The 57671-nt window shown below is 65.3% G+C and carries 41 protein-coding genes and 2 pseudogenes (1 of these 43 running past the window's edge); 22 read left to right on the forward strand and 21 right to left on the reverse strand.

What is annotated here, in order from left to right; translation table 11 throughout:
• Positions 1-38: 38 nt before the first annotated feature.
• Together OKB81_RS00780 and OKB81_RS00785 are read right to left on the reverse strand one after the other, a co-directional pair.
• Positions 39-1115, reverse strand: a complete 1077-nt coding sequence (locus tag OKB81_RS00780) for an ATP-binding cassette domain-containing protein (RefSeq protein ID WP_270665370.1) — start codon at positions 1113-1115, stop codon at positions 39-41.
• Positions 1116-1181: 66 nt separating this feature from the next.
• Positions 1182-2165 carry an arabinose ABC transporter substrate-binding protein gene (locus OKB81_RS00785; RefSeq protein ID WP_010674475.1) on the reverse strand — a complete coding sequence of 328 codons (984 nt, stop codon included), beginning with the start codon at positions 2163-2165 and terminating at the stop codon, positions 1182-1184.
• A gap of 360 nt (positions 2166-2525) precedes the next feature.
• On the opposite strand from OKB81_RS00785, the gene OKB81_RS00790 reads away from it, so the two are divergent.
• Genes OKB81_RS00790 through araA form a run of 3 tightly spaced genes read left to right on the forward strand, consistent with a single transcriptional unit; the run spans position 2526 to position 6411 of the window.
• Positions 2526-4202: a ribulokinase gene (locus tag OKB81_RS00790; protein WP_160836891.1), complete on the forward strand. Its 1677-nt coding sequence runs from the start codon at positions 2526-2528 to the stop codon at positions 4200-4202.
• Positions 4199-4897 carry an L-ribulose-5-phosphate 4-epimerase gene (locus tag OKB81_RS00795; RefSeq protein WP_042881612.1) on the forward strand — a complete coding sequence of 233 codons (699 nt, stop codon included), beginning with the start codon at positions 4199-4201 and terminating at the stop codon, positions 4895-4897. Before OKB81_RS00790 ends, OKB81_RS00795 begins: the two co-directional genes overlap by 4 nt.
• A 14-nt stretch (positions 4898-4911) precedes the next feature.
• Complete coding sequence (gene araA, locus OKB81_RS00800) at positions 4912-6411, forward strand: L-arabinose isomerase (RefSeq protein WP_160836893.1); 1500 nt, start codon at positions 4912-4914, stop codon at positions 6409-6411.
• A 71-nt stretch (positions 6412-6482) separates the two neighbouring features.
• Here the strand turns inward: araA and OKB81_RS00805 are convergent, their stop codons facing one another.
• Positions 6483-7376: a LysR family transcriptional regulator gene (locus tag OKB81_RS00805; protein WP_160836895.1), complete on the reverse strand. Its 894-nt coding sequence runs from the start codon at positions 7374-7376 to the stop codon at positions 6483-6485.
• 115 nt (positions 7377-7491) lie between these two features.
• Between OKB81_RS00805 and OKB81_RS00810 the strand changes: the two genes are divergently transcribed.
• From OKB81_RS00810 to OKB81_RS00820, 3 genes are read left to right on the forward strand one after another with little or no spacing between them, the layout of a single operon-like run.
• Entirely contained in the window at positions 7492-8643 is a 1152-nt protein-coding gene (locus tag OKB81_RS00810; RefSeq protein WP_128296602.1) for a methionine aminotransferase, read from the forward strand.
• A gap of 8 nt (positions 8644-8651) precedes the next feature.
• Positions 8652-9467, forward strand: a complete 816-nt coding sequence (locus OKB81_RS00815) for a carbon-nitrogen hydrolase family protein (protein ID WP_160836897.1) — start codon at positions 8652-8654, stop codon at positions 9465-9467.
• Between the two features lie 53 nt (positions 9468-9520).
• On the forward strand, positions 9521-10291 hold the full coding sequence (locus tag OKB81_RS00820) for an ABC transporter substrate-binding protein (RefSeq protein ID WP_128314185.1): 771 nt from the start codon (positions 9521-9523) through the stop codon (positions 10289-10291).
• Between the two features lie 92 nt (positions 10292-10383).
• Here OKB81_RS00820 and OKB81_RS00825 read toward each other — a convergent pair whose 3' ends face one another.
• Together OKB81_RS00825 and mprF are read right to left on the reverse strand one after the other, a co-directional pair.
• On the reverse strand, positions 10384-11097 hold the full coding sequence (locus tag OKB81_RS00825; RefSeq protein ID WP_270666096.1) for an AcvB/VirJ family lysyl-phosphatidylglycerol hydrolase: 714 nt from the start codon (positions 11095-11097) through the stop codon (positions 10384-10386).
• 10 nt (positions 11098-11107) lie between these two features.
• A complete protein-coding gene (gene mprF, locus OKB81_RS00830; RefSeq protein ID WP_270805092.1) occupies positions 11108-13663 on the reverse strand; it encodes a bifunctional lysylphosphatidylglycerol flippase/synthetase MprF in 2556 nt (851 codons plus the stop codon).
• Positions 13664-13882: 219 nt separating this feature from the next.
• On the opposite strand from mprF, the gene OKB81_RS00835 reads away from it, so the two are divergent.
• The 3 genes from OKB81_RS00835 to OKB81_RS00845 all read left to right on the forward strand — a co-directional run bounded on the left by OKB81_RS00835 (position 13883) and on the right by OKB81_RS00845 (position 16854).
• The gene (locus tag OKB81_RS00835) at positions 13883-14593 is read left to right on the forward strand and encodes a metallophosphoesterase (RefSeq protein WP_270666100.1); all 711 of its coding nucleotides are present in this window, start codon (positions 13883-13885) and stop codon (positions 14591-14593) included.
• 178 nt (positions 14594-14771) lie between these two features.
• Positions 14772-16199, forward strand: coding sequence for an exodeoxyribonuclease I (gene sbcB / locus OKB81_RS00840; RefSeq protein WP_268451730.1), 1428 nt, complete (start codon positions 14772-14774; stop codon positions 16197-16199).
• Between the two features lie 148 nt (positions 16200-16347).
• Positions 16348-16854, forward strand: coding sequence for a hypothetical protein (locus tag OKB81_RS00845; RefSeq protein WP_010674463.1), 507 nt, complete (start codon positions 16348-16350; stop codon positions 16852-16854).
• Positions 16855-16912: 58 nt separating this feature from the next.
• On the opposite strand, the gene OKB81_RS00850 is transcribed toward OKB81_RS00845, so the two are convergent.
• Positions 16913-18628 carry a glycoside hydrolase family 36 protein gene (locus OKB81_RS00850; RefSeq protein ID WP_270674391.1) on the reverse strand — a complete coding sequence of 572 codons (1716 nt, stop codon included), beginning with the start codon at positions 18626-18628 and terminating at the stop codon, positions 16913-16915.
• Positions 18629-18757: 129 nt separating this feature from the next.
• Here OKB81_RS00850 and OKB81_RS00855 point away from each other — a divergent pair, with 129 nt between their 5' ends.
• The 3 genes from OKB81_RS00855 to cdd all read left to right on the forward strand — a co-directional run bounded on the left by OKB81_RS00855 (position 18758) and on the right by cdd (position 20908).
• Complete coding sequence (locus tag OKB81_RS00855; protein WP_010674461.1) at positions 18758-19117, forward strand: CidA/LrgA family protein; 360 nt, start codon at positions 18758-18760, stop codon at positions 19115-19117.
• Positions 19114-19800, forward strand: coding sequence for an LrgB family protein (locus OKB81_RS00860; protein WP_270666104.1), 687 nt, complete (start codon positions 19114-19116; stop codon positions 19798-19800). The genes OKB81_RS00855 and OKB81_RS00860 overlap by 4 nt, the downstream gene beginning before the upstream one ends.
• 226 nt (positions 19801-20026) lie before the next feature.
• The gene (gene cdd, locus OKB81_RS00865) at positions 20027-20908 is read left to right on the forward strand and encodes a cytidine deaminase (RefSeq protein ID WP_010674459.1); all 882 of its coding nucleotides are present in this window, start codon (positions 20027-20029) and stop codon (positions 20906-20908) included.
• Positions 20909-21701: 793 nt separating this feature from the next.
• On the opposite strand, the gene OKB81_RS00870 is transcribed toward cdd, so the two are convergent.
• The 3 genes from OKB81_RS00870 to OKB81_RS00880 all read right to left on the reverse strand — a co-directional run bounded on the left by OKB81_RS00870 (position 21702) and on the right by OKB81_RS00880 (position 24967).
• A complete protein-coding gene (locus OKB81_RS00870) occupies positions 21702-23366 on the reverse strand; it encodes an AMP-binding protein (RefSeq protein ID WP_270666106.1) in 1665 nt (554 codons plus the stop codon).
• A gap of 99 nt (positions 23367-23465) precedes the next feature.
• On the reverse strand, positions 23466-23744 hold the full coding sequence (locus tag OKB81_RS00875) for a YfcL family protein (protein ID WP_010674457.1): 279 nt from the start codon (positions 23742-23744) through the stop codon (positions 23466-23468).
• A 107-nt stretch (positions 23745-23851) separates the two neighbouring features.
• Entirely contained in the window at positions 23852-24967 is a 1116-nt protein-coding gene (locus tag OKB81_RS00880; protein WP_010674456.1) for an ATP-NAD kinase family protein, read from the reverse strand.
• Positions 24968-25084: 117 nt separating this feature from the next.
• Between OKB81_RS00880 and OKB81_RS00885 the strand changes: the two genes are divergently transcribed.
• The gene (locus OKB81_RS00885) at positions 25085-25807 is read left to right on the forward strand and encodes a TerC family protein (RefSeq protein ID WP_010674455.1); all 723 of its coding nucleotides are present in this window, start codon (positions 25085-25087) and stop codon (positions 25805-25807) included.
• A gap of 86 nt (positions 25808-25893) precedes the next feature.
• On the opposite strand, the gene aroG is transcribed toward OKB81_RS00885, so the two are convergent.
• From aroG to OKB81_RS00910, 5 genes are all read right to left on the reverse strand, one after another.
• Positions 25894-26949 (reverse strand): 3-deoxy-7-phosphoheptulonate synthase AroG, encoded by a 1056-nt coding sequence (gene aroG, locus OKB81_RS00890; protein ID WP_041212942.1) that lies wholly within the window; start codon positions 26947-26949, stop codon positions 25894-25896.
• A gap of 196 nt (positions 26950-27145) precedes the next feature.
• A complete protein-coding gene (gene aroA, locus OKB81_RS00895; protein ID WP_049636217.1) occupies positions 27146-28426 on the reverse strand; it encodes a 3-phosphoshikimate 1-carboxyvinyltransferase in 1281 nt (426 codons plus the stop codon).
• 170 nt (positions 28427-28596) lie between these two features.
• Positions 28597-29685, reverse strand: coding sequence for a 3-phosphoserine/phosphohydroxythreonine transaminase (gene serC, locus OKB81_RS00900; RefSeq protein WP_113724858.1), 1089 nt, complete (start codon positions 29683-29685; stop codon positions 28597-28599).
• 223 nt (positions 29686-29908) lie between these two features.
• On the reverse strand, positions 29909-30838 hold the full coding sequence (locus OKB81_RS00905; protein WP_119197721.1) for an electron transfer flavoprotein subunit alpha/FixB family protein: 930 nt from the start codon (positions 30836-30838) through the stop codon (positions 29909-29911).
• A gap of 103 nt (positions 30839-30941) precedes the next feature.
• Entirely contained in the window at positions 30942-31691 is a 750-nt protein-coding gene (locus tag OKB81_RS00910) for an electron transfer flavoprotein subunit beta/FixA family protein (protein ID WP_270805093.1), read from the reverse strand.
• Between the two features lie 126 nt (positions 31692-31817).
• Between OKB81_RS00910 and OKB81_RS00915 the strand changes: the two genes are divergently transcribed.
• The 3 genes from OKB81_RS00915 to OKB81_RS00925 all read left to right on the forward strand — a co-directional run bounded on the left by OKB81_RS00915 (position 31818) and on the right by OKB81_RS00925 (position 35430).
• Positions 31818-33461 carry an electron transfer flavoprotein-ubiquinone oxidoreductase gene (locus OKB81_RS00915; protein ID WP_042863730.1) on the forward strand — a complete coding sequence of 548 codons (1644 nt, stop codon included), beginning with the start codon at positions 31818-31820 and terminating at the stop codon, positions 33459-33461.
• 415 nt (positions 33462-33876) lie between these two features.
• A complete protein-coding gene (corA, locus tag OKB81_RS00920) occupies positions 33877-34824 on the forward strand; it encodes a magnesium/cobalt transporter CorA (RefSeq protein ID WP_270666112.1) in 948 nt (315 codons plus the stop codon).
• Between the two features lie 144 nt (positions 34825-34968).
• Complete coding sequence (locus OKB81_RS00925) at positions 34969-35430, forward strand: DUF2919 domain-containing protein (RefSeq protein WP_270674396.1); 462 nt, start codon at positions 34969-34971, stop codon at positions 35428-35430.
• A gap of 9 nt (positions 35431-35439) precedes the next feature.
• Here the strand turns inward: OKB81_RS00925 and OKB81_RS00930 are convergent, their stop codons facing one another.
• A complete protein-coding gene (locus OKB81_RS00930; protein ID WP_103259986.1) occupies positions 35440-36189 on the reverse strand; it encodes a hypothetical protein in 750 nt (249 codons plus the stop codon).
• Between the two features lie 215 nt (positions 36190-36404).
• Between OKB81_RS00930 and OKB81_RS00935 the strand changes: the two genes are divergently transcribed.
• The 5 genes from OKB81_RS00935 (at position 36405) to OKB81_RS00955 (ending at position 42693) form a co-directional block, all read left to right on the forward strand.
• Positions 36405-37640: an MFS transporter gene (locus OKB81_RS00935; protein ID WP_103259985.1), complete on the forward strand. Its 1236-nt coding sequence runs from the start codon at positions 36405-36407 to the stop codon at positions 37638-37640.
• A 60-nt stretch (positions 37641-37700) separates the two neighbouring features.
• Complete coding sequence (locus tag OKB81_RS00940; RefSeq protein ID WP_270674398.1) at positions 37701-39674, forward strand: siderophore amonabactin TonB-dependent receptor; 1974 nt, start codon at positions 37701-37703, stop codon at positions 39672-39674.
• 78 nt (positions 39675-39752) lie between these two features.
• A complete protein-coding gene (locus OKB81_RS00945) occupies positions 39753-40769 on the forward strand; it encodes an amonabactin ABC transporter permease subunit 2 (RefSeq protein WP_270674400.1) in 1017 nt (338 codons plus the stop codon).
• 12 nt (positions 40770-40781) lie between these two features.
• Positions 40782-41831 carry an amonabactin ABC transporter permease subunit 1 gene (locus OKB81_RS00950; protein ID WP_160836930.1) on the forward strand — a complete coding sequence of 350 codons (1050 nt, stop codon included), beginning with the start codon at positions 40782-40784 and terminating at the stop codon, positions 41829-41831.
• A 43-nt stretch (positions 41832-41874) separates the two neighbouring features.
• The gene (locus tag OKB81_RS00955; protein ID WP_039038896.1) at positions 41875-42693 is read left to right on the forward strand and encodes an amonabactin ABC transporter ATP-binding protein; all 819 of its coding nucleotides are present in this window, start codon (positions 41875-41877) and stop codon (positions 42691-42693) included.
• A 90-nt stretch (positions 42694-42783) separates the two neighbouring features.
• On the opposite strand, the gene OKB81_RS00960 is transcribed toward OKB81_RS00955, so the two are convergent.
• The gene (locus OKB81_RS00960) at positions 42784-43515 is read right to left on the reverse strand and encodes a 4'-phosphopantetheinyl transferase family protein (protein ID WP_160836934.1); all 732 of its coding nucleotides are present in this window, start codon (positions 43513-43515) and stop codon (positions 42784-42786) included.
• Positions 43516-43700: 185 nt separating this feature from the next.
• Between OKB81_RS00960 and OKB81_RS00965 the strand changes: the two genes are divergently transcribed.
• On the forward strand, positions 43701-44639 hold the full coding sequence (locus OKB81_RS00965; protein WP_042879381.1) for an ABC transporter substrate-binding protein: 939 nt from the start codon (positions 43701-43703) through the stop codon (positions 44637-44639).
• A 420-nt stretch (positions 44640-45059) separates the two neighbouring features.
• Here the strand turns inward: OKB81_RS00965 and amoH are convergent, their stop codons facing one another.
• The 5 genes and pseudogenes from amoH to amoB all read right to left on the reverse strand — a co-directional run.
• On the reverse strand, positions 45060-46601 hold the full coding sequence (gene amoH, locus OKB81_RS00970) for an amonabactin biosynthesis glycine adenylation protein AmoH (protein WP_270805094.1): 1542 nt from the start codon (positions 46599-46601) through the stop codon (positions 45060-45062).
• Positions 46598-52886 (reverse strand): annotated as a pseudogene (amoG, locus tag OKB81_RS00975) (amonabactin biosynthesis non-ribosomal peptide synthetase AmoG). Before amoG ends, amoH begins: the two are co-directional and overlap by 4 nt.
• A gap of 14 nt (positions 52887-52900) precedes the next feature.
• Positions 52901-53650, reverse strand: a pseudogene (gene amoA, locus OKB81_RS00980) (amonabactin biosynthesis protein AmoA).
• A gap of 20 nt (positions 53651-53670) precedes the next feature.
• The gene (gene amoF, locus OKB81_RS00985) at positions 53671-56772 is read right to left on the reverse strand and encodes an amonabactin biosynthesis non-ribosomal peptide synthetase AmoF (protein WP_270674404.1); all 3102 of its coding nucleotides are present in this window, start codon (positions 56770-56772) and stop codon (positions 53671-53673) included.
• Positions 56769-57671, reverse strand: partial view of an amonabactin biosynthesis bifunctional protein AmoB gene (gene amoB, locus OKB81_RS00990; protein ID WP_160836942.1) — the 3' portion only. Its footprint extends 36 nt past the window's final position; 903 of the gene's 939 nt are visible here — the last part of the coding sequence; the start codon falls outside the window, past its right edge; it ends in the stop codon at positions 56769-56771. Before amoB ends, amoF begins: the two co-directional genes overlap by 4 nt.

The raw sequence follows: 57671 nt of genomic DNA on the forward strand, positions 1-57671 counted from the left end.
CCAGCGGGGCTGACGCCCCGGCGAAATTCCCCTCCCACCTACGTCGGAGGGAGTCCCCTTTCGCATTTAAGATGGATGGGGATGATGCCGAGCGCCTTCCTGTCTTCGGTGCAGAGCATGATGCCGCTGCGAATGGCGTCGATGGGGCTCTGAATGACCACCTGTTTGCCAAACACCGATATCTCGCCCCCTCGAGGTGTCTCGGCGCCGAAGATAAGCTTCATCAGCTCGCTGCGCCCGGCCCCCACCAGCCCGAAGATGCCGAGGATCTCCCCGCGTTTCACCTCGAGCGACACCGGCGCCTTCAGGCCGGGCCCCATCAGGTGTTCCACCTTGAAGCCCGCCTCGCCAAGCGGCCTTGGGCTGTAGCCATAGATGTCGGTCAGCTCGCGCCCCACCATGGTCTTGACCAGCAGATCCCGGTCCACCTCGGCCATGGAAGCGAAGGTGCGCACGAACTGGCCATCCTTGAACACCGTGATGGCATCGCACAGGGCGAAGATCTCGTCCATGCGGTGGGAGACGTAGAGAATGACCTTGCCCTCGTCCCGCAACTGGCGGATGACCCGAAACAGCTGCTCAATCTCGCGGGACGACAGGCTGCTGGTCGGCTCGTCGAAGGCGATGACGCTGGCGTCCCGGGTCAGGGCCTTGGCGATCTCCACCATCTGCCACTGACCCAGGGACAGGTACTTGAGCGGCGTCTCGGGGGAGACGTCCATCCCGAGGCGCGCCAACTGCCTGGCTGCATCCTGATAGAGCTTCTCCCGATCAATGACGCCGCGCCGGGTCGGCAACTGCCCCAGGTAGATGTTCTCCGCCACGCTCATTTCAGGGACCAGGTGCAGCTCCTGATAGATGATGGCGATCCCGCTCTCAAGGGCATCGACCGTGTTTTGGAACACTTTCTCCTGACCCGCCAGCTTCACCACCCCGCGGGTGGGCGCCTGAAAACCGCTCAGGATCTTGAGCAGGGTGGACTTGCCGGCCCCGTTCTCTCCCATCAGCGCGTGTACCGTGCCCTGCTGGCAGGCGAAGGAGACGTTCTGCAGCGCCTTGACGCCGGGAAACTCCTTGCTGATGCCGCAAAACTCCAGATATGGAACTTGATTCATGAGATGACTCCAGCCAGCCGGCACGGCGCACTCCGCCATGCCGGCATGGGTATCAAGGGATGGGGATCACAGCCCTTTCTTTTGCAGCTCGGCCTTGAAGTTGTCGCGGGTGATGAGTACCACGTCGGTCACCTCGGTGAACTTGGCAGGCTCGGCGCCGTTGACGACCCAGTCATGGAGCATCTGGATGCTCTTGTAGCCGTGTACGTCCGGGCTGGGCAGCAGGGAGCCGAGGAAGCCGGTGGCGCTGGACTTGGAGAGCTCGTTCACCGCATCCACCCCGTTGATACCGATGCCGATGACGTTCTCCGCCTTGAAGCCCTGCCCTTCGGTGGCGCGCACGCCGCCGAGCACGGTGTTGTCATTCATGCCGACGATGAGCCAGTTCTTGACCTCGGGGTGTTGCACCAGCATGGAGTTGGCGGCATCCAGCGCCCCCGGAATGTCGTTGCTCTTGGTGGGCGCGCGGAAGATCTGGCCCTCGGGGAAACCGGCGGCCTTGAGCGCGCCTAGGGAGCCCTCGACCCGGCGACGGGCGGTGTCGAGCTCGTCGGCGGTGATGGCGAGCACCCCGGTCGCCTTTACGTCCCACTGGCGCTTTTGCATCTCCTTGTAGAGCTCCTGACCCTGACGCTCGCCAATCTTGGTGGCGGCCATCATCACCAGGGGCACTTGCTCCATGGGCTGGCCCTTGGCGTTGACGAACTGGTCATCCACCGTGATGACCTTCAGATCCATGCTGTTGGCCTTGGCCATGATGGCGGCACCGAGTTTGGGATCAGGGGTACAGATGACGAAGCCCTTGGCGCCATTCGCCGCCAGACTGTCGATGGCATTGAGGGTCTTCTCCCCGTCGGGGACGGCTATCTTGATCACCTCGAAGCCCAGTTCCTTGCCCGCCTTGTCGGCGAAGTTCCACTCGGTCTGGAACCAGGGCTCCTCGGGCTGCTTGACCAGGTAGCCCAGCTTCAGCGCTTCGGCCGAGAAAGCAGAATTTGCCATACCAAGGGCGAACCCCATCGCGATCATGCCTTTAACGATTTTGTTCATGCGAATGTCTCCAACGGTTCTATCAATCCATGTATCCACGCAGTGCTGCTCGTTAAGTCAATCAAGTCGCAGCCATATAAAAACATGCTTAAACAGGACGTTATTGTTGTTGCTGATTGAGCGAACCAAGTTGTAATCGTTTTCACAATTAAAAATGGAGAGCAGGATCACGCCATGAGATTGCAGCCATTTCGTCTATATAATTAGCAATTTCGTCACATATTGAATTTTAGAGAGCCGTCACCCTGTCGCACTGACAGCGTTAAAATCCATATTTCCAGCAGCCAATGGCTAACCGCCCCTCCTGCCCATCTCCTATGGTTCCCCCCAGTCACCCCTCATTGATGGTCAGGAGCACTTATGTCTGAACACATCGTCATCGGACTCGATTTCGGCAGCGACTCGGTCAGGGCACTCGCCGTGCACTGCCAGGACGGCGCCGAGCTGGCGACCCATGTCGTCTATTACCCGCGCTGGCAGGCAGGCCACTACTGCCAACCGGTCAACAACCAGTTCCGCCACCACCCCCTCGACTATCTGGAGTCCATGGAGCAGGCGGTGGTGGCGGTGGTGAGCCAGCTCACGCCGAGTCAGCGCACCGCCGTGCGCGGCATCGGGGTGGACAGCACCGGCTCCACCCCCGCCCCCATCGACAGAGAGGGGCGCGTGCTGGCCCTGCGTCCGGAGTTTGCCGACAACCCCAACGCCATGTTCGTGCTGTGGAAGGATCACACCGCCATTGAGGAGGCGGAGGCCATCACCGCCCTGTGCCACGGCGGCCAGTTCCCCGACTACAGCCGCTACATCGGCGGCATTTACTCCTCCGAGTGGTTCTGGGCCAAGATCCTGCACGTCTCCCGCGCCGATGCCGCCGTGCGCGCCGCCGCCTGCAACTGGGTCGAGCTGTGTGACTGGGTCCCCGCCGTCCTGAGCGGCACCCAGGCCCCGGCCACCCTCAAGCGCGGGCGCTGTGCCGCCGGCCACAAGTCCCTCTGGCACCCGAGCTGGGGCGGCCTGCCGCCCGCCGACTTCCTCAATGCCCTGGATCCCCTGCTGACGGAGGATCTCGATTTCCCCCTCTTTACCGACAGCTGGACCGCCGATCTCCCGGTCGGCACTCTGACCCCGGAGTGGGTGGAGCGGCTGCACCTCTCCTGCGAGGTGGTGATCGCCGGCGGCGCCTTTGACTGCCACATGGGGGCGGTGGGAGCCGGGGCCGGCAACAATGCGCTGGTGAAGGTGATAGGCACCTCCACCTGCGACATCCTGATCGCAGATGAGGCCACCATAGGTGATCGGGCCATTGCCGGGATCTGCGGCCAGGTGGATGGCAGCGTGGTGCCGGGCATGGTGGGGCTGGAGGCGGGACAGTCCGCGTTCGGTGACATCTATGCCTGGTATCAGCGCCAGCTAGGCTGGCCCCTTGACAGCCTCGCCGCCCAGTATCCGGAGCTTCGCACCGCCATCGAGCGCCACAAGCAGGCCCTGTTACCCAGCCTCGCCGCCGCCTGGGATCAGCAGCGCGACCTGGCGCACCTGCCGGTGGTGCTCGACTGGTTCAACGGCCGGCGCACCCCCTATGCCAACCAGCGCCTGCAGGGCACCCTCACGGGGATCAACCTCGGCACCGATGCCCCCGATCTCTTCGGCGCCCTGGTGGCCTCCACCGCCTTCGGTGCCCGCAGCATCATGGAGTGCATGACCAGTCAGCAGGTGCCGGTAGAGCAGGTGATCGCCCTTGGCGGCATCGCCCGCAAGTCCACCACCGTGATGCAGACCTGCGCCGACGTGATGAACAGGCCCATCCAGGTGGTGGCCTCGGATCAGTGCTGCGCCCTGGGGGCGGCCATCTTTGCCGCCGTGGCGGCCGGGATCCACGCCGATGTGGCCAAGGCCCAGCACCACATGGCGAGCGCCGTGGAGCGCACCCACCAGCCACACCCCGAGCGGGTCACCGAGTATGAACGCCTCTACCAGCGCTACCTCGCCTGGGGCGCCGCCGCCGAACCGCTCTACAACCGGGGGGTGCCGGCATGAACCTCAAGACCCTCAAGGATCAGGTGCTCGCCGCCAATCTGGATCTGCCACGCCATGGCCTGGTGACCTTCACCTGGGGCAACGTGAGCGGCATCGACCGAGAGCGCAATCTGGTGGTGATAAAGCCAAGCGGCGTCAGCTATGAGCGGATGCGGGTCGAGGACATGGTGGTGCTGGATCTGGCGGGCAAACAGGTGGAGGGCGCCTTGCGCCCCTCCTCCGACACCGCCACCCACCTGGTGCTCTATCGCGCCTATCCGGAGCTTGGCGGCGTGGTGCACACCCACTCCACCCACGCCACCGCCTGGGCCCAGGCGGGGCGCGCCATCCCCATTTTCGGCACCACCCAGGCCGACTACTTTCACGGCGAGATCCCCTGCTCCCGCCTGCTCACCCCGGGCGAAGTGGAGGAGGACTACGAGGGGCTGACCGGTCATCTCATCGTCGAGACCCTCAAGCAGACCCCCATCCTCACCATGCCGGGGGTGCTTGTGGCCAACCACGGCCCCTTCAGCTGGGGCAAGAGCGCCGAGGACGCAGTGCACAACGCCGTGGTGCTGGAAGAGGTGGCCCGCATGGCCTGGCTCACCGGCCAGATCAACCCGGGGGCCCGCCCCCTGCCCGATTACCTGCTGGAGAAGCACTACCAGCGCAAGCATGGCAAACACGCCTATTACGGCCAGACAAAAGCCTAAAAGAGGACAAACTCATGGAATTGATGAAACAGCTGGAAGTGTGGTTCCTGGTCGGCAGCCAGCACCTGTATGGCGCCACCACATTGAAGCAGGTGGCCGATCACGCCCACACCATCGCCAGCCAGCTCAACGAGGGGACGAACCTGCCCCTCAAGATAGTGCTCAAACCCACCGGTACCACCCTGGATGAAATCAGCGCGGTGGCCCGGGATGCCAACCACGACCAGCGCTGCGCCGGGCTCATGGTGTGGATGCACACCTTCTCCCCCGCCAAGATGTGGATCCCGGCGCTGAGCCAGTTGCAAAAGCCCCTGTTGCAATTTCACACCCAGTTCAACCGGGATCTCCCCTGGAGCGAGATCGACATGGACTTCATGAACCTGAACCAGACCGCCCACGGCGGACGCGAGTTCGGCTTCATGGGGGCCCGGCTGCGGCTGCCCCGCACCGTGGTGGTGGGTCACTGGCAGGATGAAGAGGCCAGACAGAAGATTGGCAACTGGATGCGCATCGCCGCCGCCATCCACGACAGCCGCCACCTCAAGATCGCCCGTTTTGGCGACAACATGCGCAACGTGGCGGTCACCGAGGGCGACAAGATTGAGGCCCAGATCCAGTTCGGCTATCAGGTGAACTACCACCCGGTCGGCGATCTGGTCAAGGTGATCGATGCCGTGCCCGAGAGCGACATCGAGGCGCTGCTGGCCGAATATGAGGCGACCTACACCCTGACCGAGGCGGTGCAGGCGGGCGGGGGGCTTCGTGCCTCCCTGTATGAGGCGGCGCGCCAGGAGCTGGGGATGAAGAAGTTCCTCACCGACGGCGGTTTTGGCGCTTTCACCACCACCTTCGAAGATCTCTATGGTCTGCACCAGCTGCCGGGCCTCGCCTGCCAGCGCCTGATGGAACAAGGCTTCGGTTTTGGGGCTGAAGGGGACTGGAAGACCGCGGCCCTTTTGCGCACCCTGAAAGTGATGGGATATGGCCTTGCGGGGGGCGCCTCCTTCATGGAGGACTACACCTACCATCTGGAAGCGGGCAACAACCTGGTGCTGGGAGCCCACATGTTGGAAGTCTGCCCCTCCATCGCCGCAGGCAAACCCGTGCTGGACGCCCAGCACTTAGGCATAGGCAAGAAGGCCGATCCGGCCCGCCTGCTGTTCGCGGCCCCGGCGGGCAAGGCGGTCAACGCCAGCCTCATCGATCTCGGCAACCGTTTCCGCCTGGTGGTCAATCAGCTGGAGGTGGTGGACCTGCCAGAGGCCATGCCGAAACTCCCGGTGGCCAGCGCCCTGTGGAAACCCCTGCCGGACCTGCAGACCAGCGCCGAGGCCTGGATCCTGGCGGGCGCCGCCCACCACTCGGTGTTCACCCAGGCGGTGGACATCGAGCAGCTGCGCACCTTCGCCGACATCATGGGTATCGAGTTTGTGGTCATCGACGAGCACACCCGCATCCCCGCGCTCAAGGAGCAACTGCGCTGGAACGAGGTCTACTACAAGATCTGCCAGTGACCCTTTAATCGGCCAGCGGCCATCACAATGACAACAGCCCCGCCCGCGGGGCTGTTTCATTTCGCGTCCCCTCAGGGATGACCCTCCTCCCCCTCCAGCAGCCAGTGACAGACTCGCTGTACCCCGTGGCGCCGGCTGTCGGGTCGGGCGAGCAGGGCGTATTCGTGATCCGTCTCCAGCACGGGAGCAAAGGGGGCGACCAGGGCGCCGCTCTCCAGCTCCTCGGCCACTATGGTGGGATCCCCGAGAGAGAGGCCAAACCCCTGCAAGGCGGCATTCATCGCCAAGTCCAGGGTATCGAACAGCTGCCCCCCCTGGGGCTGCCAGGGGATGTCGAGGAAGGCGGCAAACCAGTTGCGCCAGTCCCGCCTATCGGCGCTGGCATGGATGAGGGGCAGCAGGGGCAGCTCGTTCAGGTCGCGCTCGAACAGACGATGCTTGGCAGCAAACGCCGGGGCGCAGACCGGGGTCAGCCGTTCCCGAAACAGGGGCTGGCTGTGGGGATAGCGCCCCAGGCAGGGCTGGTAGACGATGGCGAGATCGAAGGGCTCCCGGGAGAAGTCGATGCCATGGCTGTGGCTGCCACGCACCTCCACCGCCTCCCCCTCGAACGCCTGCAACCGCCGCAGCAGCCAGCGGCTGGCGCAGGAGGGCACCTTGATGCTGATCGCCTGCTCGTGGGGCAGGGCCTGCAAGGCGCTGAGCCCCTCCCCCATGCGGGCCAGCCCTTCACGAACGAAAGGCAGCAGCCGCTCGGCGGCGGGGGTCAAGGTGAGACAACGGGTGCCACGCACGAACAGCAGGTGGCCCAGGCGCGCCTCCAGCTGGGCGATCTGCTTGCTCACCGCCCCCTGGCTCACGCACAGCTCGTCGGCGGCCAGGGTAAAACTCAGGTGGCGGGCAGAACACTCGAAGACCTGCAGGCCATAGAGAGGCAACTGAGTACGCGGCTGGGTGGACAACATGACAAGCCTCCATGCTTGAGAAAAACTCATGCATACCATGCCGAATAATCCGTTGTCCGGCAAGCCTTGGGGGGGCTAAAAAGGGACCTCTTTCACACACGCAGGTGACGGCGCCATGTCCATCCCCCAGGTTTCCAGCAAACTGCCCCAGGTGGGCACCACCATCTTCACCGTGATCGGGGATCTGGCCGCCCGCCACCCCAGCATCAACCTCTCCCAGGGGGCGCCGAGCTTCCCCTGCGATCCCGAACTCATCCGGGTGACCCACGAGGCCATGCTGGCCGGTGAAAACCAGTACGCCCCCATGACGGGGCTGCCTGCCCTGCGCGAACAACTGGTAGCCAAGATTGCAGCCAGCTACGGCCATCACTATGATGCGGGCGAGGAGATCACCATCACCGCCAGCGCCAGCGAAGCCCTGTTCTGCGCCATCACCGCCCTGGTTCACCCCGGCGACGAGGTGATCATGTTCGAGCCGGCGTTTGACAGCTACCGCCCCATGATCCAGTTGCAGGGAGCCACCCCTGTGGTGATCGCCCTCAAGGCGCCGGATTTCGCCATTCCCTGGGACGAGGTGGCCGCCCGCATCACCCCCCGCACCCGCATGATAGTGCTCAACACCCCCCACAACCCCACCGGCACCGTCTGGCAGGCAGGGGATCAGGAGCGCCTCGCCCGCCTGGTGCGCGGCACCGACATCCTGATCCTCTCGGACGAGGTGTACGAGCACGTGGTGTTCGACGGCGCCCTGCACCAGAGCGTCATCCGCTATCCGGAGCTGGTGGAGCGCTCCGTCGCCGTCTTCTCCTTCGGCAAGACCTTCCACGTCACCGGCTGGCGGGTGGGCTACTGCGTGGCTCCCCGTCCCCTGATGGAGGAGATCCGCAAGGTGCACCAGTTCGCCATGTTCGCCGCCGACACCCCCATGCAGTACGGCTTCGCCCACCTGTTGCAGCAACCGGCCCACTATCAGGGGCTGGCAGCCTTCTACCAGCGCAAGCGCGACCTGCTCGCCACGGCCCTGGCCGGTTCGCGCCTGACCCTGCTCCCCTCGGCAGGCAGCTTCTTCATGCTGGCGAGCTACGAGCGGGTAAGCGACGAGCCGGACAGCCTGTTCGTGCAGCGGCTCATCCGCGATCACGGGGTCGCCACCATTCCGGTCTCCGCCTTCTATCACGACGGCACGGATCAGCGGGTCATCCGCCTCTCCTTCTCCAAGGATGACGACACCCTGCTGGCGGGCGCCGAGCGCCTGTGCGGCGTCTAGGGGGCACCATGGATTCACTGCGTGTTGCCGTCCTCCAGATGGTCTCCGGGGATGACCTTGACCACAACCTGGCCCAGGCCGAAGCGTTGCTGCGTCAGGCCGCGGCCGAGGGGGCAGAACTGGCCCTGCTGCCCGAATACTTCTACCTGATGCCGGTCGATGAGCGGGCGCGGGTGGCCCTGGCCGCCCCCGCTGGCGATCACCCCCTGCTGGCCTGGGTACAGGGGCTGGCCCGGGAGCTCGGCGTCTGGATCCTGGCCGGCACATTGCCGCTTGCCAGCCACGAGCCCGGCAAGATGCACAACAGCAGCCTGCTCATCGACCCGCAAGGGCAGCTCGCAAGCCGCTACGACAAGCTGCACCTGTTTGGCTTTTGCACCGGGCAGGAGCAGTATGACGAGGCCGCGACCATGACCCCGGGCCGGGAGGTGGTGAGCCATCCCCTGCCCTGGGGCGTACTGCGCCTCGGGATCTGCTACGACCTGCGCTTCCCGGAGCTGTTTCGCCTGGGGCCCACCCCCGATTTCATCGCCCTGCCCGCGGCCTTCACCCACACCACCGGGCTCGCGCACTGGGCGCTGCTGCTGCGGGCCCGGGCGGTGGAAAACCTGGCCTTCGTGTTTGCCAGTGCCCAGGGGGGGCACCACCCCGGTGGGCGGCGCACCTTCGGCCACAGCATGATCATCGATCCCTGGGGCCGGATACTGGCCCAGGTAGAGGAGGGTCAGGGCATGGCCATCGCCACCCTGGATCTGGCAGCACAGCGCACGGTGCGCAGCCAGTTGCCGGCCCTCACCCATCGCAAGATAGCCGTCGGCCCTTGAGGCTGGCACCCTTTAGCACGCTAGGAATGACACCACACTTCAAGGGACTGACCATGAAACTCAACACACTGATGATGCTGATGGCCCTGGCCACCGCCGGCCAGGCCGCCGCCAAACCCCTGGTGATCGCCACCGATGCCACCTATCCCCCCTTCGAGATGGTCGACAGCAACGGCCAGCTCGGCGGCTTCGAGGTCGATCTCGCCTATGCCTTGTGCGCGGCCATGAAGACCGAGTGCGAGGTGATAAACCAGCCCTGGGATGCCCTGCTTCCCGGCCTGCAGGTGCGCAAGTACGACGCCATCATGTCCTCCATGAACATCACCGACGAGCGGCGCCAGAAAGTGGACTTCAGCCAGGTCTACTACATGATGCAGAACCGCTTCGTGGGGCGCAGCGACAAGGCGGCCGACTTTGCAGACGATCCGGCCCACTTCAAGGGCAAGGTGATCGCGGTGCAGGAGGGCACCCCCCAGGACAACTTCATCACCGCCCGCTACGGTGAGGTGGCCAAGATCAAGCGCTACGTCAACGCCCAGTCCCCCATGCTGGATCTGCAGTCCGGCCGCGCCGACTACACCTTCGGCAACATGGTGCAGTTGAAGGTGGGCTTCCTCGACAAGGAGATGGGCAAGCAGTTCGCCTTCGTCGGTCCCCAGTTCAACGGCACCCAGGACAAGATCCTGGGAGAAGGGGTGGCGGTGGCCCTTCGCAAGCACGATGACAAGCTCAAGGCCCGCTTCGATGCCGCCATCGAGAGCGTCAAGGCCGACGGCACCTTCAACACCCTGCTCAAGAAGTACCAGCTCGAAGATCTGCTCTGATCCCGGCATGCCGGCCCCCTGGACAGTTGCAAGGGGCCATGGCAACAGGGCGGCCATTGGCCGCCCTGTGTCGTTTTCCCGGCCTCTCGCCGTTATTGGGCCAGGCCCAGGTGCCCGGCAATCTGCTGGTACAGGGTCTGGTAGTTGTCGTCGAAGTGGTGGGAGCCCGGCAGGGTCACCGTCGTCACGTTCGGCTGCTGCAAGCGCGGACAGAGTTTGACCGGGGAGTCATCCTCCGCTCCCTGCACGCAGAGCAGCGGCAGACTCTGGATGCGTGTCACCTCCGGCAGGGTGGGATAGCGGCCCCCCTTGTCGTGCACCACCATGTCGCTGACGTGGATCTCGAAATCCGACGCCGTCGAGGGGGAGAGCATCACGGCGCCCGCCAGGCTGTCGCGATAGGCTGGCGGCAGACGATTGATGACGAAGGGCACTATCTCGGCACCAAAGGAGAAACCCACCAGCAACCAGCGCTGGCGCCCCCAACGGGACTGGTACTCGGTGAGGATGCGCACCAGATCCGCCGTCGCCTGCTTCGGCATCTTCTTCTTCCAGTAATAGGAGAGCGAGCTCCAGCCCACCACCGGCATGCCGTGGGCCTGCAACTGGGCGCTGAGCCCCTTGTCCAGCGCCGCCCAGCCGCCATCCCCGCTCATGAAGACCACCATGGGGGCGGACGAGGCTTGCGCCACGGGCAACTCCACCAGCCCCAGATCCGCACCGACCCGGCCCGGCTGGGCGGCCACCGCCGGGAGGGTGAGCGAGGAGACGAAACAGCAAATCAACAGCAACAACATGGCTCTCATGGGCCAACTCCTATTTCTTCATGAGCCCGAAGGGGCCGCGACTGATGAGGGAGACGAGATGGGTCAGGGTGCGGGGCAGCACCAGATGACCGGTACAGAGCAGGTAGCGGGGCTCCCACCTTGGGCCGAACTTCTCCTTGTAACGCCGCAATCCCTGGAAGTTGTAGAAACGGCTGCCCCGGGTGAACAGGGTGTTGCCAAGGCGGGCCCAGTAACCGCCGAGGGGGTTGTCGTTGAAGCCCGACATGGGGGCCATCCCCAGGTTGAAGCTGGCATACCCCTCCTGCTTGCCCCACAGCAGGAGCTCGACAAACAGGAAATCCATGACAGGCGCCGCCCCCGTGTCCAGGCTGTAGCGCATCAGATCGATGGAGTGGCTCTCCTTGTTGTCGCTGGTCCAGAGGTTGGCAAACCCGACGATCTGCCCCTCCCGCCGCACCAGCGCCATCGGGTTGAGGATGAGGTAGGCAGGATCGAAACTGCCCACGGAGAAGCCCTTCTCCCTGCCCTGCTTGCTGTGCAGCCAGCTGTCGGAGATCCCCTTCAACTCGGGCAGCAGGGGGGCAATCTCACCGGGGACCACCACCTCGAAGCGCAGCCCTTCCCGCTTGCCCTTGGCGTAGCTCTGGCGCAGGTTGCGCAGGCGACTGCCGGCGAGATCGAAGCTCGGCAGATCCACGATGGCCTCCTCCCCCAGTTTGAAGGGGATGAGCCCGAGATCCAGATAGACAGGCAGATATCGGGCCGACACCTGGTAGAAGACCGGGCTGACGTCGTGCTCGTCACAGCGCTCGCGAAACTGCCAGAGCAGCTCCTCCACCAGGGAGGGCTGGCCGACGGGATCCCCCATCACTATCCAGCTGCTGCCCTCGACCCCGTACATGAGGAAGGCCTCGCCGCTTGGGTGGAACAGCAGGGACTTGTCCCCGAGCTGGGCCAGGTAGCCGTGGCCTCCCCCTGCCCGCATCACCAGCCCATGGGCACGGGAGAGCGCCTCGGCATCCGGCTTGCAGGCGGCGAGGCGCAAGGGCGCCAGCAGATGGGCCACCCCGACCACCGCCAGCACGCCGATGACGCTCCCCATGGCGCGCAGGGCACGGGAGGCGGCCCCGGGCCCGTGGGCCGAGACGTGCAGCCAGAGGGAGGGGTCGTACTCCACATGGCGGTAGGAGAAGAGCAGCAACCACAAGGCCCCCAGCAGCACGGCCCCCACCGACATCAGCCAGGAAGGGGTAAACCGGGCGTGAAGCAGGGAACCCTTGCGATAAAAGAGGGGGCGGCAGGGGGTGATGATGAGCAAGAAGCCCCCGAGCAGCAGGGCCGACTCCCAGTCAAACCCTTTGAACAGGGAGAACAGCATGCCAAGCCCCAGCAGCCACTGGGTGATCCTGAATGCCCCGTCATGACGGCGGTAGAGGCTGTGGGCCAGCAACAGCAGCAACACGCCGCTGACGCTGCCGAGCACATGGGAGAGCTCCAGCAGGTGCAGGGGCAACACCTGCAGGAAGGCTTCGATGCGCCCCTTCATGGTCGGGATCATCCCGGAGCAGAGCAGCAGGGTGCCCGCCGCGAAGGTCCCCATGCTCACCAGGGCGGGCACAAACTCCCGGGTCGCCATCATCACCCCCTGCAACGGGTGCAGGCGGGCCCGCTGTTGCAGCAGCTCCTGACCTGCGAACAGCAGCAGGGCACAGAGGAAGGGCAGGAAGTAGTAGGCGCAGCGGTAGATAAGCAGGGAGGCGAGCAGCTTGTCCACCGGCAGATAGTGGGTGAGCAGCAGGCTCATGCTCGCCTCGAAGACCCCGATGCCCCCCGGCACATGGGCCAGCACCCCGAGCAGGCTGGAGAGCACGAAGGCACTGAGCAGCACCGGATAGGGCACGCTGCCCGATGACAGCAGCACATAGAGCACGGCGGCGGCGGCCATCCAGTCGAGCAGGGCGATGAGCAGCTGCAGCAGGCGGTATCTGATGCGCGGCAGGAACAGCGGGTGCCCGCGCCAGACCAGGGCTGTCCCCGGCCACACCAGATACGCCAGCACCGTCAGCAGGGCCAGGCCCCCCGCCAGTTGCAACAACCCGGTCGCCCAGCGGGGCCAGTCCACCAGCAGGGCCGCCCCCTGCCCCAGCAGCAGGGCACTACCTCCCCAGCCCAGCAGACCGAGGAAGAAGGTGATGGAGCAAAAGAGGATCACCCTGGCCACCTCCCCGGTGCCAAGCCCCAGGGAGGAGTAGAGCCGGTAGCGTACCGAGGAGCCGGTGAGCAGCGCAAAGCCCAGGGTGTTGGAGAAGGTGTAGGCGATGAAGGAGGTCATCCCCACCTGCTGCCAGGGCAATCGCTTGTCCAGCACCTTCAGGGCCAGCAGATCGTAGCAGCAGAGGCAGCCATAGCTGAGCAGGGTGAGCAGCAGGGCGCCCCCCAACTGCGGCAAGGGTTGTGACCAGATGGCCTGGCGGATGTCGTGCCAGTGCCACAGGTGGGTCAAATGATAGAGGACGGTCAAGGCCGTCCCCAGCAGCAGCAGGCTGCACAGGGGGCCTATCCAGATCAACAGCTGACGCCGCATTCAAGATTCCTGTCAAAAAGCGTGGAGAAAGAGAGGCTCCGAAAACGGGCGGACAAGGCGCCCTCCCGGAGTGACTCCCCCACAGGCGGCGCGTGACGCCGCACGTTCACGGGGGCAATCCTATGATTTACCAGGCCCTGCCCGCTCGCCACTTTTCTTCTGTAACCTTATGTACAGGCAGACAAAACATCCCCGTCCGGGATAGAGGCAGGAGACGCCATGACACCCTCCCCCCTGATAAGACGCTTCCCCCAAAACACCCTGGGGCGCGATCTGGCCGTCGGCGATATCCACGGCCACTTCGCTCTGTTGCAGCAGGCCCTCGACACCCTGGATTTTGATCCCGCCCGGGACCGTCTCTTCTCCGTGGGGGATCTGACGGATCGCGGGCCCGAGTGCAGCGAGGTGATCCACTGGTTGGCCAGGCCATGGTTTCACCCGGTCTGCGGCAATCACGACGACTACGTCTGCCGTTACAAGAGTTGCGATCGGGAGAACTGGGTCCGAAACGGCGGCGGCTGGTTTCAGCAGCTGACCCCTGCCGAGCAGGCGGCGTTCGCCGTCTACTACCGCAGCCTGCCCCTGGCCATCGAGGTGGCCACCCCGGCCGGTCCGGTCGGGCTGCTTCACGCCGATTGCCCCTTCTCCTCCTGGCAGGGGCTGCTGGACCAACTCGATGCCGGGGTGAGCGGCGGACGGCTTCGGGCCATCAAGAACGTCTGCCTCTGGTCAAGGCGCCGTATCGAACGGCTGGACGAGAGCGGGGTCGCGGATCTCGCCGCCCTGGTGGTGGGCCACACCCCGGTGAGGGTGCCGGTGCGCCTTGGCAACGTCCACTACATCGACACCGGCGGCTGGTATCCCGAGGAGGGCGGCTACTTCACCCTGCTGGACCTCAATACCCTGGCTCCTCACTTTCCCCAGCCCTGAGCCGGACCGATGGGATGACCAGGCTCAAGGACAACGCCCACTGCCCATTAAAGCGCCAGGCGAACGCCCCGGACTTCGCTCTGCCTGCGCGATGGTTTACCATGCAGGCAATTGCGGTGCATGGCACCCCCACCCAGGCGCCAGGCGCCGCCGTCATCGGATACTCCTTTCGAGCAACATGAGCACATCAGCGCACCCGGCCAGCGGGCCCACGTTCTATTTCCACGACTACGAGACCTTCGGCATCAGTCCGGCCAAAGACAGGCCGTCGCAGTTTGCGGGCATTCGCACCGACGCGGATTTCAACGTCATCGGCGAGCCGCTGGTGATTTACTGCAAGCCGCCGGCGGATTACCTGCCGGAGCCGGAAGCCTGCCTCATCACCGGCATCACGCCGCAAAAGGCGATGAAGGACGGCCTGTGCGAGGCGGACTTCATCCGCCAGATCCACGCAGAGTTCGCCACCCCGGGCACCTGCGTGCTCGGCTACAACAGCATCCGCTTCGATGACGAGGTGACCCGCTACACCCTCTATCGCAACTTCTATGACCCTTATGCCTACGCCTGGCAGAACGGCAACTCCCGCTGGGACATCCTCGACATGCTGCGGGCCTGCTACGCCCTGCGCCCGCAGGGGATAGAGTGGGCCCTGGACGACGAGGGCAAGCCGAGCTTCAGGCTGGAGAAGCTGACGGTGGCCAACGGCGTGGCCCACGCCAACGCCCACGATGCGCTCTCGGATGTGCTGGCCACCATCGAGATGGCCAGGCTGGTGAAAAATGCCCAGCCCAAGCTCTTCGAGTACCTCTTTGATCTTCGCAACAAGAACAAGGTGAAGGCCCTCATCGACGTGGTGACCATGAAACCCCTGGTGCACGTCTCCGGCATGTTCTCCCCCTGGCAGGGGTGTGCGAGCTGGGTGTCGCCGCTCGCCTGGCACCCCACCAACCAGAACGCGGTGATCATGGTGGATCTGACCCGTGACCCGACTCCGCTCATCGAGCTCTCCTGCGAGGAGATCCGCGAGCGCCTCTACACCAAAAAAGAGGAGCTGGGAGATCTGGCCGGCATTCCGGTCAAACTGGTGCACATCAACAAGTGCCCGGTGCTGGCCCCGGCCGCCACCCTGACGCCGGAGCGGGCGGACGAGCTGGGCATCAATCGGGCTCAGTGCCGCAAGAGCCTGGATCTACTGCGGGCCCACCCCGAGGTGCGGGAAAAACTGGTGGAGGTGTTCAACCAGGAGTTTGCCGGCAGCACCGACGGCGACCCCGACACCCAGCTCTACGCCGGCTTCTTCGGCCACGGCGACAAGTCCACCATGGATCTGGTGCGCGCCACCCCGGCGGATCTGCTGGGGGAGCGGGAGTTTGCCTTCACGGATCCCCGTCTGCCCGAGATGCTGTTCCGTTACCGCGCCCGCAACTGGCCCCACACCTTGAGCGAAGCGGAGCAGAAGCGCTGGCGCCTGCACTGCAGCGACTACTTCAGCCGCCGCCTGCCGGATTATGTGCCGCGCCTGGAAGCCCTGGCGGAACAGAACCAGGGGAACGAACGGAACTTTGCGATTCTAAAGAGTCTCTATCACTACCTTGAAAATCTGTGAGATGTGAGCCGTTTCACAGTTAAAAACCGATGCGTTTCCCCAGCTCGCGACATAATGGGCAGGGAGCCCAAGCTCCAGATAGTGTGAATATTTAGATGCGCTGACGGCATGGATGCCGTGCTTTCGACTGTTGGGGAACTCTCGTTTTATGCGTTCAGCTCTGCCTGCTTTGACACTCGTCGCCTGTGCCCTGCTGCCCCAGGCCGCCCTCGCTGGCGCCCGGTTCGAGGTGCCAGACTACCTCTTGCGCCTGCCGGAGCAGACCTACCGGCTCATCGAGCACAACTTCAGCACCCTCTACCAGCAGACCGACTTCACCCCGCAAATCACCAACAGCTATTTCAACCACTCGGATCTCTACCGCTTCGCCGGCATTCCCCTGGCCATCACGCCGCAAAACGGCTTCCAGATGGAGGTGTTCGGCCAGCTCTACAACAAGTCGTCCCAGATCTATGCCCAGATGAGCCAGGATCTCTCCCTCTATCGCACCCTGCGGGTGGACATGATGGGGGATCAGAGCGACGAGATCGCCATCGGCATGGGGCTCGGCATCCCCCTGACAACCCGCCTTACCGTCAAGGCGCTCGCCTCCAGCAACGAGATCCCGGGCTATGGCTCCGCCAATTACGCCATCGGGATGGAGTGGCACTTCTAGAGACCATTTCGCCACATAAAAAAGGCTCCCGAGGGAGCCTTTTTGCAGTGCAACGCCATCAGGGGTAGCGGATCACCGCCCCCTGCCCCCCTTGCAGCACCAGGGTGCTCCCCAGGGGCGTCTCGTCCCAGAAGTCCGTGCCCCCCGGCGTCAACGGGATCTCGCAGGCGTGCTCCCCCCAGTTGAACAGGCAGAGCAGCTCGCCGCCCCCGGGCAACGCCACCCGCCCGCGCTCGAATGCCATCCCCTCGAAGCGGGCCGCCGGGGTGCGCGCGGCGCACAGGGCGAGCAGCTTGCCAAGGCGCGCCCCTTGCGCCTCGTCCAGATCCTGCAATCTGTCCCCCGCCAGCACCATGCCACCGCTCGCCACCAGAGCGGCCAGGTGGAAGTCGTACTCGGTGCGGCTCCCGTACTGGCCCGGAATATCCCGCAGGCAGACGCAGTCGGGGTCCAGCACCCAGAGCCGCTCGTGCTGCCAGGCGCGGCAGAAGGCTTCTCGCGCTATCTGGCGAAAACGGGGGCCCTGGCGCTCCACGTCATCGCTCACCCGCATGCCGTGCACCAGGCCGAGGCTCGGCCACAGCGGCGCATTGCAGCCGAGCAGGAAGGCCCCCTCCCCGGCGCCGCGCAGGATGGCGGCCATGCCGCGCCGATAGGCCTCCACCCTAGTGGCGGCGGGGTCGTGGAAGCGACCACCGTGGATGGCCCCCCAGAAGTTGGCATCGAGCTTGAAGTAGTGAATGCCCCACTGGGTACGCAGGGTGCGAAATACCTGCTCCAGGTGCGTCTGCACCTCGGGGTGGGTGCCATCCAGCACGTACCAGGGGGTGCAGCGCCAGCCCCCGTAGGTGACCCGCTCCGAGGGGAGCGGCAGGCCATCCTCCCCTTTCACGAACCAGTCAGGGTGCTGCTGGAACACTCGGGAGCCGGGCTCGGCGATAAAGGGGGCGACCCAGAGCGCAGGCTCGCAACCGGCGGCGCGGATCTCCCCTGCCAGGGCCGCCACTCCCTCCTCGAACTTGGCGGAAGGGGTGAGCCAGTCCCCCATCCTGGCCTGATAGCCATCGTCTATCTGCACGTAGCGCAGGGCCGGGAAACGCTCGGCCCGCACCGCCAGGTTCTCGCGAATGTCCGCCGCGCTCACGTTCGCGTAGTAGTGATACCAGGAGCACCAGCCGCTCGGGCGCGTGGGCACCTCCCCCACCAGGGAGCCGTGCTCGGCGGCGATATGCTGCGCCAGCGTCGCGAGCAGGGCCTCCCTGTCCGGCCCCTCCTGGCAGATCAGCGCCTCGCTCTGCCAGTACGCACCCGGCGCCAGGGTGCGCCCTTCGGTGTTCATCACGATCTCGAGGCGCCCGTCGGGATGGAGGTGAAACTCCCCGCCAAAGCGCTGGCAGCTCGCAAAGGCCAGCAGCAGCCAACCCCCCTCCTGCGCCACCAGCAGCAGGTTGTGCACCGTGTGGTAGCCATGGTCGGCGGTGATGCGATAGACAGACGCATCGGGGCAGCGGCCCAGGTGCTCGGGGGCGTTCCAGCGTCCCCCGGTCTGGGCCAGCATCTGGAATCCCTCCCCGTAGATGGCCGCGTCGGGCGCAAGTCCGAGATCCCCCTCAAACAGCCGCCAGTGGTGGACGGCCTCGGACTGCTTCCCGGTGTTGTCGAGCCTCACCCGGCAAAGCGGCCCCTCCCACTGGCGGGTTTGCAGCAGGGTGTCAGGGAGGGCGGGATCGGCGGGCAGTTGGCGCAACCGGGCCAGGAGAGAGGGGGTCGACATGGGAACTCCTTCTTGTGAATGGGGTTGAAGCCGGGCCATTGTATCCCCTGCGGGTCAGTTGACCCTGTTCCCTCCCCCTCGTGCCTGTTAAACTGCGACCTTGCTCACACTTGCCAAGATGAGGCCCCCGTGCTGCTGCAACGCACCCTGCGCTACCTTCGTGATTTTCTGGTCATCATCGCCTGTCTGCTGGCAGGCAAGGCCGTGGCGGCCATCCTGCCCTTCGCCTTCCCCGGCAGCATCATCGGCATGCTGCTGCTGTTCGTGCTGCTCTCCTTGCAGATCGTCCGCTTCTCCTGGGTCGAGCTGGGGGGCGGCCTGCTGCTGCGCCACATGGGGGTGCTGTTCGTGCCGGTGGCGGTGGGTCTGGTGGCCTGGCTCGAGCCCCTGCGCCAATCCTTCGGTCTCATCATGCTCTGCGTCGTGCTCGGCATCGTGCTCATCCTGGGCGCGGTCGGCCACCTCTATCAAAGGATGAACAAGCCATGATCCTCTGGTTCGCCCTGCCCCTCACCCTGGCCCTCTATTTCATGACCCGGGCCCTCTACCGCCGCCTGCCCTGGCCCGTCATCAATCCGGTGCTGATCCCCACCGCCGTCATCATCGGCCTGCTGCTCTGGCTCGATCTGCCTCTGGATCAGTACCAGCAGGGGGCTTCGCCCCTAACCGCCCTGCTGGAACCCGCCGTGGTGGCCCTGGCCCTGCCGCTTTACCAGCAGGCGCGCCAGATCCGCGACAAGCTCACACCCATCCTGGCCTGCACCCTCACCGCGGTGCTCATCTCGGTCTGCACCACCCTGGGGGTCGGCCACCTGATGGGGGCGGATCCGGCGCTGCTCGCCTCCATCGCCACCAAGTCCATCACCACGCCGCTCGCCATGAGCGTCAGCCAGTCCCTCGGCGGCATTCCCGCCATCGCCGCCGCCGTGGTGGTGGTGGTGGGGATCCTGGGGGCCCTGGTGGGCTATCCCCTGCTCAAGCTGATGCGGGTCACCGACCCCGAGGCCCAGGGGCTCGCCATGGGAGCCTGCGCCCACGCCATCGGCACCGCCGCCTCCGCCGAGCAGGGGGTGACCCAGGGCGCCTTCTCGTCGCTGGCCATGGTGGTGTGCGGTGTGCTGACCGCGGCCATCGCCCCCCTGCTGTTCGCCCTCTACCACTGGCTGGCCTGATCCCCGCTGCCGTGGCCGCCCCTGCGGCCATGGCCTCTGTGCCCTTTCACCGTTTCCATCCGATACCCTCGCCTCCCTGATGCCGGGAGCTGGCGCACAGATTGCGAAAGACAAACGTTTCCTTTACCATCCCCGCCCCTTTGCCCATCAAGGCGTGAGCGCGCTCACACAATTCGCCGCGCTTGCTCCCTACAATGGCCCCCCAATTGGCCTTTGAGGACACAGTATGCATCCCCGCTTTGCCAAGCCATTCGAGACCCTTTCCGCCCCGCTCCAGGCCGCCCTGCTGCCCATGCTGGGGGACGATTTCCAGGCCCGTTTCACCCCGGACCAGGTCGCGACCCTGAAAGCCGCCACCGGGCTGGATGACAGGGCCCTGCGTCTGGCCTTGCTGCCGCTGGCGGCCGCCTGCTCGGTGGCCCCCATCTCCAGGTTCTTCGTCGGCGCCATCGCCTGCGGCCTGAGCGGCACCTGGTACTTTGGCGCCAACATGGAGTTCGCGGGCCAGGGGCTGTTCCACTCGGTCCACGCCGAGCAGTCCGCCATCTCCAACGCCTGGCTGGGTGGCGAGACCGGGATCTCCGAGATCACCGTGAACTACACCCCCTGCGGCCACTGCCGCCAGTTCATGAACGAGCTGAGCACCGCCAAGACCCTGAAGGTCTCCCTACCGGACGATCTCAGCGAGCTGCAATCCTTCCTGCCCCACTCCTTCGGCCCCGCCGATCTCGAGATCACCGATGCCCTGATGAGCCCCCAGGCTCACGACGAGCTGGTGCTCGAGAGCGACGACCCCCTGTGGCAGGCTGCGCTCGCCGCCGCCCGCCAGAGCTATGCCCCCTACAGCCAGGGCTATGCCGCGGTGGCGCTGCAGTTCGAGGACGGGCGCATCTTCTGCGGCCGCTATGCCGAGAACGCCGCCTTCAACCCGAGCCTGCCGCCGATGCAGATGGCCTGCGCCCACGCGGTGCTGGGTGGCGAGGATCTCGCCACCGTGCGCCGCGCCGTTCTGCTGGAGAGCAAGGATGGCCAGATCAGCCAGAGGGATTCGGCCCAGTCCACCCTGAAGGCGCTGGGTTCAGTCGAGCTTGAGTACAAAGCCGTCTGACCCCGGCATCCGCCAACGGGAAGGGGAGCTGCGGCTCCCCTTCTTGCTCTCTGCGGCTCTCATCCTTGCCCCTTTCTCTGCGCCTCTGGCGCCGTGCATCAGATGCCCCCCTGCCCCATGTGAGGGCGGTCTCCCTCCGATGACCTTATTGGCAGACCTCCTCTGCGGTGGCGAGAAGCCCAGGTTAAGGGGCCAAGACCCCACCCCGCCCCTTGCGACCCCCGTGTGTGACCCCAAGATGCATTTGCCAAGCCACTGGGATCCCGCCTTTCCATGGATTTTGCAAATACCTTTCCCTGCCGTTCCCCCGACGCGGGGCGGTATGGCGGTGGCGGGAAGCCCAGGTTAAGGGGCCAATACCCCGTCCCCGCCCCTGGCGGCCCCCGTGTGTGACCCCAAGATGCATTTGCCAAGCCACTGGGATCCCGCCTCTCCATGGATTTTGCAAATACCTTTCCCTGCCTGTTCCCCCGACGCGGGGCGGTATGGCGGCAGCGGGAAACGTCGGGGAAGGGGTCAATGCCCCGCCCCCGCCCCCGCCCCTGGCGGCCCCCGTGTGTGACCCCAAGATGCATTCGCCCAGCCACTGGGATCACCCCTCTCCATGGATTTTGCAAATACCTTTCCCTGCCGTTCCCTCGACGCGGGGCGGTATGGCGGCGGGAAGCATCGGAGAAGGGGTCAATGCCCCAGCCCCGCCCCCTGTCGGCTGCTTCCCCCTGAAATACAGCGGGGGAGCCACTGGCTCCCCCGACTGTCATTGATGTGGCCCATATGGCGGCACCAGCCCCTGTCAGGACTCCCACAGGATGCGCTGGCTGCCGGACCAGCGCTCGCCGATGTCCGCGTATTTTTGTTCCAGCAGGTGGCGGCGGATCTTCATGGTGGGGGTCAGCACCCCGTTCTCGATGTTCCAGGGGCTCTTGACCACCAGGATGCCCCGCAGGCGAGCGTGGGATTCCAGCTTGTCGTTGACCCGATTGAGGGCAGCCTCCAGCTGGGCCTCCACCCCGGCCTTGTCCCCCTTCATGGCGCTCTCGGCGAGCTGCACCAGGGCGACCGGCTGCGGCATGCCGTAGCCGATGACGCAGAGCTGCTCGATGATGGGCTCCTGCCCGAGCATCCCCTCGATGGGCACCGGGGCCACGTACTTGCCCTTGGCGGTCTTGAAGACGTCCTTCATGCGACCGGTGATGGTGAGGTAACCCTCCCTGTCCAGCTTGCCCATGTCACCGGTGTGCAGCCAGCCGTCGGCGTCGATGGCCTCTGCACTGTGCTCGGGATCCTTGTAGTAGCCCACCATCATGCCGTCGCAGCGACAGAGGATCTCCCCCTCGTCGGAGATCTTGATGGTCACCCCGGGCCCGGCCTTGCCGACGGTGCCTATCTTGTCCGCCCGGAACGGGTAGTTGAGGGTGGAGTAGGCGTGGTTCTCGGTCATGCCCCATGCCTCGGTGATCTCGAGGCCGATGCTGTGGTACCACTCCAGCAGCGCCGGGGCCACCGGCGCCGAGCCGCAGCCCAGCACCCGCGCCTGATCCAGCCCCAGCCCCTTTTGCAGCTTGCTCTTGATGAGGCTGGAGACGAGGGGGATCTTGAGCAGCAGCGCCAGCTTTTTCTGGGGCAGCTTCTCGTGGATCTTGATGCGGAACATGGCCCAGAGCCGCGGCACCGAGATGAAGACGGTGGGACGGCAGCGCTTGACGTCCTCGATGAAGGTGTCGAGGGACTCGGGGAAGGCGATGGTGGCACCGCTGAACAGGCTGCCGCCGTAGATGTAGACCCGCTCGGTGATGTGGGCAAGGGGCAGGTAGGAGAAGCCGCGATCCTCGGCGGTGAGGGAGACCGCCTCCACCAGCTTCTCGCAGGACCAGGCGTAGCGCTCCACGCTCAGCATGGCCCCCTTGGGCTTGCCGGTGCTGCCGGAGGTGTAGACCAGGCTCAGCAGGGCATCCGGCGCCTGCACCGGGCTGTCCGGGATGGGGTCGTATTGCGCCAGCAGATCGTCCCACTGGTGGGCGGCCGGCATGGTGTCGTAAGGCAGAGCGATACGCAGCAGATCCCCGGGCACCCCCGCCTCCTGGCTCTTCCAGTCGTCCAGCTTGCCGACGAAGATCGCCCTGGTTTCGCTGTGGCGCAGCACGTATTCGATGGTGTCGACGTTGGCGGTGGGGTAGATGGGCACGCTCACGTATCCCCCCATCTGCATCGCCAGATCGGCGATGAACCACTGGGCGCAGTTCTTGGAGAGCAGGGCCACCTTGTCACCGGGCACCAGGCCCAGGGCGCGCAGTGCCGTCACCATGCGCCGCGCCTCGTCGGCAACCTCACCCCAGGTGAAGTCGACGTATTCGCGGTGGATGGTCTGACGCAGGTAGATTCGGTCGGGACACTGCCGCTCCCAGTGATAGAGCATCTCGAGCGGCAGTCTGGTGGCAATGCGTGAGGTGGAGGCCATGGTTTAATCCCTGAAACAAAAGGCGAGCCTCATTATTAACCTTTTGATAACACTCAGGGAAGCAGATTACTTAAACTTGTGTTTGAACTGCGAATGGGATCAAGCTTCCGCCTGGGCCTGCAGACGCTTCCACATCTCCTGCACCAGCACCTCGTCCTGCTCGGAGAGCTCACCCTGCAAGATGGCCTCGTTCAGGCTGCGCAGCACATAGCTCTTGACGTCCCGCACCAGGGTCTTGCCCTCCAGCTCGGCGCGCGCCACCGCAAGGGAGATGTGCCCTCGCAGATAGCCACCCGCAAACAGCTCGTCTTCGCTGGCCGTGGCGACCATGGCGTCGATCAGTCCCAACAACTTGTGTTCAAAATCGTGAATCGTCATTTAACGCAGCCTCATTTCCGGGGTTGCCGGCAAAAAATTCGGGGAGTGGAACCGCGATCCGGTTGATCGCGGCTCTCTGGCGCCAGGCCAGCCGCATCCTTGATGTCCTATTCCGGGTTGGCCACCGGGTAGATGACCTGATCCTTGTATCCCGTGGTTATGCGCAGATAACCACTCAACGACCGGTTCAGTGCCGGATCGTCGGTGTCCACCAGCAGCGGACGGCCTTCTAGCGCCGCCAGCTTGGCTTTGGTGGCGAGCACCTGGATATGCTCGCGCCCGACGGCCCGGATCACGTCTGGACTCAATTGCTGATTTCCGCGCCCGAACAGATGTCCCTGACCGCCGATCAGGGTGATGATCAGACGGCAGCGACGGCCGCGGATCCGGGTCAGGATCTCGGCGGCGCTGAGATCCTGCCCGATAAGTTGGCCATTTTCCACCAGATCCACACCGAGCAAGGTATTTTCCAGACCCAGCTCACCCATGCAGGCGGCCACCGTGCTCCCCGACCCCATCAGGTAGAGGGTATCGGGCTCCATCTGCTCCACCACACCGGCGGCAAGATCGGCGAGCACCAGCTCCTCGGACTCCCGCCCCCCCTGCTTGACCGCCTGCACGTAGCGCAGATCCCCGGGCACCAGCAGCTGCCCGTAGTGGCGGGCGCGCACCTTGCCGGCGCGAAACGCCTCCTCGTCGATGTCCATCACCTCCGCATCCACCAGGCTCAGGAGCTCCCCTGCGATCATTCTGGCCGCCACCCGGCCGCTTGCCGCCGGCGTCACCCCGTAGACCCCGGAGTGGATTTTGCACCCCGCCGGGATGCCGAGCACATGGCAGGACTCCCCCACCGCCGCGCAGATGTCACGGGCGGTGCCATCGCCACCGGCGAAGAGCAGCAGATCCACCCCGGCATCGCGCAGGGCCAGGGCGGCGGCCCGGGTATCCTCGGCGCTCGTCTGCGCCCCGGCAGGCCGATGGACGATGCGATGGGGCAGCCCGAGCTCTGCGGCAAGCGTCTCCCCCATCTCACCGGCCACCGTCAGCAGCTCGAATGACGTGGTCAGCTCGCACAGGGGCAACAGGGCCTGGCGGGCCCGCTCCCGGGCCTTGGGGACGGCCCCGCGCGCCAGCGCCTCGGCGACCATACCGTCACTGCCCTTGAGACCGACGGCCCCGCCGATGCCGGCGACGGGGTTGATGATGAGCCCTAATCGAAACATGTTTCCCTCCTGTTGGATCGCCGCCATTTTTATCTTTTCCCGCCACTGGGACAAGCCATGACCCCCTGCTAAAATGCGCGGCTTCTACCTCAATCACTGTTCAACCAAGGTTCAATCATGCTGGAATGGATTGCTGACCCCTCCGCCTGGGTCGCGCTCGCCACCCTGACCCTGCTCGAGATCGTGCTCGGCATCGACAACATCATTTTCATCTCCATCCTGGTGGGTCGCCTGCCGGAAGCCCAGCGCCAGAAAGCGCGCATCCTGGGGCTGGGGCTCGCCATGGGCACCCGCATCCTGCTGCTGCTCTCCCTGGCCTGGGTGATGCGCCTCACCGAGCCCCTCTTCACCGTGCTGGGGGAAGCCATCTCGGGACGGGATCTCATCCTGCTGGTGGGGGGTCTGTTCCTCATCGCCAAGAGCACCCACGAGATCCACCAGAGCCTGGAAGGGGCCGCCGAAGAGGCGGGTGTGGTGAGCAAGACCGCGGGCTTCCTGTCCACCCTGGTGCAGATCGCCATCCTCGACATCATCTTCAGCCTGGACTCCGTCATCACCGCCGTGGGCATGGCGGATCATGTCCCTGTCATGGTGCTGGCCATCATCATCGCCGTCGGCGTCATGATGTTTGCCGCCAAGGCCATCGGCGACTTCGTCGATACCCACCCCACCATCAAGATGCTGGCCCTCTCCTTCCTTATCCTGGTCGGGGTGGCGCTGATGGCCGAAGGGCTGGATCTGCACATTCCCAAGGGTTACATCTACTTCGCCATGGCCTTCTCGCTGGTGGTGGAGATGATCAACATCCGCCTGCGCGGCCACCAGGAGCGGGCCAAGTAAACCGCGACCTGCCGAGAGATGGCCAAACAAAAAGCGCGACGCAGGGTCGCGCTTTTTTATTGCCCCGCCAACGGGGCGCCTTGGGCTCAGAGGGCGTTGCGAGCGGCCACGGCGTCCGCCAGGTTGCGCAGCAGCACCTCGGTATCGGCCCAGCCGATGCAGGCGTCGGTGATGCTCTGGCCGAAGGTGAGCTCGCACCCGTCCACCAGATCCTGACGCCCTTCCACCAGGTGACTCTCCACCATGACGCCGAACACCGCCTTGCTGCCGGCACGCAGCTGACCGGCCACGTCCTCGGCCACCAGCATCTGGTTCTTGAACTGCTTGCTGCTGTTGGCGTGGCTGAAGTCGATCATCACTTTCTGGGGCAGACCCGCCTTGTCCAGACCACTCACCACCTCATCCACGTGACGGGCGCTGTAGTTGGGCTCGCGGCCACCGCGCAGGATGATGTGACAGTCCGGGTTGCCAGCGGTCGAGACGATGGCGGAGTGGCCGTACTTGGTCACCGACAGGAAGTGATGCGGGGCGCTGGCGGCGCCGATGGCGTCGATGGCCACCTTGATGGTGCCGTCGGTGCCGTTCTTGAAGCCCACCGGGCAGGAGAGACCGGAGGCCAGCTCGCGGTGTACCTGGGATTCGGTGGTACGGGCACCGATGGCACCCCAGCTCATCAGATCCGCCACGTATTGCGGGGTGATCATGTCGAGGAACTCGGAGGCGGTCGGCAGCCCCATGTCGTTGAGATCCAGCAAGAGCTTGCGACCCAGGCGCAGGCCGTCATTGATCTGGCAGCTGTTGTCGAGGTAGGGATCGTTGATCAGCCCCTTCCAGCCCACTGTGGTACGGGGTTTTTCGAAGTAGACCCGCATCACGATCTCCAGCTGATCTTTCAGCTCGTCGCGCAGCACCTTGAGGCGTTTGCCGTATTCCAGGGCGGCGACCGGATCGTGGATGGAGCAGGGGCCGATCACCACCAGCAGGCGATCATCGTCGCCGGCCAGGATGTTGTGGATGGCCTGACGGGATTCAAACACGGTGGCCGAGGCGGTGTCGGTCGCCGGAAACTTCTCAAGCACCGCAACCGGGGGCAATAACTCTTTGATTTCACTGATACGAACGTCGTCGGTTTGATGCTGCATGACCAAGTTTCCTGCTAGATGACTGCGATAAAGAGATCTCAATCTAGCCCTGTGCCGGGTCGGTGTAAATAGAAAATTACATTCTTCGACAAGGAATTTTATTATCGCACCTTGCAAGTTTGCATAATGCTGCTAGGAGGCATGAAAAAAGCGGGGGCAGAGATGAAAAGGCCCGCACGAAGCGGGCCGAAAGGGCTCAGGCCTGACTGACGCTGGCCAGCTTGTCGAAGTAGTCCGGGAAGGTCTTGGAGGTGCAACCCGGATCATTGATGGTGACCGGCGTATCGGAGAGTGCCACCAGGGAGAAGCACATGGCGATGCGGTGATCGTTGTAGGTGTCGATGGCCGCGTGTTTGAGCTGTGCGGGCGGGATCACGGTGATGAAGTCGTGCCCCTCCTCCACTTCCACGCCCAGCTTGCGCAGCTCGGTCGCCATGGCGTGCAGGCGGTCGGTCTCCTTCACCCGCCAGTTGTAGATGTTGCGGATAGTGGTGGTGCCCTCAGCAAACAGCGCCGTGGTGGCGATGGTCATGGCCGCATCCGGGATGTGGTTCATGTCCATGTCGATGCCGTGCAACGGCCCCTGCTCGGCCTCGATGAAGTCATCGCCCCAGGTGATGCGGGCCCCCATCTTCTCCAGTACGTCGGCGAAGTGGATGTCCCCCTGGATGCTGTGCTTGCCGATGCCGGTAACCCGCACCTTGCCCTTGATGGCGCCCGCCGCGAGGAAGTAGGAGGCGCTGGAGGCATCCCCTTCCACCAGGAAGTCCCCCGGGCTGACATAGGTCTGGTTGCCCTTGATGTAGAACACCTTGTAGTCGTCGTGCTCGATGACCACCCCGAACTGCTTCATGATGTGCAGGGTGATGTCGATGTAGGGCTTGGAGACCAGCTCCCCCTTGATGTGGATGCGGGTGTCGCCGGCCGCCATGGGGGCCGCCATCAAAAACGCCGTCAGGAACTGGCTGGAGACGGAGCCGTCGATGTGGACATCGCCACCCCAGAGCCCCTTGGCATCCACCACCAGAGGCGGATAGCCATCTTTCTTCAGGTACTGGATGTGGGCACCCGCTTCGCGCAGGGCATCCACCAGGTGGCCGATGGGGCGCTCTTCCATGCGCGGCTCGCCGCCCAGGGTGTACTCGCCGGAGCCCAGGCACAGGGCGGCGCACAGGGGGCGCATGGCAGTACCGGCATTGCCGAGGAACAGGTTGACCGGTGCCGAGACCGCGAAGCTGCGACCCAGACCGTGCACGGTGCACTCGGTCTTGTCGGCGGAGAGCTTGTACTTGACGCCGAGCTGGGTCAGCGCCGCCAGCATGTGGCGGATGTCATCGCTGTCGAGCAGGTTGGTCAGCCGGGTGGTGCCCCGGGCCAGGGCCGCCAGCAGCAGGGCCCGGTTAGAGACACTCTTGGAGCCGGGCAGATTGACCACCCCGGCCACGCTAGAAATGGGTTCCAAACGCAACGAATTCATAGACTTCCTGTTCGATCTCAATTAAATCACCTGACCGGACGTTAACAGCCCGCGTCCCCCGCGGCAAGTTCGACAGTGGCACGACCGCGGGAGAGGGCGGCCTGGGTCAGGATGGGTCTGAAAAACAGACGCCGGGGAGTCCCCGGCGTCTGGCAATGGGGAGACACGCCTCAACCGTGGCGTTTGGCAAAGTCATCCATAAAGCTGACCAGGGCCTTGACCCCTTCCAGGGGCATGGCGTTGTAGAGGCTGGCGCGCATGCCACCGACGATGCGGTGTCCCTTGAGGGCCAGCAGACCGGCCGCTTCCGACTCCGCCAGGAACAGCTTGTCCAGGGCCTCGTTCTTCAGCTGGAAGGGCACGTTCATGCGGGAGCGGCAGGCCACATCCACCTTGTTGCCATAGAAGTTCGACTGATCGAGGTAGCCGTAGAGGAAGTCGGCCTTCTCCTTGTTGCGTGCTTCCATCGCCGCCAGGCCACCCTGCTCCTTGAGCCACTCGAACACCAGACCGGCCAGATACCAGGCGTAGGTGGGGGGCGTGTTGAACATGGAGTCGTTCTTGGCGGTGAGCTGGTAGTCGAAGATAGACGGCACATCGGCGCGGGCCTGGTTCAGCAGGTCGTCGCGCACGATGGCGATGGCCAGACCAGAGGGGCCGATGTTCTTCTGGGCACCGGCGTAGAGGATGCCGAAGCGGCTCACGTCGAGGGGACGGGAGAGGATGGTGGAGGAGAGATCCGCCACCAGGGGCACATCGCCGGTGGCCGGGATGTCGAACATCTCGATGCCATCGATGGTTTCGTTCGGGCAGTAGTGCACATAGGCGGCATCGGCGCGAAACGCCGGCGTCGGCAGCAGGTGGGAGACCCCCTGCTCGTTCTTGGCCACCCCCTGGAAGGTCTGGATGTCACCGTATTTCTGGGCTTCATCCACGGCGCTCTGGGCCCAGACGCCGGTCACCAGGTAATCCGCCTTCTTGTTGGCGCCACCCAGCAGGTTCATGGGCACGGCGGAGAACTGGCCGCGGCCACCGCCGTGCATGAAGAGCACCTTGTAGTTGTCCGGCACCGCCAGCAGGTCGCGCAGGTCCGCTTCGGCCTTCTCGGCGACCGCCATATAGGGCTTGCCGCGATGGGAAAGCTCCATGACCGAGGCTCCCAGCCCCTGGAAATTACAAAATTCGCGCTGGGCGCGCTCCATGACTTCAACCGGCAACATGGCAGGGCCGGCGCAGAAGTTGTAAATCTGTTTGCTCATGACGCTTTCCGTGAATGGATGTGTGTGATCGGTGACTCGAACGTTTTTACACGACAGCCCCCGTGGGGGCAAAGGCTTTTTGGGATCCAGCGCAACCTTTTGCCCCGGCGCCACCGGGCACCCATCAGACAAAAGCCCTGAACGGGCCAGGGCTTGCAGAGAATATGCATGGAAACGGGGGCGAGACAGCACGGACGGCTTTGTTCGCCCCTTTGTGGCAAATTTACAGCTTGGCGGTGAGCTCCGGCAGCAGGGTGAAGAGATCCCCCACCAGACCGTAGTCCGCCACCTGGAAGATGGGGGCCTCCGCGTCCTTGTTGATGGCGACGATCACCTTGGACTCCTTCATCCCCGCCAGATGCTGGATGGCCCCCGAGATGCCCACCGCGATGTAGAGCTCGGGGGCCACCACCTTGCCGGTCTGCCCCACCTGCAGGTCGTTGGAGACATAACCCGCATCCACGGCGGCCCGCGATGCCCCGACGGCAGCCCCCAGCTTGTCCGCCAGGGCGTCGATGAGGGCAAAGTGCTCTTTCGAGCCGAGTGCCCGCCCGCCGGAGACCACCACCCGGGCCGCCCCGAGCTCGGGTCTGGCGGAGCGCACCGCACGCCGCTCGATGAGCCGGGTACGGCAGCGCACCTCGGCCACCGGCAGCGATTCCATCACGGCACGCTCCTCCCCGGACCCGGCCTTGGCGAACGCGGTAGGCCGCACGGTGAGCACCTTGACGGGGGCGCTGCTCGCCACCCGGGCGATGGCGTTGCCCGCATAGATGGGACGCAGGAAAGTGTCGGGCCCCTCGATGCCGGTCACCTCGGCGATCATCTCCACCCCGAGCCTGGCCGCCACTCGCGGCAGCAGATCCTTGCCCTGGCTGCTGGCCGCCATCAGGCAGTGCTGGTAGTCCCTGGCCACCTCGGCGAGCAGTCTGTCGACCCCGTCGTTGAGCCCCTCCGCCAGCATGGGATGTTCTGCCAGCAGCACCCGGTTTACCCCCGTGAGGGCGGCGGCCTGCTTCCCCGCCTCCGTCAGCCCCTGCCCCAGCAGCAAGAGGTGCACCTCGCCCCCCAGGCGCCCCGCCGCCGTGACCAGCTGGGCCAGGTTGTCGGCGATCCGCCCCTGATGATGTTCCGCAATCACAAGTACGCTCATGGCAACACCTTCATGTCATCCATTGATCCCTTGCTCCCCGGGGCCGCTGCCCCATGCATGGCGCTCACGCCTGCGGGAGGCATCCCTCTCATGCCCCTGCCCATCAGAGCACCTGGGCTTCGTGCTTGAGCTTGTCCAGCAGCTCGTCCACCGAGCCCACCCTGATGCCGGCGCTGCGCACCGGCGGCGCCATCACCCCGAGCTGCCGTGTCTGGTCGGCCGGCACCACCCCGAGGGCGGCGAACGGCTGGCTCTCCAGCGGCTTGCGCTTGGCCTTCATGATGTTGGGGAGGGAGGCGAAGCGCGGCTCGTTGAGGCGCAAGTCCACGGTCATCACGGCGGGCAGCGCCATGCCGAGGGTCTCGAGGCCACCGTCTATCTCGCGGGTCACCTGCAATTCCCCCTCCACCAGCCTGATGGCGGAGGCGAAGGTGGCAAGCGGCCAGTCATTGAGGGCGGCGAGCATCTGCCCCACCTGGTTGTTGTCGGAATCGATGGACTGTTTGCCGAGCAGCACCAGATCGGGCTGCTCCTGCCCGCACACCGTTTGCAGGGCCCGGGCCACGGTGAGCGGAGTCAGGGTCTCGTCGGTAACATAGTGCAGCGCCCGATCCGCCCCCAGCGCCAGGGCATGGCGCAACTGCTCGGCCGCCGCCTCGGGGCCGAAGGTCACCACCACCAGCTCGGATGCCACGCCGGCTTCCCGCAGCCTGACCCCCTCCTCCACCGCGATTTCACAAAACGGGTTGATGCCCATCTTCACATTGGCGAGCTCCACATCGGAGCCATCCCCCTTGACCCGGATCCTGACGTTGTAATCAACGACCCGTTTGACTGCGACCAGCAGCTTCATGGCGGTCATCCCTCATACCTGTTGTGTGGGTCCACCTTGTCGTCACTCACTTTTCTGCCGACAAAGTGGTTTACGTTTACGTAAACTACCAGCACTACCCTAGGCCAAGTCGAGCACAGAGGCAAGATGGAACGCGAAGCAATGGAATTTGATGTCGTCATCGTGGGTGGCGGCCCGGCAGGCCTGAGCGCCGCCATCGCATTGAAGCAGCAGGCCCCGGCCCTCTCGGTCTGCCTGCTGGAGAAGGGGGCCGAGATCGGCGCCCACCTGATCTCCGGCGCCCTGCTCGATCCCGTCGCCCTCAGGGAGCTGCTGCCAGAGAGCTGGCAGGAGGCCCCCCTCGGCGTGCCGGTGACGGATGATCAGGTCCATCTGCTGCAAAGCGACAGCCGCTCCCTGCAGCTGCCCCACTGGGCGGTGCCACCCCGCATGCACAACGACGGCAGCCACATCATCAGCCTCGGCACCCTCTGCCGCTGGCTCGGCAAGCAGGCCGAGGCCCTCGGTGTCGAGATCTACCCGGGCTTTGCTGCCAGCACCCTCATCGTGGAGGAGGGCCGGGTGCGCGGGGTGGTGACCGGTGATCTTGGTCTCGACAAGGAGGGCAACCCCAAGCCGGATCACGTGCCCGGCATGGCCCTGTATGGGCGCTATACCCTGTTTGCCGAAGGGGCGCGCGGCCACCTCGGCAAACAGCTGATCGCCCGATTCCATCTGGAAAATACCGCCCAGCCGCAGCATTACGCCATCGGCTTCAAGGAGGTGTGGCAGGTGCCAGCGGGACAATCCCATCCTGGGCGGGTGCTCCATGGCAGCGGCTGGCCCCTTGGGGAGGGAAAGGGCAACAAGAGTCAGGGGGGCTTCTATCTCTATCATCTGGCCCAGGATCAGGTGGCGGTCGGCCTTATCGTCGATCTCAACTACCAGAATCCCTGGCTCAGCCCCTTTGACGAATTCCAGCGTCTCAAGCACCACCCCCTCATCGCGGCAACGTTGCAGGGGGGCGAGCGCATCAGCTACGGCGCGCGGGCCATCACCAAGGGGGGCTGGCACTCATTGCCGCGCATGCACTTTCCCGGCGGTCTGCTCATCGGTTGTGACGCGGGCACCCTGGACTTCTCCCGCATCAAGGGGATCCACACTGCCATGAAGTCCGGCATGGTGGCGGCCGCGACGGTCGCCATGGCACTGCGAGGAGGGGATGAAGGGGGACGGGATCTGGCCGAGTTTCAGGACGCGCTGCTGCAAAGCTGGCTGACCCGGGAACTGAAGAGGGCCCGCAACGTCGGGGCCGCCCTGCACCGCTTCGGCCCCTGGCTCGGCGGCGCCTTCAACTGGCTGGAGCAGCGACTCTTTGCCTTGACCTCTCCTTTTACTCTGCTGGACAAGGAGCCGGATTACCGCCAGCTGCGCCTGGCCAGCCGTTGCCAGCCCATCGACTACCCCAAACCCGACGGCAAGCTCAGCTTCGACAAGCTCTCTTCCGTCTATCTGGCCAGCACCAGCCACGACGAGGATCAACCCTGTCACCTGACCCTTCAGGACGCGCGCATTCCGGTCGAGGTCAACCTGCCCACCTGGGCCGAACCCGCCCAGCGCTACTGCCCGGCGGGGGTGTTCGAGATCCTTGATGGGGATACCCGGCCAAGGCTGCAGATCAACGCCGCCAACTGCATTCACTGCAAAACCTGCGACATCAAGGATCCCAGCCAGAATATCGTCTGGACGCCGCCCCAGGGCGGCTCGGGCCCCAACTATCCCAATCTGTAACAGGCTTGCCCACGCACACCAGAGCAGATAACAAGGAGACGCAGCCCCGGAACACCGCCCGGAGACCGTTTCCTGCGCTTGGCCGGGGGCTGTCGCAGGGCGACCAGCAACCCGCCATTCCCGCCGGTGAGCCCGGGCCCTCCCCCACACCAGGGCGAACAAAGAAGGCGACGCCGGGATCGCCCGCATCGGGGTCGCCACGGCTGATCCGACCTCGCCGATTTTTTGAGCGAACAGGCTGAACCCCTGATGAATAGGCCCTGACAAGCGGGTCCCGCCCCTGTATAGTTCGCCGCATTCAGGTTGTCCATCGGCCTCGTTATGCTATTTCATGGGATCGCTTTCCGTGCGATCTAAGGCCGCATGAACCTGTGCAACCATCCCTGATTACCCATGACTTCTTAAGGGGGGACAGATGATCACCGCCTACATTCTCAACAACAAGGTGCTGGACATAGTCACGCTCGGGCCGGATGACATCGTTCCCGACAACACCGTCTGGCTGGATGCCTACAGGCCGGACACTGCGGAGCGAGAATGGTTGACGGGCCTGTTCCTGGAGGAGGTGCCGGACAAGGAGGAGCTCGATGACATCGAGGCATCCGCCCGCTTCTACTGGGACACCGACGGTCTGCACATCCACTCCCTGTTTCCCCAGCGCATCGGTCGCGACACCAAGGGTGTGCACGTCTCTTTTACCCTGCGCAACAACCTGCTGATCAGCATTCGCGAGGATGACATCGGCCTGGTGCGTTTGCTGCGCCACTACATGCGTCAGGACAGACTGGAGGTCGAAGATGCCCTCGACATCCTGCTGGAGGTGCAGAACCTCAAGGTGGAGTACCTCTCAGACCTGATCGAGGATGGGTACAAGACCCTGGAGAACACCGCCGATCAGATCTTCGAGCCGGACCAGATCAACCCCATGCTCAAGGAGCTGATGGCCCAGGAAGAGGCCAACGGCCAGATCCGTCTCTCCCTGCACGATACCCGCCGCGCCCTGCGCTTTCTCAAACGCAGCCTGCGCCAGCGCATGACGGGGGAGCAGAACAAGTGGATCGACGAGATGCTGCACGACGTGGAATCCCTGCTGCCCCATACCCAGTTCCTGTTCGACAAGATCAACTTCCAGCTGGAGGCCTCCATGGGGGTGACCAATCTGGAGCAGAACAAGGTGATCAAGATCTTCTCGGTAGCCGCGGTCATCTTCCTGCCGCCGACCCTTATCGCCAGCATCTACGGCATGAACTTTGGCCGCATGCCGGAGCTCGCCTGGGAATACGGCTATCCCCTCTCCCTGGTGCTGATGGTGATGTCATCGCTGGGCACCGGTCTCTTCTTCAAGCGAAAAGGCTGGCTGTGACGCCGGAACCCGGCAACTAAAGACTGCGGATTGGGGGGCATGACCCCCCGATTAATTCCCGGCCGTTGCCGGCCTTGTAATGGCCTGCCCTGTGCCCCATATCCCCTTCATCACTCGCACTGCATGAATGGATACCGGGCCACCATGACCCTCTACCCCGAACACCGTTACGACGATCACGGCCAGTTGCGCCCCCCGCTCTGGTTCTGGCCCATCGCCCTCTTGCTGACCCGCTCGGTCTGGCTGTTTCTGATGGCGGGGGTCACCCGGGAGAGTGGCAGCGCCACCCTGACCCTCTTCTACCCGGACAAGCTCACCCTCTATATCAGCCTGCTGACGGACGTGCCCGCCATGCTGGCGCTGCTCGCCTGCGGCGGCACCCATCGCCAGACCCACAGTGCCAGAGCCTGGCTCAGACGCCACAGTCCCTTGCTGCTGCTCTGCTCTGCCGTCAGTGGCCTGCTGATGCAACTGCACAGCCTCAATCTGCAGCAGTGGTCGTTCAACTGGCCCACCGCCCTGGTGCTCATCGCCAGCCTCTGGGCGCTCTGGTATCTGCTGAGAAGCCGCCAGTTGCGGGATTATGCTCTGGATCAGCCCCACTGACAGGCTGGTTCACTGGCGCGTGACCCGGATCTGCAGAGTCTGGCGTTCGCTGCCGCTGGCCCCGCCCATGCCTGATGGATTGGCGATCGCGGCCTCCCGGCTGCCTTGGGTTGTGGAAAGCTCCCCCACCGTCAGCCACTGGCCCGGGGCGCCGCTCACCTCGGTGGCACTCTGGCCGGTGTGTATGTTGCCTCGCTCCACTCTTGCCTGTTCACTGCTGAGGGCCACCTGCACCCTGTCCCCTATCAGGGTCGCGGTGGCGTAGAGACCGTTCATCAGCGGCATCATGCCCACCACCCTTCCCCCCTGCCACTGGTAAAAGGTGACCGGCTGATAGGACCCCATCTGCAACAACACGGGCCGTCCGGAGAGGCCACGCACCTGCCAGTTGTCACTCTGGCTGCGTTCATAGTGCCGGGCATCCCCCTCCAGCAGCCACTGCCGTTTGGCATCCAGGCCCAGCCCCACTCCGGCCTGCTGACGGCTGGAGGCGCCATCCACCCGCCACTCGATGAGCAGGCTTTGGGGCGGCTGGTTCACTTGCGCCAGGGTACGCTCGGCCTCCTGCAACTGGGCGGGGGTTCCGCTCAGTACCAGCTGGTTGCCCATGGCGCTCACCCCGAGATCCGGGTAGATCTCCTTGAGCGTCTGCACCGCGGCATCCGCCTCGAATACCGGTATGACCTTCACTTCGGCCCTCAGGGGCAATGCCAGCAACAGGCAGCACCCCAGCCCCCAATACCCTGATCCAGCGCGCATCTTCTCCTCCCGGCGTTCACCGCCACCCTCTCGCTTCCTGCCATCATGGTCCATGGCGCCCCGATTGCAACGGGCCTAGTATGCAACCCCACACAGAGGCACCTGATAAAGACTCGTTAAGATACCAATAAATACAAATAAAAATGGTTATCATTTGTTGTCACAACAAAAACCCTCGGATACAATTCGGACTCATTTTTTCGAGTCAGCCTCTGATGAAGCCAGAATCCGTCGCATCCACCCCTGCCGCCATCCACCTTGCGCTGCTCATCAACATGCTCTCCATGGGCTGCATGATGATGGTGATGCCCCTTGGCCCGGAACTGGTAACCCGCCTGGGGATGCTGCCGGAGCAGACAGGTTACTTCAGCGGCGGCGCCACCCTGGGAGCCGCCCTGCTGGGCCTCCTGGCCGCCCCCTGGCTCGATCGGGTCAACCGCAAACCCGCCCTGCTGGTACTGCTGGTCCTGCGCTTCCTGCTCTTGATGGCTTGCGCCCTGGCCGAGGATAGCCAGACCCTGCTGCTGCTCTTTATCCTATCCGGCTGCGTCGCCGGCCCCCTTGGGGCCATCCTGATGGCGGCGGTGCTGGATCTGGTACCGCCCGCCGAGCGGGGCCGCCGTCTCGCCTACGTGGGCATGGCGTTTTCCCTGGCCGCCATTCTGATCGTGCCCGCGGCCCTCGTGCTGGCCCAGTGGTCTGGCTGGCAGAGCCCCTTCCTCTTGTTTGGTGCTGGCGGCCTGCTGCTGGCCCTGCTGTGTGCCATCTGGCTGCCGTCCCTGCCGGTCAACCGGGCCCCGGCAGGCCAGGGGATGCGCCAGTTGCTGGGGTCACCGCTCTGCCAGGGAGCCCTCTTCATCCTCTGCCTGCAGATGTTCGGCCACTTCCTGCTCATTCCGCACTTTGCCAACTACTTCCAGTTCAACCTGGGTTTCCCGCGCGAGCAGATCGCCAGCCTCTATCTGTGCGGCGGCCTTGCCAGCATGGCCACCATGCGCCTGTGCGGCGGCTGGATCGATCAGGGCCGCGCCCAGGGCGCCATCCTGCTCACCAGCCTGGCCCTGGCCCTGATCACCCTGGTGGGCTTTGCCTTGCCGGCAGGCCTGCCTCTCTATCTGCTGTTCACCCTCTTCATGGCCCTGAGCTCCGCCCGTGCCAGCACCACCCTCGCGGTCACGGCGGCCATTCCGGCCCCCCATCAGCGCGCCGCCTTCATGTCTTTCCAGGGCTCGGTCACCAATGTGGCGGCGGGCCTAGGCAGCCTGTTCTCCGCCAGATATCTGGTCTCCGACGAGGGGGGCGCCCTGCACGGTTTCCCCACCCTGGCCTGGATCAACATTGCGTGCACCCTGGTGGCCTGCGCCGGTGTCTGGTTCCTCATCCGGGGCCTGAAGAGCACAAGAGATAACAATAATCCTGCCTCTGGCACCGCCAGACAAGGAAGTCAGTGAGCACCGGATCAGAAGAATCCGGACCCCATAACCTCAGTTATATCCATGGAGTTTTTGACAATGCAGTTGCAGCACGGCCTCTTTAAACTGAACCCCATTCTGCTCTCCCTTGGTCTGCTGGCCGCACCGGGCCTGGCCCAGGCCGAGTCCGTCAAGGCCAACGAGACGGTGGTGGTCACCGCCACCCAGACCAAGCACACCGAGCTGACCGCCCCGGCCAGCGTCTCCGTGGTCACCCGCGCCGATCTGGACAAGATGAACGTCAACAACATCGGCGATGCCCTCAAGCACGTGCCCGGTGTCAACATCATCGGCACCAACCCCACGGGTCGCAACGAGATCAAGATCCGCGGCATGGGCGGTGACTACACCCTGCTGCTGGTCAACGGCAAGCGGGTCAACGCCCGCGAGACCCTGGGCAGCTCCTTTGGCAACGACTTCGACTTAAGCTCCATCCCCATGGCCGCCATCGAGCGCATCGAGGTGATCCGCGGTCCCGTCTCCTCCCTGTACGGGGCCGATGCCCTCGGCGGCGTGGTCAACGTGATCCTGCGCCAGGCCAAGGAGAACACCGAAGCGGCCGTCGGCTACACCCACACCATGCCCACCAAGGGGGATGGCGGGGATGCCAACCAGGGTAGCGCCTTCGTCTCCGGCGCCCTGATCGACAACAAGCTGCTGGGCAGCGTGGTGGTGGAAGGCTATCAGCGGGATCGCTGGAAGAGCGAGCAGTCCAACAACCCGGATGCCGACGCCCTGGAGAAACGGGAAGTGGTCAACGTGCTCTCCAGCCTGAAGTGGCTGGTGGCCGACAACCAGGACATCGACTTCGATCTGGGTTACAACCAGAACGACATGGACAGCTACTTCAACAACGTGCCCCGTGCCCCGACCGCACCGGCTACCCCCCACAACGTGCAGAAACTCGATCGCCTGAGCCTGGGGCTGACCCACAACGGCCATTGGGAACACTTCGACAGCCGCGCTCGTTACTACTTCGAGCAGACCGATCTGATGGATGACTCCCAGCTCAACGGTGGCGCCGCCGACATCACCCAGACCAACAACACGGTGGATGGCCAGTTGAGCGGCTACCTCGGGGATCACCTGCTGACCTCGGGTGCAGAGTTCCGCAAGACCGAGCTGGAGCACAGCCGCAGCATCCAGAACGGCAGCGTGGATGCGAGCCAGAGCGCCCTCTACCTGCAAGACGAGTTCGGCTTTGGGGATCTGGCCCTGACGCTCTCCGGCCGTCTGGATCACCACGAGACCTATGGCAACGAGTTCAGCCCCCGTGCCTACGCCCTCTACTCCCTGAGTGACGAGTGGGTGATCAAGGGGGGCGCCGGCAAGGCGTTCAAGGCCCCGACCCTGGCCCAGTCCAGCGAAGGGTTCGCCACCACCGCCTGCCGCGGCGCCTGCAAGGTGATAGGCAACCCGGATCTGAAGCCGGAAACCTCCGTCAGCTACGAGCTTGGCACCGCCTACAACGCCGATCGCTTCGGCGCAGGGGTGACCGGCTTCCACAACGAGATCGAGGATCTGATCCAGAGCGATCAGTGGGGCCCGGGCTACCGTCCGACCGTCATGACCTACCTCAACGTCAAGAAGGCCCGCATCAAGGGGCTGGAGCTGACCGGCTGGTTCGACGTGCTGGACAACGTGCAGCTGACCGGCAACCTGACCCTTCTGGACTCCGAAGACAAGAGCACGGGTGACGATCTGGCCAAGACCCCGGATCACACCGGCAACATCGGCCTGGACTGGAAGGCGAGCGACGTGGTCAGCGCCAACCTGGCCTGGCAGTATGTCGGCAGCCAGCTGATCAAGGTGCCGGCCCGCAACGCCCAGGCATTCACCTCCAAGCACTACCAGACCCTGGACGTGAACACCAAGTGGACCGTCACGCCGGCCCTGGACTTCAAGCTCGGCATCACCAACCTCACCAACACCCAGCGTGACGAGGTGGCGACCGACGCCGACTTCATCCTGGAAGGTCGCACCGTCTACGCAGGGGTCGATTACAAGCTGTAATCCATCCTGTCTGCGGGAGCCCCGGTCGCGGGGCTCCCTTTTTGCGTTTCTGCCTCCCCGAATTCAAGGAGTCATTGAGTGCTCAGATACCAAGCTCGGCTGTTCTGGCTCGGCGTGCTGCTCCTCTTCCTGCTGATTTGTCTGTCACTGGCCACCGGGGCCGGTGTCTATGGTGGCCGCGAGGTCGCTGGTTTCCTGATGGGCGATCCCGCCTTCGTGGCCGATGAAAAGCTCGCCATGATAGTCCATACCCTGCGCCTGCCCCGTACCCTGGCAGCCCTGGTGGTGGGGGCATCACTCTCCCTGGCGGCCTCCATGCTGCAAAGTGCCACCCGCAACCCTCTGGCCGAACCCGGCCTGCTCGGGGTCAATGCCGGCGCCGTCTTTGCTCTGGTGATCGGCCTCACCTGGTTTGGCGTCGAATCCGCCTACGGGTATCTGCTCTGGTCCGGCATGGGGGCCCTGCTCGGCAACCTCATCGTGCTGGGCCTCGGCCTCATGGTGGGGCGCTCCAACCCCCTCAAGCTCATCCTGGTAGGGGTCGCCCTCTCCGCCACCTTCGGCGGTCTTTCCAACTTCCTGCTGCTCTCCAACCGGGTGGTGCTGGAGCAGTTCCGCTTCTGGAACTTAGGGTCCCTTGCCGCCTCCAGTCTGGAAGCGGTACTCACCGTGGTCCCCTTCGCCCTGGCCGCCCTGCTGCTGACACTGGCGCTCTGTCGCCCTCTCACCCTGATGCAGATGGGGGATAACCAGTCCAGGGCCCTCGGCATCCGCCCCACCCGGGTGCGGATCGGCGTGCTCCTGGCCGCAACGCTCTTCACCGCCTGCGCCATCGCCATCGCTGGTCCCATCGGCTTTGTCGGCTTCCTCGCCGCCTACTGCGCCCGCCTGGTGGAGCCGGTTCGCCTCGCCATCCAGGTGCGCTTCTCCGCCCTGTTCGGGGTGCTCTTTCTGCTCGGAGCCGATGTGCTGGCCCGCTGGCTAATCCAGCCCTACGAGCTGCCCAACGGCGTCATTCTGGCGCTCATCGGGGCGCCCGTGCTCATCCTGGTGGTGCGCAGCGGCGGCTTCCGCTCCCTGCTGGCCGTCAAATAAGGTGCCACGCCCATGAAGAACTCTCTCTCACTCCCGAGCGGCACCCTCTGCCTTCGCCTTGGCAGCCACACCCTGTTGCTGCACCGCCGCGCCTGGCTCATCACCCTGGGGCTCCTGCTCGCCCTCACCCTGCTCTCCCTGCTGGCCCTCACCCTGGGTTCCGGCAAGATCACCATGATGGGGGTGATCCAGACCCTGCTCGGGGAGGGAAGCCGACTCGATCAGGTAACCGTCTTCAAGATCCGACTGCCGCGCCTGTTGGCGGTGCTGGTGGCCGGCGCCGCCATGGGACTCTCGGGCTGCCTGGTGCAGACCCTGGTGCGAAACCGCCTCGCCACCCCGGACATGATAGGGGTCAACGAGGGGGCATCCCTTGCCATCATCATCTTCTCCCTCTATCTGACGCTGGGCACCTGGCCCTGGTGGGCCGCGCCGTTCGGCGCCCTGTTTGCCGCCGCCGTGCTCTATGCCCTGTGCAACAAGCCCGGGGAGCAGGGCTACCTGTTCGTGGTGATCGGCATCGGGGTCTCCGAGCTGATGAACGCCCTCGGCCAGTTCGTCATGTCCACCCAGTCCCTGGTGCACCTCACCAGCCTTTATCTGTGGAACATGGGCAACTTCGTCGGTCAGGGCTATGGCACCCTGCTACCGGTGAGCCTGCTGCTCCTGCTCATCTGTCCCTGGACCGTCTGTCTCTCCCGCTCCCTCGGCGTGCTGCGCCTGGGACCGGTGACGGCCAGCACCCTCGGGGTCAACGTGAACCGGGTCCAGCTCGGGGTGCTGGCCCAGGCCATCATCGTCGCAGCCCTTGGCACCGCCATCGGCGGCCCCGTGGTCTTCATTGCCATGGCGGCCCCCATCCTTGCCTCCTGGCTCAGCCGGGATCGCATCGTGCCGCTCTGGATTGCCGCCCTGTGCGGCGCCCTGATGCTGCTCGCAAGCGACACCCTGGTGCGGGTGCTGGCCAGCCCCCACGAGGTGGCCACCGGCATCATGACCCGCATTCTCGGCGGCCTGCTGCTGCTCTTCATCCTGCTCAAAGATCGCCAGAAGGCCGACTGACCATGGCATTCATCCATTTTCAATACAGACCGAGGGCCGCCCGATGACGCTCACCGTGAACCGACTCCAGTTCGGCTACCCGCAAAAGACCATCTTCAAGGAGATCTCCTTCTCCCTCCCCCGGGGCAAGCTGGTGGGGATCGTCGGCCCCAACGGCGGCGGCAAATCCACGCTGCTCAAGCTCCTTGCGGGACAGGAGCAGCCCCGGTCCGGGGAGATCCTGCTCAAGGAGAAGCCACTCGGTGCCTATGGCGCCAAAGCCCTGGCTCGGGAACTCGCCTATCTGCCCCAACGCCCCCTGGTCCCCCCCGGTATCCTGGTGGAGCAGCTGGTGCAATATGGCCGCCATCCCCATCAGGGCTGGTTCAATCAGTGGAGCGAGGAAGATGCCCGCATGGTGGACTGGGCCCGGGAGCGGATGCAGCTTGATGCCATCTGGCACCAGAGCGCCAGTTCGCTGTCCGGCGGCCAGGCCCAGCGGGTGTGGCTCGCCATGGTGCTGGCACAGGATGCGGACATCATCTTGCTGGACGAGCCCACCAGCGCGCTGGACATCGGCCACCAGACCGAGGTGATGGAAGCCATCCATCGGGTCGCCGCCGAGGGCAAGACGGTGCTTATCGTCATCCACGATCTCGCCACCGCCGCCCGCTACTGCGACGAGCTGATTGCCCTGGGGGATGGCGCCATCCAGGCCATGGGCCCGGCCCGGGAGGTGGTGACCAAGCCCCTCATCGATCGCCTCTACCAGACCGATGTGGACATACTGCACGCCCCCGGCGACGGGGCCCCTGTCATCGTGCCCCGCCGACGCGCTGACGAAGCGCCTCGCCTGCGCGCCGACCATGGCGTGTCGGCCTGAGCCATACCCTGTGCCAGAGAAAGAAACCGCCTGATGGCGGTTTCTTTCTCTGGGCTTTGCGTTGGCGTTATCCGGGCGCTGGCATCGTGCTCACAGCAGCAAGACGGTGAGCACGCCCCCCGGCAGGGCTTGCCAGTGCAGGGTGCAGCGCCAGCCGGCTGGCAGGGTCGGTGTCAGCGGGCATTTGAGCTCCAGGGTGAGAGTCTGCGCCGTCATGGCGAGCCAGCGGGCATCGAGAAAGTCAAAGTAGCGCCCCACCCGGGGATAGAGCCCCTTGAAGAGGCTCTCCTTGGCGGAAAACACCAGGGTCACGCCCTCTGCCAGGCTCAGCTGGGCGTCGTGAACCCCCGCCTCCAGCCGCCCCCACTCCTCCCCATCCATGATGCCGGGCCAGAGCTTCGCCCCTTGGTCGCCATCGAGCCAGGCCTCCAGATCCAGCCCGATTCCCTCCTGGCCCGGACGCACCGCACACAGGGCCACCCCCTCTCCCGCCAGCCGGCTGTGGCTGATGCTCCCCTCCACCCCTTCAGGCCAGAGTGGCTCCCGGGCCGCTCCGATGGCCACGCTGCATCCTGCAAGACCGAAGGGACGCAGGGCCTCACGGGCTGCGAGACGCCCCGCCAGAAACTCCCCGAGGCGCTTGGGGGCAGCCCCCTGCAATGAAGCAGGCAGGATGATGCCCTGGGCCCCAAAGCACTCCGGCGAGAAGGCGGCGGGATCAAAACTGACCCGATGAAGAGACAGCGTCTCCAGGCCCGGCAGGTACAAGGCATCGAATTGACGGACAAAGGATCCATCGAGTGAGGGACAACGAGGCAACATGCAAGGCTCCTGACAGGGGCCTGCGATGGTACCAAAGCAAGCCGAGGTCATGCCACAAATACAAATGACAACGCTTCTCACTTGCTTTGTGGTAGCATGTCCCCGCCCATTCGGGGCTGGCCGGGCGGCTCTCAGGCACTTTCCACAGACTCCGGCCCACCGATTTCACCCATAAGGATGTCACCATGAAGATCTTCTCCCCGCTGGCCACCTTGCTCATGCTGGCCAGCCTGACGGGCTTCCAGGCCCAGGCGGGCAGCCGCCAGGTCATCGATGCCAACGGCCAGCCCCAGAGCGTCCCCGATGCGCCCCGGCGGGTCGTCGTGTTGAGCGAACTCGATCTCGACAGCGCCCTGACTCTGGGGGTGCAGCCGGTGGGCACCGTCAATGGGCGCGGCCAGTCCACCCTGCCCCGCTATCTGCTGGACAAGGCGGGCAAGGAGATCGCCGTGGTCGGGGATCTGGACAACCCCAATCTGGAGACCCTCATCGATCTGGAGCCGGACCTCATCCTCACCGGCCAGACCAAGCCCGAGCTCCTGGCCCTGCTCAAGGAGATCGCCCCCACCGTCGTCACCGGCAACTGGGGCGAGCCCTGGAAAACCGTGTTCGGTCGCAGTGCCGACGCGATGAACCGGGGGGCCGAGGCCAAGGCGTTCCTCACCCGGTATGAGGCCCGCCTGGCAGAGGCCCGCAGCAAGCTCGCCCAGCATCAGGGGGAACAGATGAGCATAGTGCGCTGGAACCCCAAGGGGCCGAGCTACATGCACGGCGGCACCTTCGCCAGCAGCGTGGTCACCGAGATGGGGCTCACCCGCCCCTCCCACCAGATTGGCGACAAGAGCCCCCACTCCCCGGCCCTGAGCCTCGAATCCCTCAACCTGCTGGACGGTGACTGGCTGGTGATCGGCACCCTCAGCACCAGCGGGGATGCGGTGGATGCCATGAAGCAGGCCGAGCAGACCCCGGCCTTCCAGCAGCTCGGCGCCATCAAGGGCAAGCGCTTCGGCGCCGTGGACGGGTCACTCTGGACCTCCACCGGCGGCCCCCAGGCGGCCCTCAAGGTGATCGACGACGTCGAGCGCCTGCTCACCAAGGCGGATGCCGCCCCCATCGCTCACTAATCCCTCGGTTTACGGCCAACAAGAAGCCCGCATGATGCGCAATGCTGTTCACTTAAGAGAATTTGAGTTCCAGTCCACGTAGTATCAGGGCTAAAAAATGAGGGAGGCATGATGCCTCCCTCTTTCTATTGCAAGCCACGCTGGATAAAGGCTGAAGGAACATCGACTGGAAACAGCCTTGCTCCCCCAACTCAAGTCGCATTTATGAATAATTAGTCAAAAATGTGCTTATCTGAACAGCATTGCGCATGATGCGGGCTTCTTTTTTATCCATCGCTCTTACCATCCGGCAAGGCGACTACTCGGGCAATGGCAGCGCCTTTCTGTCCAGTTTGCCACTGCCAGTCTTTGGCAGGGCATCCAGCAAGAGGATCCGTGCCAGCACCCTGTTATTGAGGCATCGAGCCTGCAAGCCCTTTGTCACCCCGGTAATGGCAGCGCCTTTCTGTCGAGCTTGCCGCTGCCGGTCTTGGGCAGGGCATCCAGCAGGATAAGCCGTGTCGGCACCATGTAGTGCGGCAGCGTCGCCTGCAGCCCCTTGCGCAGGGCGAGGCGATTAAGGGTCACCCCGCTTTTCGCCTCCACGTAGCCCACCAGCATGGCCTCGTTCCCCTCGCCCACCAGGCGCACAGCCGCCTCCTGCACCCCGGCCTGGCGGCGCAGTCCCGCCTCCACCTCGCCGAGCTCGATGCGAAAGCCCCGCAGCTTGACCTGATCGTCGCGCCGTCCCAGATAGAGGAAGCGGTCCGCCCCAAGGAGGCGCACCCGATCGCCAGTGCGATAGAGGCGATGGGTGGCAAGGCGCAGGAAGGCGGCGCTGGTCAAGGCCGGCTTGCGCCAGTACCCCTCGCACAGGGCCGGGCTCTCGATGCAGAGCTCGCCGCACTCCCCCTCTACCACCGGCTGCCCCGCCTCGTCCAGCACCCAGTGACGATAGCCGGGCAGGCTGTGGCTGATGGTGATCTGCCCGCCAACCGGCGGCCAGCGCACCTCGCTCACCAGGGACCAGACGGTGGCCTCGGTCGGCCCGTAGCAGTTCCACAGCCGCCGGGTGCGGGCACAGAGCTGCTCGGCCAGACCTGGGTCCAGCGCCTCGCCACCGCACAGGGCGGTGAGGGTATTGCGCCCCTGCCAGCCCGCCTTGAGCAGCATGCGCCAGCAGGCCGGGGTGGCCTGCAGCCAGTTGATGGAGGGGTCGGCCTCGAGCAGGGCCAGCATCCCCAGCGGATCCTTGTTGTGCTCACCGCCAGCCACCGTCAGCCGGCCACCGCCCCAGAACGGCCCCAACATCTCCAGCAAGGAGATGTCGAAGGCCGGAGTGGTGATGAATAGCCAGTGGCAGCCAGGTGAGAGGCCGAGCCGCTCGCGGATCCCGTCGAGGAAGCAGAGCAGGGCCCGCCGACTGATGACCACCCCCTTGGGCTCGCCGGTGGAGCCCGAGGTTAACATCATGTAGGCGGCCAGGGCGTCATCCACCTGAGGCCAAGAGACGGGCCCTGCTGCTGGCCCATCCAGGGTGCGCAGGGGGCAGCCGAAGTCCGGGGTGCCCGCCTCGTCATCGCAGATCACCGCCGACAGGCGCGCCTGGCGGGCGATCCCCTGCAGCCGCTCCAGGGGAAAGTCCGGCTCGAGCGGCACGAAGCAGAGGCCGAGGCGCAGGCAGGCCAGCAGGCTGGCCACCAGATCGGGGCTGCGCGCCAGATAGAGGCCGACCCGCTCCCCCACCGCCAGCCCCTGCAGACGGGTGGCAATCTGGCCGACCCTGGCATTGAGCGCGCCGTAGCTGAGCCACTGCTCATCTGATCCGCCCTCACTGATGCCCTCCCCGCCCATACGGATGGCGGGGGCCAGCGGAGTGGCGGCCAGACAGGCCGCCAGCCGCGCGCCCAGGTTGGCCGCCCCCTTGAGGGCGCCTCTCGGAGGTGACACGGCCGGGGCCTTATGCTTGATGGTCACCGTCATAGCGCGGCCTCCGTTTGACGCACCAGCCAGTGTCGATAGAGCCGGCTGGGGGATGGATGGGCCTTGAGGGTCTGCAGGGTGAGCGGCGCCCGATCCTGGCCAAACGCCTCGTTGAGGGCCGCCAGCAGGGCGAGCTGCTGCACCGAATCCACCCCGAGTTCACACAGGGTCTGCTGCCAGATGCCGGGCACGCCGCACTGGCGCTCCCACAGGGCCACCAGCACGCGGGCCTCGGCCGGCGGCTGAGCCAGGCTGGGCTCCGCCCTGGTGGCGACCACCAGCGGCATCACCGGGGACTGTACCGCCGCCACGCTGGCCGGTTGGCTCAGATCCGTCTGCGCCAGCCAGTCGAGCTCGGCCAGCCAGTCAGCCAGCACCGCCTCTGCCCGGGCCTCGGGGATCTGCTCGCCGTCGAACTCGAGGCGCAGCTGGAGCGTCTCGCCCCGGCTGCTGACCACCAAGGAGAGAGGAAGCTCCACCTTCTCCACCACGGCGCCAAAGCGCGGCACCAACTGGTGGGGTTCGGGGGCGGCAGGGGTTGCCGGCATGGGATAGTTCTCGAACACGAACAGGCTCTGGAACAGACGCGACCGGCCTTTGGTCAGTGCCGCCAGCGACTGGGTACCGTGCTCATTGAGCGCCATCAGATCGGCCTGCAATCGGGCGATATGCTCGGCCAAGCTCAACTCGGTGTGCCACTCCAGGGCCAACGGCAGGCTGTTGATGTAGAGCCCGACGCTTGCGGTGATCCCCTCGATGGGGTAATCCCGGCCTGGGGTCACGTTGCCCACCAGGGTAACGGCATCGCCAGAGCGGCATGCCAGCAGACGGTGCCAGGCATATTGGGCCAACAGGCCTGCGGTCACGCCAAGCTCGCAGGCTCGGCGCGCGAGCAAGGTCGCTACCTCGGCCGGCAGCGCCGTGGCGCACACCGCCGGTCGCTGCTGGGTGTGGCGCCCGCTTGCGCGAGCGTCCAGCGTCACCCCGAACAGGCAGGCGAGATCGTTAGGCTTTGTTAGCAGCTCCTCCCGCCCCTGCCAGTAGGTCTCGGCGCTGCGGGCTTGGCTGGCGATATGGCGGCCAAATTCGAGCCAGGCGGAATCCGGCTCGCCCTGCGGCAACAGGCCGTTCATCAGCGCCTGATAGCCACGATGCAAGGAACCCAGCAACACGGGGCCGCTCCAGCCATCCAGCACGCCGTGATGGGCGCTGAAGATCACCTTGTGGTGATCGGGGGCCAATTTGAAACAGGCAAGGCGCAGCAGGGGGGCCTGCTCCAGCGGGACCGGGCGGGCCAGATCCTGCTCACGATAGGCTTGAACTCGAGCCTCTGCATTTTCCACTTCAGACAAATCCTCATAGTGGAACGGGAACTCGGCGCGCTTGAGGATGCGCTGCAGCGCCACCCCATCCGCCAGCACCAGTTCGCTGCGAAGGGCTGGCCAGCGGGCGATCTGCCCCTGCCAGGCCTGACGGTAGACCGCCACGTCCAGCGGCTGGTGATAGTCAATCTCGGTCTGCAGGTGATAGGCGTGATCCCGGGGCAGCAGCGCCCTGTGATGGAACATGCTCTGCTGAAGCGAGGTCATGGGCAGCAGGGTCTCCACCTCGCGCCCGCTCAGCACCCTATCGAGCGCGGCTTGCGAGAGGCCAAGCCCCGGGAAGTCGCTCGGGGTGTGACGTGGGCCTTCAGGTTGCAGCAGTGCTCCACCAGCGCCGTCAGGTTGTCCGCCAGCCGCGCCATCAGGGCGTCGCTCCCTTGCTGGTTGAGGGAGCCGACCTGACGCAGGGTGAGGCGCCCGTTATAGACGCCCCCGTGCAGGCTGACCAGCTCACGCGGCAAGTTGTCAGGGGAGCTGGGTGCCCCCGGCGCCAGCGGTAGGGGCTGCCAGGCTTGGCTTGCAACGCTCAGATGGCTGACCCCCAGGTAATTGAAGACCACCAAGGCTTCGGGCAGTGCCCAGCCACGTGGGTGGTGCAGCCGCAAGGCGTTGAAACCCACCCCCTTGTCCGGCACGGCGCGCAGCTGCTCCTTGGTGGCGCACACCAGCGCATCCCACGCACCGGCATCCGCCAGCGCCAGCGGGTAGGTGCTGGTGAACCAGCCCAGGGTACGGCTCACGTCGAGTTCAGCATCGATGGCTTCACGGCCGTGTCCTTCCAGCATCACGCAGTGACGGCTGCCGTAACCCTGCTCGCTCAGGGTACGAGTCAGTGCCGCCAGCAGCAGGTCGGGCACCCGGGTGAAGTAGGCCTGGTTGGCGGTGTCGATGAGACGGGCCGTGGTCTCCTGACTCAACTGCAGCAGGCTGGCGGCGGCGCGGCCATCGGCGGCGCGCGCTGCTGCCAGCAGGTGACCCTGGCTGCCTTCCCCCTGCGCCAGCCAGAAGCCAAGCTGATCCTCTTCCCGTTTGGCATAGGCCGCGAGCCCCTCGCCCCACTGGCGATAGCTGCTGCCCTTGGCGGGCAACGGCTCGCCCCTGCTCACCCGAGCCAGATCCTCGGCCAGAATGCGCCAGGAGACGGCATCGATCACCAGGTGATGGAAGGCGAGGAAGAGCCCCTCCACCGTCTCGCGATCGCCCGCCCGCTCACCTTCCAGAGAGAGATTGCGCAGGCGGGCCCAGGCCAAAGTGTGGCCGCTGGCAGGGTCGAAATCTCCCTGCAGCTCGGTCAGGCGGGCCTGCAGCCCGGCCTCATCGAGGCTGCCGGCATCCAGGGTCGGCAGCGGCGGTAATGGCAGTTCGGCCAGGTAGCGCTGGCCGGTCGGGGTCACCGCCAGACGCAGGGCATCGTGGTGCTGGCGCAGGGCATTCAGCCAGCCGCGCAGGGCCTCATCGTCCACCCCGGCCGGCAGGCGCAGGATCACCCCCTGGTTCCAGTGACCGGGCCTGGCAAAGCCCTGCTCGAAGAACCAGTGCTGAATGGGGTGGAGCGGAAACTCGCCGGTCAGGCTGCCCTGCTCGCTCCTGTGGCTGACCGCCTGCTGCTGGCCGAGCTGGCGGCAGAGGCGGCGCACCGTCTTGGCTTCGAACACGTCCTTCACGCTGCAGTGCAATCCCGCATCCCGCAACCGGGTGGTGAGCTGGATGCTGAGGATGGAGTCACCGCCCAACCGGAAGAAGTCATCCTCCACCCCGAGCGGTTGCTTGAGCACCCCTTGCCAGATGGCGAGCACGGTCTGCTCCAGTTCGTTTTGCGGCTCGCCCTTGCTCTGCTGCCAGACGATGGCGGGCAGTCGGCGCAAGTCCAGCTTGCCGTTGGGGGTGAGCGGCATCTCGGGCAGCCAGCACAGGCGCGCCGGCACCATGTATTCGGGCAGGCACTCGCCGGCTCGCTGCAGCAGGGCATCGCCGTCGGGCTCCCAGGCCCCGGCCTGCAAACAGGCATATGCCAGCAGGCGCCCCTCCTGCACCACCACCTTGATCTGGCGGATGACCGGGCACAATTCGGCAAGCCGGGTCTCTATCTCACCCGGCTCGATGCGATAGCCGCGCAGCTTGATCTGCTCGTCTATCCGGCCCAGATACTGGATGTTGCCGTCGCGGCGCAGCAGGGCACGATCGCCGGTGCGATAAAGGCGATGGGTACGTTCCTCATTCATTGCATCAAAGGCCAGTTCGATAAAGACCTCCTGGGTACGCTGTGGCAGATTGAGGTAGCCACGGGCCAGCCCCAGCCCCGCCAGGCAGAGCTCGCCGGGCACCCCCACCGGGCAGAGGTTGCCCGCCTCATCCAGGATCAGCGCCTTCAGGTGGTTGACGGGTCGACCGATTGTGATGGGCGCCCCCGGGGTGAGCCGCGCGCAGAGCGCGGTGACGGTGCACTCGGTCGGGCCGTACATGTTGAACAGCGCCACCCGCTCCCCCCAACGCTCCACCAGGCTGCTCGGGCACGCCTCGCCGCCAAAACCGATGGCCTTGAGGGAACCGAGTTCCGCCGGGGGCAATAGATTTGCCAACAGCGCCGTGGGCAGGATCATATGGCTGGCACCCCGAGCGATCGCGGCACTGATCACCCCCTCCCCCGGCTCGCCGAAGTGCAGGGCCGCGCCGCAGTAGAGCGGCAGCAGGGTGGTCATGTTGCCGGCATCAAACGACAGAGACATGCAGTTGAACATGGCGCCCCCCTTCCCAAGGGCGATGCGCTCGCCGTGATCCGCCATCAGGTTGACCTGGCTGCCCTGCTCCACCATGACCCCCTTGGGCAGGCCGGTGCTGCCGGAGGTGTAGATGATCTGGGCCAGCATGGCAGCGTCCCGAGGCAGTGCGGGCGTGCTGGTTGGCATCTTGTCCAGCGCAAGCTGGTGCAGATCGTGATATTTGGCCGTCGTGCCCGCCAGCGCCTCGCCAAGCCGCGGATCCGGCACGCCGCCCAGCACCTGGCTGATGGAGGCATCGCCCAGGATATGGGCCAGCCGCTCGGCGGGATAGGCAGGGTCGAGGGGCACATAGGCCGCCCCCGCCTTCCAGCAGGCGAGCAGGGCGATGACGAAGGCGACATCGCGTCTGGCCTGGATGCCGATGGCGGCGCCCGGGGTAATGCCGCAGGATTGCAGCCAGTGGGCCAACCGGTTGGCACGCACCTCCAGCTCGCCATAGGTCAACGATTGCACGCCGTCGCTGACCGCCAGCGCGTCCGGCAACTGAATAGCGCGCCGCTCGATATGACAGAGCAGGGTGTCGCGGCTCGGGTAGTCCGGCGGCAGATCGGCAAGCTCGGCGGCCAGCGCAGCCTGGTCGGTGCCCGCCTCCAGCGGCAACTGCCAGATGTCGGTCTCGGGGGCCGCCACCACGGCGCGCATCAGGTGCAACAGGCGATCGGCAAGAGCCTGGATGGTCTCTCGCTCGAACAGGGCGGTGGCAAACAGCCAGTCCACCCTGACGGAATCCATCAGCTCGGTCACCTTGACCGAGATGTCGGTCTTGGCCGGCAGCACCGGCGAGGTCTCCTCCACCAGCTGGCAGCCGGGGATGAGATCGTTGAAGTCCACCTTGGCCTGATAGACCAGCATGATCTGGAAGATGGGGTTGATGGCGGTGGTGCGATCGGCGCCGATGGCCTCGGCCAGCGCCTCGAAGCGGTAGAGCTGGTGATCGAAGGCCGCCAGATCCTCCTCCCGGCACTGCTGCAGATAGTCGACAAAGCTGGGCTTGCCGCTGAGTTGAGTGCGCAGCACAAGCGTATTGACGAAAAAGCCCACCAGGGACTCGATCTCGTGGCGCTCGCGATAGGCGAGCGGGGTGCCGATCACTACTTCCTTCTCGCCGCTCTTGCGCACCATCAGCAGGGCAAACAGGGCGTGCAGACCGATGAAGTTGGAGGTGCTGTGCCGTTGGCACAGGCGCTTGAAGCTCTCCCACAGGTCGCTCTCGATGGTGGAGAAGACCAGCTCGCCGCCGCTGTCCTGATGGGCCGGGCGCGGCTTGTCGAGCGGCAGACCGTGCACCTCGGGGCTGCCACCGAGCCAGTCGACCCAGAACGGCTTGAACTCGGCGTGATAATCGAGAAAACGCGGTGAGTTGAACCAGCGGGCATAGTCGATGTAGGTGAGCGGCAGCTCGCTCACCTGCAGGGGCTCACGGTTCTGATGGGCAAGAAAGGCGCGCTTGAGATCCGCGAACATGTTCTTGACCGACCAGCCGTCGGAGATGATGTGGTGCTGGGTGATCAGCAGCACGTGCTCGCGGCTGCCCAGCCGAATAAGGTGCACCCGGCTGAGATCCCCCCGGGTCAGGGAGAAGGGGCGCCCGATCTCTTCCCGCACCCGTCTGGCCACATAGGCTTCGCGCTCGGCTTCGGGCTCTGCGCTGACATCCTCTATCTGCAGCTTGAAGGGAACATGGGGCAGGATCTCCTGGGCCCCCTGCCCGCCTCATCCTTGATGAAGCGGGTACGCATGCTGGGGTGGCGGGCAAACAGGTGGTCGAAGGCAAACTCCAGCGCCGCCGTGTCCAGCTCTCCCTTGACGCGAAAATAGACCGGCATGTTGTAGAGGTGGGAGGCCTCCTCGTACTGCTCGATAAACCAGAGCCCGCTCTGGGACGACGAGAGCGGCCCCTGCCGGGCGCCCTCGGCCTCACGTTGCGCAAGAATGGGCGCCTCGAAGGCGGCACGGGCCGCCAGGCAGCGCACCAGCTCATCCTTGTGGGCCTTGATGGTGGCGCCGATGGCCGGCGTCACCGCCTCCTTGCTCGACTGGGAGATAAGCTGGCCCTTGTCGTTCAGCCCAAGCTTGACCCCCTGCCGCTCCAGCTGTTTCAACAGCAAAATCATATTGTTCATCTGTTTCTCAAGCCTCAGGCACTCAGGGTGGCGCCGCCGTCGACGACCAGATCCTGCAGCGTGATGTGGCTGGCCAGATCCGAGGCCAGGAAGAGGACGGTATGGGCGATCTCCGCCGGGGTGGCGACCTTGCGCAGGGGGATGCCGAGCTTGAACTGCTCCGGCAGCCCGGCAATGGTGCGGGCCATGGCCTACTCGCTGGGCAGCATGCCGCGCAGCATGGGGGTATCCGTCGAGCCCGGCGACACCAGGTTGGCGCGCACGCCGAAGGGGGCCAGCTCCAGCCCCACCGTCTGGGTCAGGCTGGTGACTGCCGCCTTGGAGGCGCAATAGGCCGCCATCTGCATGCGCGGCACATGGGCGGCGTTGGAGCCGATGGTGACGATGGCACCGCGCCGCTGCCCCTTGAAGTGGGGCACCAGGGCCCGCAGCAGATAGAAGACGCCGCTGGCGTTGACCGTCATGCAGTCGTGCCAGTCATCATCGCTTAAGGTTTCGGTGGGGCCGAGGCGCAAGACCCCGGCCCCGTTCACCAGCACATCCAGCCCGCCGTCCGCCAGCAGCGCTGCGCAGCAGGCGTTGACCGCCTTCGAGTCGCCAATATCGAGCAGCCGGGTGGCATAGGGGTAGCCCGCTTCGGGAAACGCCAGATCCAGCCCCACCACGGATGCGCCGGCCGCCACGAACTGCGCTGCCACCTCGCGGCCGATGCCACGCCCGGCTCCGGTCACCCAGACCCGCTTGCCACTGAAATCAAAGGCCATTGCTTGTTGCTCCTTGCTCATCACCACACCATCTCCACGCTCTCTTCGTCCTCGGCAAGCAGGCCGTCGAGGAAGCGGCAGAAGTCATCGAGTCGCGGGTGATCGAACACGTCGGAGACCTTGACCTGCACCCCGAACTCGGCGCCGAGCCGGTTGACGATCTGGATGGTCTGCAGGGACTGGCCCCCCAGCTCGAAGAAGTTGTCCGTAGGCGCCATGGTGGCGAGCCCCAGGATCTGCTGCCAGATGGCGCCAACCCGGTTCTCGGTCTCGCTGCCCAGGGTCAGGGCCTCGCCGCCCGCCTGGTAGGCGGCCAGCAGGGCCTTGCGATCCAGCTTGTTGGAGCCGGTGCGGGGCAGCTGGTCATAGTGGCGATAATCGGTGGGGATCATGGCGGCAGGCAGCACCTTGGCCAGCTGCGCCTTGATGACCCGGCTGTCGCGCTCCGGCCCCGCCACGAAGGCCACCAGCCGGCGCACGCTGCCGATGCTCACCCCCTGCACGCAGGCCTCGTCCACCCCCGGCAGGGCCAGCAGCTGGGCCTCCACCTCGCCGGGCTGGATGCGATAGCCGCTTATCTTGAACTCGTTGTCGCGCCGACCCAGATAGACCAGCCGGCCATCCACCAAGCGCACCCGATCGCCGGTGCGATAGACGGGCATCAGCTCCGCACCAACCCGCAAGGTATCGAAGCTGCCTTGCACGCCACCCACATAGCCGTTGGCCAGCTGCGGGCCGAGCAACACCAGCTCCCCCTCGCTGGCGGGTTGCTCCCCTGCCCCCAGGATGAGCGCCTGCATGCCGGGCAGCGGCAGGCCGATGGGCAACTGGGCCTGGTTCGGGTCTTCCTGTTGCAGCTCCTGGGTGGTCACCACCACGGTCGTTTCGGTGGGGCCGTAGGTGTTGAAGAGGCGCACATCGGAGCGGCCCTGGCGCTGCCACTGGGCCAGCTGCTCGGGATAGACCGCCTCGCCGCCGATGATGACGGTGGTAAGCCCGGCAGGGATATGGGCCTGGCCCGCCGTCAGCGCCACCACCCACTCGTTCCAGAACGCGGTGGGCAGGTCGAGGTGGGTGATCCCCATCTGCTCCACCCCAGCCGCAAAGGCGGGCATGGATTCGAGCAAGGCGTCGGTGCGCAGCACCAGGGTGGCGCCGGCGCTCAAGGTGGCGAACACCTCCTCGATGCTGGCGTCGAAGTTGAAGGGGGCAAATTGCAGCATCCGCGCCTCTTCATCCAGGTGGTAGCGGCAGCGGGCGGCGGCGGCGAAGTGATCCAGCGCGCCGTGGCTCACCGCCACCCCTTTGGGCAGGCCGGTCGAGCCCGAGGTAAACATCAGGTAGGCGACGGCGCGGCCAGCGGCCGGCTGGTTGAGCCGATCATCGCTCACCAGATCCCCCGCCAGCAGGGTGCGCCCTGCAAACAGGCTGGCCAGCTTGTGGCGGTACTCGGCCTGGGTGATCAGGGTCTTGACCTCCCCCAGCCGCAGAATATGGCCCTGGCGCTCCAGCGGCTGCTCGGGGTCGAGGGGCACGTAGACGGCGCCCGCCAGCAGCACCGCCAGCTGGGCGAAGATGGCCTGGGGGGTGCGGGCCAGCATGACCCCCACCTTGTCGCCGGGGACGACGCCTTCGGCCTGCAGGGCGGCCGCCATCTGTTCGCAGCGGGCCAGCAGCGCCTCGTAGCTGAAGCGGGCCTCTCCCTGCGCATTGCTCTGAATCAAGGCAATCTTGTCCGGGGTCTGGGCGGCGAAGTGGCAGAGCGCCTCCAGCACCGGCCGCACCTGGAGAGCTTCATGGGCGGGGCCGGCGATCAGCGCCCTGGCTCGCTGCTCGGCCAGCCAGTCGGCCTTGAGCGTTCCCAGAGTCTGGGCTGGCTCGGCCAGCCAGCGTCCCAGCAGGGCAAACAGAGTATCGGCGATGGCAGCCAGATCCGCCTGACAGTAGCAGCCGGGGTTGGCGTCCAGATCCAGTCTGGGCTGGCCATCGACGCCGACCTGCACCTCGATGGTGAGATCCTCCACCGGGCCGGCGCTGATGTTGAGAATATGGGCAGATAGCGGCCCGAAGCGGCGAGCGTGATCGAACGGCATGATGTTGACCAGCGGGCCGAACAGGCGTTTGTCGCCCCCCACCAGGCCAAGATCGCGGCGCAGCAGCTCGTAGCGATAGTGCTGGTGTTTGCGCACCCCGCGCTTGGCCTTGGCCACGGCGCCGGCGGCGCCCGCCAGATCCAGTTCTTCACCCAGTGTCAGCGCCAGCGGGGTAATGTTCATCTGCATGCAGGGCACGGTCAACGATGCCGAGCCGATGCGGTTCATCATCATCAGGCCGAGCAGGGTCTTATCCTGGCTGCTCGCAAGCGACAGTTGGGCAGAGAGGCCGGCCAGCAGCAGATCGGGCCAGCCCAGCTTGTGCTCGTCGGCAAAGCCGGTCAGGGATTGCCAGAGCGCCGCCGGCAGCGGGCGGCTCTCGCGGATAAAGTCGGCGGCAATCGGCGCGCGGGTCTCGCCAAAAGATTTTACCTCGGGCCAGCCTTGCAGCTGCTCCTGCCAGAAGGCGCGGGCGGCGGCGTTCTTGCCGCTTAGCTCGCGGCTCGCCTCTTCCGCCAGCACCTCCGCCAACGAGCCGAAGGGGGATGGGGAGTTCATCGCACCGGCCAGCCCCTGTGCATACAGTTCGGCGATGCGCTGGAACAGCAGGGTGGTGCCAAAGCCGTCGAGGGCGATGTGGTGCACGCAGCTGTAGAGGTAATCGCGGCCGGGGCCGCGCAGCAGGGCGAAGCGGCAGGGCGGCTCTTGGGTCAGCTCGAACGGGCGGCGCAGATCGGCCCAGGCCCAGGTGCGGGCCAACGTCTCGTCATCGCGCTCGAGGGAGACCTCTTCATAGGCCAGGGGCAGCTCATGCGAGACGAAGCAGACCGCCTCGCCATCCTGCTCGAAATGGCCCTTGAGCGCCTCGCACTCCCCCACCGCTTTGGCAAGGGCCGCGACCAGCACGGCCGCCTCGACCTTGCCGTCGAAGGCGATGCACTCGGCGGTGTTGAACATCGCCTTGTCGTCATTGAGCAGATGTCCGGACCAGAGCCCCTGCTGGGGGATGGTCAAGGGGAAGCGGTTCATGGGGTCACCTCCAGCGCCTGGGCTGCCAGCCTGGCCTCGATGAGGCGCCACCAACCGTTGAGGGTCGGCAGCTTGGCGAGATCCACGAAGCCGAGCTCCACCCCGGCGGCGCGCCACTCGGTGAGCAGGGCCATGATCCGCACCGAATCCAGACCGTAGTCGATGAGGTTCTCGTCGGGGTCAAACTCCCCTTCGTCCTCGTCGATGTGACTCAGCAGCCGCGCCTTGAGCCCCTCGTAGGTCAGCAACGGATTGGTCAGTAATGGATTGGCGGACAACGAATTGCTCTGGGCGGCAGAAGCGGAAGCCGGAGCAAGGGCCAGCACCTCCTCGCAGCGGATCACCTTGCCGCAGCGGGTTGCCACATAGTCGAGCGCCATCTGGTGGTCGGCCAGGGAGAAGTCCGCCACCCCGTCCGCCAGGAAGAAGGGCTGGATGTCGCGCATGAAGGCGTCGCAGGCGGTCATCATGCAGCCGATATGGCCGTAGATGCCGCCGATGATCAGCTGATCCCGTCCCAGCGCTTTGAGCATCTGCTCGAGCTCGGAGCGCTGGAAGGCGCTGTAACGCCACTTGACCAGCACGGTGTCGTCACGCTCCGGGCGCAGCGCTGCCACCACCAGCTGCTGCTCGGGCCGCTTGTTGAGACCCGGGCCCCACATGTCGTTGAGCAGAGCGCGATCTTCAGGGGATTGATCCTTAGGCTGGGCGGTGTAGAAGACCGGAATGCCGAGGGCCTTGCACTGCTTGCGCACGGCGGCCAGGCGCTCGGTGAGCGCCGCGATCAGCGGGCTGTTTTCGCCATAGAAGGCGGTGAAGTACTCCTGCATGTCGTGGATCAGCAGGGCGGCGCGTTTGGGTTCCAGGGTCCAGTCGACCTTGTTGGCCTTCCACTGGCT

This window comes from Aeromonas sp. QDB56 (genome assembly GCF_027705505.1).
Lineage (GTDB): Bacteria > Pseudomonadota > Gammaproteobacteria > Enterobacterales > Aeromonadaceae > Aeromonas > Aeromonas caviae.

Excerpts from the sequence above, each read along its gene's own strand:
- OKB81_RS00780 (WP_270665370.1), bottom strand. The coding sequence starts at position 1,115 with ATGAATCAAGTTCCATATCTGGAGTTTTGCGGCATCAGCAAGGAGTTT.
- OKB81_RS00785 (WP_010674475.1), bottom strand. The coding sequence starts at position 2,165 with ATGAACAAAATCGTTAAAGGCATGATCGCGATGGGGTTCGCCCTTGGT.
- OKB81_RS00790 (WP_160836891.1), top strand. The coding sequence starts at position 2,526 with ATGTCTGAACACATCGTCATCGGACTCGATTTCGGCAGCGACTCGGTC.
- OKB81_RS00795 (WP_042881612.1), top strand. The coding sequence starts at position 4,199 with ATGAACCTCAAGACCCTCAAGGATCAGGTGCTCGCCGCCAATCTGGAT.
- araA (WP_160836893.1), top strand. The coding sequence starts at position 4,912 with ATGGAATTGATGAAACAGCTGGAAGTGTGGTTCCTGGTCGGCAGCCAG.
- OKB81_RS00805 (WP_160836895.1), bottom strand. The coding sequence starts at position 7,376 with ATGTTGTCCACCCAGCCGCGTACTCAGTTGCCTCTCTATGGCCTGCAG.
- OKB81_RS00810 (WP_128296602.1), top strand. The coding sequence starts at position 7,492 with ATGTCCATCCCCCAGGTTTCCAGCAAACTGCCCCAGGTGGGCACCACC.
- OKB81_RS00815 (WP_160836897.1), top strand. The coding sequence starts at position 8,652 with ATGGATTCACTGCGTGTTGCCGTCCTCCAGATGGTCTCCGGGGATGAC.
- OKB81_RS00820 (WP_128314185.1), top strand. The coding sequence starts at position 9,521 with ATGAAACTCAACACACTGATGATGCTGATGGCCCTGGCCACCGCCGGC.
- OKB81_RS00825 (WP_270666096.1), bottom strand. The coding sequence starts at position 11,097 with ATGAGAGCCATGTTGTTGCTGTTGATTTGCTGTTTCGTCTCCTCGCTC.
- mprF (WP_270805092.1), bottom strand. The coding sequence starts at position 13,663 with ATGCGGCGTCAGCTGTTGATCTGGATAGGCCCCCTGTGCAGCCTGCTG.
- OKB81_RS00835 (WP_270666100.1), top strand. The coding sequence starts at position 13,883 with ATGACACCCTCCCCCCTGATAAGACGCTTCCCCCAAAACACCCTGGGG.
- sbcB (WP_268451730.1), top strand. The coding sequence starts at position 14,772 with ATGAGCACATCAGCGCACCCGGCCAGCGGGCCCACGTTCTATTTCCAC.
- OKB81_RS00845 (WP_010674463.1), top strand. The coding sequence starts at position 16,348 with ATGCGTTCAGCTCTGCCTGCTTTGACACTCGTCGCCTGTGCCCTGCTG.
- OKB81_RS00850 (WP_270674391.1), bottom strand. The coding sequence starts at position 18,628 with ATGTCGACCCCCTCTCTCCTGGCCCGGTTGCGCCAACTGCCCGCCGAT.
- OKB81_RS00860 (WP_270666104.1), top strand. The coding sequence starts at position 19,114 with ATGATCCTCTGGTTCGCCCTGCCCCTCACCCTGGCCCTCTATTTCATG.
- cdd (WP_010674459.1), top strand. The coding sequence starts at position 20,027 with ATGCATCCCCGCTTTGCCAAGCCATTCGAGACCCTTTCCGCCCCGCTC.
- OKB81_RS00870 (WP_270666106.1), bottom strand. The coding sequence starts at position 23,366 with ATGGCCTCCACCTCACGCATTGCCACCAGACTGCCGCTCGAGATGCTC.
- OKB81_RS00875 (WP_010674457.1), bottom strand. The coding sequence starts at position 23,744 with ATGACGATTCACGATTTTGAACACAAGTTGTTGGGACTGATCGACGCC.
- OKB81_RS00880 (WP_010674456.1), bottom strand. The coding sequence starts at position 24,967 with ATGTTTCGATTAGGGCTCATCATCAACCCCGTCGCCGGCATCGGCGGG.
- OKB81_RS00885 (WP_010674455.1), top strand. The coding sequence starts at position 25,085 with ATGCTGGAATGGATTGCTGACCCCTCCGCCTGGGTCGCGCTCGCCACC.
- aroG (WP_041212942.1), bottom strand. The coding sequence starts at position 26,949 with ATGCAGCATCAAACCGACGACGTTCGTATCAGTGAAATCAAAGAGTTA.
- aroA (WP_049636217.1), bottom strand. The coding sequence starts at position 28,426 with ATGAATTCGTTGCGTTTGGAACCCATTTCTAGCGTGGCCGGGGTGGTC.
- serC (WP_113724858.1), bottom strand. The coding sequence starts at position 29,685 with ATGAGCAAACAGATTTACAACTTCTGCGCCGGCCCTGCCATGTTGCCG.
- OKB81_RS00905 (WP_119197721.1), bottom strand. The coding sequence starts at position 30,838 with ATGAGCGTACTTGTGATTGCGGAACATCATCAGGGGCGGATCGCCGAC.
- OKB81_RS00910 (WP_270805093.1), bottom strand. The coding sequence starts at position 31,691 with ATGAAGCTGCTGGTCGCAGTCAAACGGGTCGTTGATTACAACGTCAGG.
- OKB81_RS00915 (WP_042863730.1), top strand. The coding sequence starts at position 31,818 with ATGGAACGCGAAGCAATGGAATTTGATGTCGTCATCGTGGGTGGCGGC.
- corA (WP_270666112.1), top strand. The coding sequence starts at position 33,877 with ATGATCACCGCCTACATTCTCAACAACAAGGTGCTGGACATAGTCACG.
- OKB81_RS00925 (WP_270674396.1), top strand. The coding sequence starts at position 34,969 with ATGACCCTCTACCCCGAACACCGTTACGACGATCACGGCCAGTTGCGC.
- OKB81_RS00930 (WP_103259986.1), bottom strand. The coding sequence starts at position 36,189 with ATGCGCGCTGGATCAGGGTATTGGGGGCTGGGGTGCTGCCTGTTGCTG.
- OKB81_RS00935 (WP_103259985.1), top strand. The coding sequence starts at position 36,405 with ATGAAGCCAGAATCCGTCGCATCCACCCCTGCCGCCATCCACCTTGCG.
- OKB81_RS00940 (WP_270674398.1), top strand. The coding sequence starts at position 37,701 with ATGCAGTTGCAGCACGGCCTCTTTAAACTGAACCCCATTCTGCTCTCC.
- OKB81_RS00950 (WP_160836930.1), top strand. The coding sequence starts at position 40,782 with ATGAAGAACTCTCTCTCACTCCCGAGCGGCACCCTCTGCCTTCGCCTT.
- OKB81_RS00955 (WP_039038896.1), top strand. The coding sequence starts at position 41,875 with ATGACGCTCACCGTGAACCGACTCCAGTTCGGCTACCCGCAAAAGACC.
- OKB81_RS00960 (WP_160836934.1), bottom strand. The coding sequence starts at position 43,515 with ATGTTGCCTCGTTGTCCCTCACTCGATGGATCCTTTGTCCGTCAATTC.
- OKB81_RS00965 (WP_042879381.1), top strand. The coding sequence starts at position 43,701 with ATGAAGATCTTCTCCCCGCTGGCCACCTTGCTCATGCTGGCCAGCCTG.
- amoH (WP_270805094.1), bottom strand. The coding sequence starts at position 46,601 with ATGACGGTGACCATCAAGCATAAGGCCCCGGCCGTGTCACCTCCGAGA.
- amoF (WP_270674404.1), bottom strand. The coding sequence starts at position 56,772 with ATGAACCGCTTCCCCTTGACCATCCCCCAGCAGGGGCTCTGGTCCGGA.